Here is a 57,671-nt window from a genome sequence, read left to right on the forward strand (position 1 = left end):
TGGCTTCCTCTGGATGGGCGGTCGTGAAATGTCGTTGGGCCTCAGTACATCAAAGCGTAAAATCGGCCGATAGAACAAAAACGGCATCGGCGTGGGATACCGCCGCCAAGCGCCGCGCCGGCTACCCCGAAAGTGCGTTTTGGCGATGGTTGGCGACGAAAAACCACAAGTCCGGCCGCGGCCGATCGGCGACGCTGGCTGCATCCGCGTCGCCTCCGGCAGCCGCAACCCGCAAACAGTGTGAAACGAGTGAGACCGCCCGCCCGGCGTGACGAGATTGGCCGCGATGACCCCCGACGTACCCGCTTCCCCCCTCGCAGAACCCGCGCCGCGGCGCATCCGCTTCGGCATCGTGCTGCTGCCGAACTTCACGCTGACGGCCTTCTCGGGCTTCGTCGACATGCTGCGTCTGTCGGCCGACGACGGCGACTACAGCAAGCCCGTGCGCTGCGCGTGGAGCGTGATCGGCGAGACGCTCGCGCCGGTGCGCGCGAGCTGCGGGATCCAGATCACGCCGTGGGAGACGTTCGACGCGGCCGAGCCGTTCGATTACGTGGTGGTGGTCGGCGGGCTGCTGCATTCGGGGCCGCAGGCCGGCCCTGAAACGCTCGACTTCATCCGCCGCGCGGCGGCCGGCGGCGCGACGGTCGTCGGCATCTGCACCGGTGTGTTCACGCTGATGCGCGCCGGCGTGCTCGACGGCTACCGGACCTGCGTGAGCTGGTTCCATTACTGGGATTTCATCGAGCGGTTCCCCGCGGCCGATCCCGACCTGCTGATCGCGGACCGCCTGTTCGTGATCGACCGGCGCCGGATCACCTGTTCGGGCGGCCGCGCGTCGATCGATGTCGCGGCGGCGATCCTGCTGCGCCATTTCGATCACGCCACCGTGCAGAAGGCGCTGCGCATCCTGCTCGTCGGCGAGATGCAGAAAGGCAACGCGCCGCAGCCGCACCCGCCGGGCCTCGAACCGGCGACGCACCCGAAGGTCAAGCGCGCGATTCTCCTGATGGAACAACACGTGGGACGCGCACTGCCGCTCGAGGAACTCGCGTGCAAGCTCGACCTGTCGACACGGCAGCTCGAGCGGCTGTTCAAGGCCGAGACCGGCAAAAGCCCGCAGGCGTTCGCGAAGCAGGTGCGGCTGCGCACCGCCGCGTGGCTGCTGACGAGTTCGGACCGCACGGTCGCCGATATCGCGTCGAGCTGCGGATTCGCCGACGCGTCGCACCTCGGGCGCGAATTCCGCAAGCAGTTCGGCGTGCCGCCGGCGGCCTATCGCGAGCGCGGCGGCGAAGGGGTCGAAGCCGGCGAGCTGGCTGCGGCCGATCCGGTCGAAGACGTCGCCGACTGACGGCGACGCACACCGCCCCTCTTTCCAATCGACCACGCAACCCCACACGTTCGGGTCGGTTTAGACGGTGTTGGAACCGGTTTCAGTCAACTTAGCCGAAGTTGGCCGCCCAAAATCGAGGGTTATCCCGGATGCTGATACTCACTCAAATTTGTATGATGACCACATCACCTTACAAACCAGAGCGTCATGTTCGAGAAAATTCCCGCCCGTGCGATGAGCGACCACGTCGCGCAGCAACTGCTCAAGCAGATCGAAGTCGGCAGTTTCTCGGCCACCGGCAAGCTGCCGACGGAAGCCGTGCTCGCGCAGGAGTTCGGCGTGAGCCGCACGGTGATCCGCGAGGCGATTTCGCGGCTGAAGAACGAAGGCGTGGTCGAGCCGCGCCAGGGCAGCGGCGTGTTCGTGAACCAGCACGGCGCGATCCGGCCGCTGCGGATCGACTACGCGGAAGCGGTCGAAGCCACGTCGCTGCCGCACCTGCTCGCGGTGCGCCGCGCGATCGAGGCCGAAGTCGCGGCCGAAGCGGCGCTGCGCCACAGCGATGAAGACATGGCCGACATCGACGACGCGCTGCGCAAGATCGACGATGCGGTAGCCGTTGGTCGCGACGGCGTCGCGGAAGACGTCGCGTTCCACCGCACGATCGCGGCCGTCACCGGCAACCCGTATTTCCTGAAGACGCTGCAGTTCCTGAACCAGTACCTCGAAGCCGGCGTGAAGGTCACGCGGCGCAACGAAGCGACGCGCGAGGACTTCTCGCGCCAGGTGCGCGACGAGCATGCGGCGATTGCCGACGCGATCCGCGCACGCGACCCGATGGCCGCGCGCAACGCGGCGCGCACGCACATGTACAACGCCGCCCGCCGTCTCGCGGAAGCCGGCATCTGCTGAAGCCGGCGGCCGCTGCCCGCGCGGGCGCCGCCGCCGTCACGAACCTCTCCCGAATCGATCAAGGTTGACCATGTCACGAAATGTTGGAGTCATCGGCCTCGGCGCGATGGGCCTCGGCGTCGCACGCTCGCTGCTGCGCGCCGGCCTGCGCGTGCACGCATGCGACGTGCGCGACACCGTGCTGCAGGCGTTCGCCGCCGAAGGCGGCGTGGCCTGCGCGACGCCGGCCGAACTCGGCGCGCAGTGCGACGTCGTCGTCACGCTCGTCGTCAATGCCGCGCAAACGGAAACGGTGCTGTTCGGCGAACACGGCGCGGTCGCGGCGATGAAGCCGGGCGGCGTCGTGATCGCGAGCGCGACCGTCGCGCCCGAGTTCGCCGTCGCGCTCGGCGCACGCATCGAGGCCGCCGGCCTGCAGATGCTCGACGCGCCCGTGTCGGGCGGCGCCGCACGCGCGGCCTCCGGCGAGATGACGATGATGACGTCGGGCCCGGCCGCCGCGTACGCGGCATGCGAAGACGTGCTGGCCGCGATCGCCGGCAAGGTCTACCGTCTCGGCGACGCGCACGGCATCGGCTCGAAAGTGAAGATCATCAACCAGCTGCTGGCCGGCGTGCACATCGCGGCGGCGGCCGAGGCGATGGCGCTCGGCCTGCGCGAAGGCGTGGACGCCGACGCGCTGTACGACGTGATCACGCACAGCGCCGGCAATTCGTGGATGTTCGAGAACCGCGTGCCGCACATCCTGAACGGCGACTACACGCCGTTGTCGGCCGTCGACATCTTCGTGAAGGATCTCGGCCTCGTGCTCGATACGGCGCGCCGCAGCAAGTTCCCGCTGCCGCTGTCGGCCACCGCGCACCAGATGTTCATGAGCGCGTCGAGCGCCGGCCACGGCGGCGAGGACGATTCCGCCGTGATCAAGACCTTCCCCGGCATCACGCTGCCGCCCGCCCGCTGATTCGAACGACGTTCCTGCCATGACCGCTTCCGCTTCCCGTCCCCTGCTCGGCTGCATCGCCGACGATTTCACCGGCGCGACCGATCTCGCGAACATGCTCGTCAAGAGCGGCATGCGCACCGTGCAGACGATCGGCGTGCCCGCCGGCGGTGCCACGCTCGACGCCGATGCGATCGTCATCGCGCTGAAGTCGCGCACGATCCCCGCGGCCGACGCCGTCGCGCAATCGCTCGACGCGTACGCGTGGCTGCGCGCGCAGGGCTGCCGCCAGTTTTTCTTCAAGTACTGCTCGACGTTCGACTCGACCGACACGGGCAACATCGGGCCGGTGGCCGACGCGCTGCTCGACGCGGCCGGCGGCGGCTTCACGATCGCGTGCCCGGCGTTCCCGGAGAACGGCCGCACGATCTACCGCGGTCACCTGTTCGTCGGCGACGTGCTGCTGAACGAATCGGGGATGGAGAACCACCCGCTCACGCCGATGAAGGACGCGAACCTCGTGCGCGTGCTGCAGCGGCAGACGAAGTCGGCGGTCGGCCTGATCCGCTACGACACGATCGCGCTCGGCGCGGCCGCCGTGCGCACGCGGATCGAGCAATTGCGCGCGGAAGGCGCCCGCTTCGCGATCGCCGACGCGCTGTCGGACCGCGACCTCTACGTGCTCGGCGAAGCGTGCGCGGGCCTGCCGCTCGTTACCGGCGGCTCGGGCATCGCGCTCGGCCTGCCGGCGAATTTCCGCCGCGCGGAGCAATTGCCCGAGCGCGACAACGCGGCGTCGCTGCCGCGTCTCGACGGGCTGTCGGCCGTGCTCGCCGGCAGCGCGTCGAAAGCCACCCACGCGCAGGTTGCCGCGTGGCGCGCGACGCGGCCGAGCTTCCGCATCGATCCGCTCGCGGCGGCGCGCGGCGAGCCCGTCGTCGACCAGGCGCTCGCCTTTGCACGCTCGCACCTGCCGCAACCCGTGCTGATCTACGCAACGGCGACGCCCGACGAAGTGAAGGCCGTGCAGCAGGCACTCGGCGTCGAGGCCGCCGGCCATCTCGTCGAAAGCACGCTCGCGGCGATCGCACGCGGCCTGCGCGCGCTCGGCGTGCGCAAGTTCGTCGTCGCCGGCGGCGAAACGTCCGGCGCGGTCGTGCAGGCGCTCGACGTGAAATCGCTGCAGATCGGCGCGCAGATCGATCCGGGCGTGCCGGCCACCGCCACCATCGACGCCGAGCCGCTCGGCCTCGCGCTGAAATCCGGCAACTTCGGCACGACGGACTTTTTCGACAAGGCGCTGCGCGCGCTGGATGGAGCCGCACGATGAGCGACGAAGCGAAACTGCGCGAAGAGATCTGCGTGGTCGGTGCGAGCCTGTATGCGCGCGGCCATGCGGTCGGCAGCGCCGGCAACATCAGCGCGCGCCTGCCCGACGGCTGGCTGATCACGCCGACCGACGCCTGCCTCGGCCGGCTCGACCCGAACGACATCGCGAAGGTCGGCCCGGACGGCCAGCCCGTCTCGGGCGGCACGCCGTCGAAGACGCTCGCGCTGCATCGCGGCATCTACGCGCGCAACGCGGCAGCGAACGGCGTCGTCCACACGCATTCGACGCACCTCGTCGCCCTGACGCTCGCGGGCGTGTGGCGCGACACCGACGTGCTGCCGCCGATCACGCCGTACTACGTGATGAAGGTCGGCCACGTCCCGCTGATCCGCTACCGCCGCCCCGGCGACCCGGCCGTCGCGACCGAGGTCGCGGCGCTGGCCGACCAAGTGCGCGGCGTGCTGCTCGACCGCCTCGGCCCCGTGATGTGGGGGCCGTCGGTATCGCAAGCGTCGTACGCGCTCGAGGAGCTCGAGGAAACGGCGCGGCTGTGGCTGATGACGAACCCGAAGCCCGAGCCGCTGTCCGACGCGGCGCTCGACGCGTTGCGCCAGCGCTTCGGCGCACGCTGGTAACGCCGCGCACCGCGCGCGTCACGCACCGATTCCCATGCCCGCCGTGTGCGCGGGCCTTTCCGTCAGCACACACACGACCCGGCGGCGTACGCGCCGCCGGCACACGATATTCAAGGAGACGACGATGACTGCTCTCGACGCGGCCGCAAGCCGCTCGCCCGCCGCGCCCGCCCAGGCGGCCGAACTCGACCGCACCTACAAGAAAGTGTTCTGGCGCATCGTGCCGTTCCTGATGCTCTGCTACGTGGTCGCGTATCTCGACCGCGTGAACGTCGGCTTCGCCAAGCTGCAGATGTCGCAGGATCTCGCGTTCAGCGAAACCGTGTTCGGGCTCGGCGCGGGCATCTTCTTCCTCGGCTACTTCCTGTTCGAGCTGCCGAGCAACCTGCTGATGCACCGCATCGGCGCGCGCATCTGGATCGCGCGGATCATGATCACGTGGGGCCTGCTGTCCGCGCTGTTCGCGTTCGTGAAGACGCCGACGCAGTTCTACGTGCTGCGCTTCCTGCTCGGCCTCGCGGAAGCCGGCTTCTATCCGGGCGTGATCCTGTACCTCACATACTGGTTCCCGTCGCACCGGCGCGCGAAGATCATCGCGGTGTTCATGTCCGCGATTCCCGTGTCGGGCATCTTCGGCAACCCGCTGTCGGGCTGGATCATGGAGCGCTTCCACGGCGGCTCGGGCTTCCACGGCTGGCAATGGATGTTCATGATCGAAGCCGTGCCGGCCGTGCTCGTCGGCATCGCGACGATCCTGTATCTCGACAACAGCATCCGCGGCGCGAAGTGGCTCGACGAGCGCGAGAAGCAGCTCCTCGAGGACGAAATCGCCGCTCAGCCGCAGGAACGGCAGCAGCACGGCCATTCGCTGAAGGCCGTGTTCTCGGACCCGCGCATGTGGTGGATGTCGCTGATCTATTTCGCGTTCGTCACGGGCCAGTACGGCCTCACGTTCTGGATGCCGACGCTCGTGAAATCGACCGGCATCACCGACACGCTGCAGATCGGCCTGCTGTCCGCGATTCCGTTCGTCGTCGCGATCGTCGTGATGAACCTGTTCGGCCACAGCGCGGACAAGCGCCGCGAACGCCGCTGGCACCTGATCGTGCCGGCGCTGATGGGCGCGGTCGGGTTTGCGGTCGCCGCGTCGTACTCGCACAATACGGCGGTGTCGATCGTGTTCCTGTCGCTCGCGGCAGGCGGCGTGCTGACCTGCGCGCCGCTGTTCTGGTCGCTGCCGACCGCGTTCCTCGCGGGCTCCGCGGCCGCGGCCGGGATCGCGATCATCAACTCGGTCGGCAACCTCGCCGGGTTCGCGAGCCCGTACGTGATCGGCTACCTGAAGGACGTCACGCACAGCACGTCGTCCGGCATGTACGTGCTGGCCGCGATGCTCGTGATCGGCGCGCTCGCCGTGTGGCTCACGCCCGCGAAACTCGTGAACCGCTGATCCGGCTGCCTTCATTCGACGCGGGGCGCATGGCGCCCCGCCCCAATCATTCACAGGACCCGCTGCCATGCCACGCTTCGCCGCCAACCTCTCGATGATGTACACCGAGCATGCGTTCCTCGAACGCTTCGCCGCTGCCGCGTACGACGGCTTCAAAGCCGTCGAGTACCTGTTCCCGTACGACTTCGCGGCCGAGGACATCCGCGCGCGTCTCGACGCGCACCATCTCGAACAGGCGCTGTTCAACGCGCCGCCGGGCGACTGGGCCGCGGGCGAACGCGGCATCGCGTCGCTGCCGGGCCGCGAGGACGAGTTCCGGCGCGGCATCGACCAGGCGCTCGACTATGCGCGCGTGCTCGGCAACAAGAAGCTGCACGTGATGGCCGGCATGGTCGCGCCGGGCGCCGACCGCGCGCGCCATCGCGACACCTACCTCGCGAACCTGCGCCATGCGGCGCAAGCCGCCGCCGCGCACGGCATCACGGTCCTGATCGAGCCGATCAACCCGCGCGACATGCCCGGCTATTTCCTGAGCCGCCAGGACGACGCGCAGGCGATCCGCGCGGAAATCGGCGCGCCGAACCTGAAGGTGCAGTTCGACTGCTACCACTGCCAGATCGTCGAAGGCGATCTCGCGATGAAGCTCAAGCGCGATTTCGCGGGCATCGGTCACATCCAGATCGCCGGCGTGCCCGAGCGCCACGAGCCGGATGTCGGCGAACTCAACTACCCGTACCTGTTCGCGCTGATCGACGCGCTCGGCTACGACGGCTGGATCGGCTGCGAATACCGCCCGAAGGCCGGCACGTCGGAAGGCCTCGGCTGGCTCAGGCCGTACCTGTAATTCACGCATTCCTCAGAGGGCAACGAACATGAAAGTACTGATCACCGGCGGTGCCGGCTTTCTCGGCCAGCGTCTCGCACGCAAGCTGCTCGAGCGCGGCGAGCTGACCGGCCCGGACGGCCGGACCGGCAAGATCGACGAGCTGGTGCTGCTCGACGTCGTCAAGGGCAGCGATTTCGGCGATGCGCGCGTGACGTCGATCGTCGGCGACATCGCGGATCGCGCCGTGCTCGAAAGCGCGATCGACGCGCGGACGGGCGCGATCTTCCACCTCGCGGCGATCGTCAGCGGGCAGGCCGAAGCCGATTTCGATCTCGGCATGCGGATCAACCTCGACGCGTCGCGCGCGCTGCTCGAAGTGTGCCGCGCACGCGGCCACCGGCCGCGCGTCGTGTTCACGAGCTCCGTCGCGGTGTATGGCGGCACGCTGCCCGACGTCGTGCAGGACGATACCGCGCTGAACCCGCAATCGTCGTACGGCGCCGAGAAGGCGATCGCCGAGCTGCTGCTGTGCGACTACGCGCGGCGCGGCTTCGTCGACGGCCGCGTGCTGCGGCTGCCGACCATCAGCGTGCGGCCGGGCCGGCCGAACGCCGCCGCGTCGTCGTTCGCGAGCGGCATCATCCGCGAACCGCTGAACGGCGAGGAAAGCGTCTGCCCGGTGCCCGGCTCGACGCGGCTGTGGCTGCTGTCGCCGCGCGGCGCGATCGACGCGCTCGTCGCCGGTTGCGAGCTCGACGGCGCGACGCTCGGCAACAAGCGCGTGATCAACCTGCCGGGCCTGTCGGTCTCGGTCGACGAAATGATCGAAGCGCTGCGCGAGGTCGCGGGCAACGAGGTCGTGAAACTGATCCGTCATGCGCCCGACGAACGCATCGAGAAGATCGTCGGCAGCTGGCCGGGCCGCTGGGACACGTCGCGCGCGGAAGCGCTCGGGTTGAAGGGCGATACGTCGTTCGCCGACGTGATCCGCAGTCATATCGCCGACGCGCAGCGCTGACTCGCGCGTCGCGCCTCATGCGGCCGGGTCAGCGCGGCCGGGCGGATTCTCCGGCGGGCAAAGACGCGGGTGTCGTGCCGCCCGGCCGGTTCGACGAACCGGCCGCCCATTGCCACGCCAGCAGGCCCGGCAGATAGAACAGCAAGTCGCGCACGCGGCGGGCGCCGGCCAGCGCCAGGCAGGTCGGCGGGTCGAACCCGAGCAGCCCGCCGATCAACACGAACCCGCCCTCCTGCACCCCCAGGCCGCCCGGCATCAGGAACGCGATGCTGCTCACCAGCTGGATCAGCGCCTCGATCGCGAGCGCCTGCGCAAACGTCGGATCGGCGCCGAGGAAATACAGCGCCAGCCAGATTTCCAGCGTGTAACCCGCGAACTGCAGCGTCTGCCAGATCGCCAGGTAGCGCACGACGACGCCCGTCTTTCTCCAGATCAACCGGATCGACTGATCGGTCCGCGCCGATTCGCCGACCAGCGCCACCACCTTGCCGCTCGTGACACGGTTGAGTACGCGCATCGCGCGCTCGAACGGCCGCGCATGCTGCACCAGCGCGAACAGCAGCAGCACCGGCACCAGCGCGGCCATCCCGATCGCGAGGTGCGCGGCCACCCGCGCGGCATCGGACGACACGCGTTCGAGCACGTAGCCGATCGCGACCAGCGCGAAGACCAGCTGACTGATCAGCGTCAGCTGCATGTCGGCGACGAGGCTCGCCACGACGGTCGCCGGACGCACGCCCGCCTGCCGCAGCAGGCCGAACGACACGATCTCGCCGCCGATGCGCGCGACCGGCAGCAACCCGTTGACCGATTCGCGGATCCACACGAGCTTCAGCATCGTCATGAACGACGGCCGGCGCGGGCCGCGGATCAGCATCCGCCAGTCCCACGCATTCGCGAGCATCGGCAGGATGTGCGCGAGCGCGGCGACCAGCAGCCCCGCGCCGGCGATCCGCAGGCGATGCAGGATATCGAGCGGATGTTCGCGCCAGATCAGCCACACCGCGAGCGCCAGCCCGCCGAGCGCGGCCGCGCGCCCCGCCTGCCGCAGCCGGGCGTCGCCGCGCGCGGCGCCCGGTTCCGCACGGGCGGCGTCGGTGTTGGTGCCGGTGGTCACGATTCAGCGGCCGGCGACAGCAGGCCTTCCCGGTCGACGCGAAAGCGCGTGCCGCGCCACACGACATGCGACGAAAAGAAGCTCGATACGAACACGACGAACTGGAGCAGATCGACGAACGGCAGCTGGAACGCGCCGCGCAGGCCCGCGCCGGTCGCGCGGCTCGTCTTCACCATCAGCAGCACCCGCGCGGCGAGTGCCGCGATCGTCAGCGCGCATGCGGCGGCCGCGCCGCCCGAGAACAGCAGCGCCAGCAGCGCGAGCGGCAGCGGGTGCATCAGCACCGACCCCGCATGACCGAGCCGGTCGGCCGCGCGAATCGTGCAGCTCCAGCGCAACTCGTGTGCGTACAACCGCGCGAACGTCTCCTCGACACACGCGTGCCCGACGACGAACGGCGGAATGACGACCTGCGCGCCCGCCTGCCGCACCGCCTCGCCGAGTGCGTGATCTTCCGCCAGGTGATGCGCGAAACGCGCCAGCCCGCCGATGCGTTCGAGCGTCTCGCGCGTGATCGCAATCGTCTGCCCGAAGCACGGCCGCGCGCGCCCGATGACGAGCCCGGTGATCACGCCCGGCAGGAAATGGTAGTTCGTCATCGCGACGGCGACGCCGGGCCAGAAGCCCGGCGACGCGACGCCGCGATACACGCTCGTCACGATGCCGACATCCGGCTGCTGTAGCGCGCCGACGACGGCGCGCAGATAATCGCGCTCGACCACCACGTCGCTATCGGCGAGACAGAGCACCGCATGCTCCGCATGTTCGAGCATGTTCACGAGATTGGCGATCTTGCGGTTCGGCCCGTACAGCCGCGCATCGGCGACGACCTTGATGTTCGCGTCCGGGTAGCGTGCGCGCAGCGTTTCGACGGCCGCGAGTGCCGCGTCGCCGGCATCGTGCACGCCGAACAGGTGCTGGATGGGCCCCGGATAATTCTGCACGAAGCCGCTTTCGAGATGCTGGACGAGATTCCATTCGTCGCCGTGCAGCGGCTTCGCGACGGTGACGCCCGGATACGCGCGCGGCTCCGCCGCCGCCCGGGAAAAGAACCGGCCGACCAGCACGCTGGCCGTGATCGTATACGCAATGCCCAGCACCACGCCCAGCCCGCAGACGATCGACATTGCCCCGGCCAGCGCGTGCAGCACATGCAGCAGAATCATGCTTCTCCCCAGTGGTGACCCGTACGGCCGCGACGCCCGGGAACGGCGGCGCGCACGCGGGCTCACCCGTGCACGCCGCCGTATCGGTTCCCGTTGAGCCGGATATGAAGGACGACCCAGCGACGGTACGCGCAATCAGATGACACAACTACCGTGCGGCGATCGATACCGGTCATGCGCACATCGCCACATGCCAGCGCGGACCTGAACGCCGCGCCGGCAAGCTTGCGAACCGAAAGAATGGCGGCGGCGAGCGCCACGACGATCGAGAGGCGAAACGTCATCGTGGTAAAAAATGCTTCCGGTACGCGCCATGCAAGCAACGAGACCAGCACGAAACACTGGATGAACATGCCGGCCAGTGCGGCGATCAGCAGGTAGGCACGCCATCGCTCGATCGTCGAGGATGCCATCAGGATTGAACCTCCCGTACGGGCGACACGCATCGACCGTAGGTCGATCGAAAGGATCGCGGATTGACGGGCGGGTGCGTCCGGCTCGCGCCGCGCGCACCCGCCCGGTTCGGGATCTGGGGAAACGGAGAACCGCCCGAGAAATGTCGTGGCCGATGGTAGCGGGATTAACGGCGCCAAACCTTAAGCGTTCTTCAGAATCGCGCGACATTCGCACGGGGTCCGATTACATTCCATTGCACGGCGCGCGTGGTCAGGCTCGTACAATCGCGCATGTCCGTACACGAATCGACCATGCGACTCCTCCTTGTTGAAGACGACGACCTGATCGGCAGCGGCCTCGAGATCAGCCTCAGCCAGGCCGGCTATCACGTCGACTGGTTGCGCGACGGTCATGCCGCCGCCACCGCACTCGCGACGACGCGCTTCGCGCTCGTCGTGCTCGATCTCGGCCTGCCCGGCAAATCGGGAACGGAACTGCTGCGCGCGCTGCGCGAGGCGGGCGAGACGGTCCCCGTGCTGGTGCTGACCGCGCGCGGCACCGTGGCCGACCGCGTGCGCGGCCTCGACGACGGCGCGGACGACTATCTCGCGAAGCCGTTCGAGCTGTCCGAAGTGCTCGCCCGCTGCCGCGCGCTCGTGCGACGCTCGCAGGGCCGGGCCGGCGATGAAATCGTGTGGCGCGACATCACGATCGACCTCACCGCGCATACGGTGACGCGCGATGCGGCGCGCATCGCGCTCACGTCGCGCGAGTGGGCGATCCTCGTTCAGCTCGTCAGTCACCCGGGCGTTCCGCAGTCGCGCGCGCACCTCGAGGACAGCCTGTACGGCTGGCAGGAAGGCATCGAAAGCAATGCGATCGAGGTTCATGTTTCGAACCTGCGCAAGAAGCTCGGCGCGGAACTGATCCGCACCGTCCGCGGCATCGGCTACGTCGTCGACCTCCGATGATCGCGCGCTCGATACGACGCCGCGTGTCGCTGATGGCGATCGGCTGCGTGACCGTCGTCTGGCTCGTCGCCGTGTTCGGCAGCATCCACTACGCGACGCGCGAGATCGGCGAATGGGAAGACGCCCGTCTCGCCGAATACGCGTCGCTGCTGGTCAATCTCGCGCCGGCCGACCTCGACCGCCTCGCCCGCGTGCCGCCCGACGCACGGGTCGAACTCGCGTTCGGCGCGTCGGCGCACGGCGCCGCCAACGACGGCGATCGCTTGCCGCGCGACGTGCTGTTCGACGTGCGCGACGCGCAAGGCAACGTCGTTGCGTCGAGCCTGCCCGCGACCGCGGCAGCGTTGCCCGATGCGCGCGACCCGCTCGGTGCGCCGCGGACGATCGTCATCGGCGATACGCCGTGGCGCACGTACGCACTGCGCGACAGTACGTCGGGGCGCCGCGTGCGCGTGATGGAGACCGTCAATACGCGCAGCGACCTGGCGACCGGCATCGCGCGCGGCATCGTCCTGCCGTTGATCGTCGCGTTGCCGGTGCTCGCGCTGCTGCTCTGGGTCACGATCGCCCGCAGCCTCGCGCCATTGAAGACCCTGTCCGCGCTGATCGGCGCGCGCGATGCGCGCTCGCTCGAACCGCTCGGCATCGCGACCGTGCCGGACGAAGTGCGCACGCTGGTCGACGCAATCGACCGCCTGATGGCGAGGCTGCGACAATCGATCGTGCGCGAGCGCGCATTCACGTCCGACGCCGCGCACGAACTGAAGACGCCGCTCGCCGCGATCAAGGTGCAGGCGCAGGTGGCGATCGCGACCGACGATCCGGCGCACAAGCAGCTGGCGATGCAGCGCGTCGTGCAAGGCGTCGACCGCAGCGCGCGGCTCGCCGAGCAGTTGCTGCTGCTCGCCCGGCTCGACGAGTACGAACGCATTCCGACGCGCGCGGTCGTCGTGCGCGAACTCGTCGACGCCGCCATCGACCGCCATCTGGCGAAGGCCGCCGACAAGGACATCGCCATCGCGGCCGGCGGCCTCTCCACGCGCGCAATCGGTGCCGATCCGATCCTGATCGGCATCCTGCTCGACAATCTCGTCGACAACGCCGTCAAGTACGGCCGCCGTGGCGGGCGCATCGACATCGGCGTGTACGACGACGGCGCATGGCAACGCATCGTCGTGCGCGACGACGGGCCCGGTGTCGCGCCCGGCGAGCACGAACGGCTTGGCGACCGTTTCTATCGCGGCAGCGGTGCGCAGTCGCCCGGCAGCGGGCTCGGGCTGTCGATCGTCACCCGCATCGCGCAGTATTTCGGCGGCACCGTGCAGTTCGAGTCCGGCATCGGCGGGCAGGGCCTCGGCGTGGCGATCGCGCTGCCGTCGGCGGATGCGGGCGGATCGACGCCGCGTGCTTAACGTTTCGTTAAGGATTCGACCGTAGAATCCCCCCAAAACCGTGTCCCCTTTCATCCGTCCGGAGTCTCCATGTCCGCACCCGCCCGTTATGACGCCGTCGCCCGTTTTCTTCACTGGCTGATCGTGGCGCTGATCGTCGCGCAATACGCGATCGGCTGGACGATGCCCGACGTGCATCGCGACACGCAACCGGTCGGCCTGATCGCCGCGCACCTGATCGTCGGCACGGCACTGCTCGCGGCGATGGCATGCCGCGTGCTGTGGCGCGCGACGCATCGACCGCCTGCCAGCGACCTGTCGCCCGCGATGCGCGTGCTGTCCGGCGCCACGCATGGCGCGCTCTACGCGCTGCTGATCGCGGTGCCGCTGCTCGGCTGGATCAACGCGTCGTCGCGCGCGTGGGCCGTGACGCTGGTCGGCGTCATTCCGTTGCCGGCGCTGTCGGCGGCCGGCTCCGGATTCGGGCACGCGATGGGCGACGTGCACGGCGTCCTCGCGTGGGTATTGTTCGCCGGCATCTGCCTGCACGTGGCGGCCGCGCTGTTGCACCGCTTCGTGCTGCGCGACCAGGTCGTGCAGCGCATGATGCCCTGGTGATCGACCTGCCGGCTCATCGGAGCCGGTCGACCCGCTGATCGCGACGCCGCGCGAAGCGGCGTGCAATCAGCGGCACGACAACCGGCGCCCTTCGGCCACGTCGCGTGGCGCGCAGAAGGGCATGCGGCTTGCCGCCCCGTGAACACGACGGCCGGACCTCACACACGATCACGTCGGCACCTAGTTGCTGGTTTGCACCGGCATGCCGGCAGCCGGCGCATGCGCGGCGGACGCCGCCATTCGCGCGCGATCCTGCTCGGCGAGCTTCGCCTCCGCGGCCTGGATGTCCGCCGGATACTCGCCGTCGTCGCCCTTCGCCGGGTCGTACCCGGCCGCTTCCAGACGCCTCAGTTCGTCGCGAACCTGCGCGCGCGTCAGTGGCGCGGCCGCTTGCGCGAATGCCGACTGACCGACGATCGCACCGATCATCGTCAGTAGTGCGATATATGTTCTCATCATGAACTCCTTCGATGTTGCGTATCGATCAACCGCGGGGAATGCGTGACCTGCGGAGGCAGGCCGGTCAGTCAGCTGCCGAAATAGATCGTGCAGAAGCTCGCGGGGCCGACGCATGCGGCCGCGCGCGGATGCGACGGCATCGTCGCCGGCCTGCCGGCTTCGGACGACACGGCCGGATCGCCGCCGACCGCGGTGCTCGCCTGGCGCTGCGGCATCCGTTCGGCCTGTTGCCGGAACAGCGGGCTCACGTCCGGATACGACGTGTCGGTCACGAAGCGCAACCCGTTGTGTTCCGCGTCGATCAGTTGTTGCGTGACCTGCGCGCGCGTCAGCGCCTGTGCCGACGCTTGCGTCGCGACACCCGCGACGGACATCGCCACCACCGTGGCGGCCACCAGCCAATGCGTATTCATGTTTCACTCCTTCAGAAGTCAACGAGACGACGTGCTACACCCGTATGACGACGGCCGGGCTGCGTTTATTCCCTGCCGGTCGATCCGCGCGACGGGCGTCCGTCAAACTGTCATTCATTCGTCAGCCGGCGTAACCTGACGTAACGCAGCGCCCGTTGCGGATCGGGCAGACTGACGTCACCTTCTGCGGATCGCACCCCGATCGACCATGTCCGTCGCTTACGACTATGCAGCCGGCCTGCTGCGCACCCTGTACGACCGCCATCTCGATGGCGGCGCGGTGCTCGACACGGCCACGTTCCCGGACGCCGAACGTTTCGTGCGCGCATGGCCCGCGATCCGGGCCGAAGCGCTCGCCGTCGCGCGCGACATGCCGCGCATCCCGCGCTTTCACGAAATCATGCGCGAGCAGTACGACATCTCGGCCAACGACGCACGCGACTGGCGGATGTTCATCATGCAGGCGTACGGCCAGCGATTCCCGCGCAACCTGGCGCGCTGCCCGACCATCGCATCGATCGTCGCGGCCTCGCCGGACGTGCTGTCGGCGTCACTGTCGTTCCTCGCGCCCGGCAAGCACATCCCGCCGCATCGCGGGCCGTTTCGCGGCATCCTGCGCGGCTATCTCGTGCTGTCGATGCCGAAGCGCGCGGACGGCTCGCCGGCCGCGGTGCTGAAGGTCGACGGTCGCGAATACCGGCTCGACGAAGGCCGCTTCCTGCTGTGGGACGACACGTTCACGCACGAGGTGTGGAACGACAGCGAGGCAGTGCGCATCGTGCTGCTGCTCGACATCCGCCGGCGCGGCATGCCGCGCCTGCTCACGTGGCTGTCGAATGCGGTGATCGGCGTCGTGCGGCTCGGGATCCGGATCCGCGGGCGGTCGATTCCGGTCTAGTTCCAGCGCGCAAGCGGCGCGCGCATGCCGGCGCAGCGCCCCCCTCCCCCGACTTTCGGCTTCCTGCGGATCGCCTACACTACAGACCGTCCCTTCCGCACGGCTCCTGACAGCCACCGCCATGGCGCACCTCTTCTTCGCCGCGTCGATCCAGCGGCATATCGAAACGCCCGAACGCGACCTCGACGCGCGCACGGTCGGCGAAGCGTTCGACACCGTTTTCAGCGAGCAGCCGCGGCTGCGCGGCTACATCCTCGACGACCAGGGTGCGCTGCGAAAGCATCTGTCGGTGTTCATCGACGGCCAGCCGATACGCGACCGGCAGCGCCTGTCCGATGTGCTCGACGACGCCAGCCGCGTGTATGTCGTCCAGGCGCTGACGGGCGGATAAAGGGACGGATGCATCGAACCGGACCCGGCGCCCGAACGCCGGGCCGCCCGCTCAGGAGACATCGCACATGAACGATCGACTGCTCGTCGCCACCCGCAAGGGCCTGTTCATCCTGCATCCCGACGGGGGCGGCGGCTGGACGCCCGGCGAACCGCATTTCATCGGCGAACCCGTCAGCATGGTGCTCGCCGACCCGCGCGACGGCACGCTGTATGCGGCGCTCAACCTCGGCCACTTCGGCGTGAAGCTGCATCGGCTGCGCGCCGGCGCCGCCGACTGGGAAGAATGCGCGGTCCCCGTCTACCCGCCGCGACCGGCCGACGCCGTGCCCACCGGCACCGGCGACGCGGACGACGAGCCGTCCGGCACGCCGCAGCCGCCGTGGACGCTTCAGCAGATCTGGTCGCTCGAAGCCGGCGGCGCGGACGAGCCGGGCGTGCTGTGGGCCGGCACGATTCCCGGCGGGCTGTTCCGCTCCGACGACCACGGCGATTCGTGGGTACTCAACCGCGCGCTGTGGGATCGCCCCGAGCGCGCCGAATGGGGCGGCGGCGGGTACGATGCGCCGGGCATCCACTCGGTGATGGTCGATCCGCGCGACAGCCGGCACGTGACGGTCGGCATCTCGTGCGGCGGCGTCTGGCAGACCGCGGACGGCGGCGCGACGTGGCGCGTGACCGCGCAAGGCATGGAAGCCGACTACATGCCGCCCGAGCGGCGCGGCGAGCCGAACGCGCAGGATCCGCACCGCGTCGTGCAATGCGCGGCCGATCCGGACGTGCTGTGGACACAGCACCACTGCGCGATCTTCCGCTCGACCGACGGCGCCGAGCACTGGCGGCGAATCGACGCGCAACCGTCGAGCTTCGGCTTCGCGGTGGCCGTGCATCCGCGCGAACCGGACACCGCCTGGTTCGTGCCGGCCGTGAAGGATGCCTGCCGCATTCCGGTGAACGGCCGGCTCGTCGTCACGCGCACGCGCGACGGCGGGCAAAGTTTCGAAAGCCTGTCGAACGGATTGCCGGCCGCGCCGGCCTACGACCTCGTGTACCGGCACGGACTCGCGGTGGACGATGCCGGCATGCGCCTCGCGATGGCGTCGACGACCGGCGGGTTATGGACCTCCGCCGACGGCGGCGACCACTGGCGCCAGGTATCCGCGCATTTGCCGCCGGTCTATTGCGTCAGCTTCGGGTAACGACGCGACGGTCGCCGGGCGCCATCCGCGCGACCGCCGCGCGCGTCTGCGCGATTTCCGCGTCGAGCCAGTCGAGAAACCGCGCGATCTGCGGCTCGCGCTCGCGCCCGGGGCGGCACAGTGCGACGAAACGCGCGCCGTCGAGCCGCACCGAAGGCTCGATCGGCATCAGCGCACCGCGCTCGACGTGCTCGGCGGCCAGCACCGAACTCAACAACGCGACACCCTGCCCGTGCAGCACGGCCTGCAACGCGTAATGCTCGTCGTCGTAATGGCGAAACACCGCGCGTTCGAGCCACGTTTCGCGGCCGGCCGCGCGACACCACGACGCCCAGTCGACCGACACGGGCAGCGGGGTATCCCACACGGTCTCGATCAAGTCGAGCGGCTCGTCGGTGCGATGCGCATCGAAGCCGGTGGCCGCAAACGCGCCGAAATACTCGTCGATCAACGCGATCTCGTGCAGCGCGGGAAACGTGCGCGACGTCGCGCGAATCGCCAGATCGATCCGCGCCTCGCGTTCGAGATCGACAAGCGTGTTGCCGGTCTCGACCTTGATGTGCAGGTGCGGATCGATGCGGCGAAACGCACCGAGACGCGGGATCAGCCACATCGCCGCGAAGGCGGGCGTGGTGGTCAGCACGAGCGGGCGCTCGCCGGCGGTATCGGGCCGCAACGCATCCAGCCCGCGGCTGAGCGCGAGCAACGCATCGTGGCTCGCGCGAAACAGTTGCGCGCCTTCCTCCGTCAGCCGTACGCCGCTCGCGCCGCGCTCGAACAGCAGCACGCCGAGCCGGCTTTCGAGCGACTTGATCTGATGCGACACGGCGGCCGGCGTCACGGACAGTTCGTCCGCGGCGGCCTTGAACGTGCCGAGCCGCGCCGACGACTCGAATACACGCAGTGCGGTCAGGGGGATTTTCGAGAACACGGGGCCTCGCGGGCCGGATACGGCCGGGTTGAATTCGATTCAATCCGGGTGAGATTAGGTGAATTGAAGCGGGTGTGCAACGCGGCTAGCCTTGCGGGACGTCGCGGCACACCGCCCCGACGATTACCGTCCAACCGGAGAAACACCGTGCAAGGCCTACCGCGCAGAATCACGCAGGCGGTGCTCTACGAAGCGATCGCCATCTCCTGCATCTCGCCCGCGATCGCCGCGATCTTCAGGCAGGACCTCGTCTATTCGGGCGCGCTGTCGGCGACGATGTCGGCGATCGCGCTGCTGTGGAACATGATCTTCAATGCGCTGTTCGAGCGCTGGGAAGCGTCGCGCCGACAGCCGTCGCGTACGCTCGGGCGGCGGCTCCTGCATGCGACCGGATTCGAAGGCGGGCTCATCTTCATGCTCGTGCCGGTCGTGTCGTGGTGGCTCGACATCTCGTGGTTCGACGCGTTCGTCGTCGATATCGGGTTGTTCGCGTTCTTCTTCTGCTACGCGTTCGTGTTCCAGTGGGCATTCGATCGCGTGTTCGACGTGCCGGCGGCGACGAAGGCGTCGTGAGCCGGACGCTTACGCACCGGCCGCGATTTTCGGCAGTTGCCAGCCGAAGCGCACCGCCGCCATCCGCAGCGCGAAACAGCCAAGGCCGCCGAGCACGGCCGCCACGACGGGCGGACACCCGAGTCGCCTGCACGACACGACGACGACCGCGCCGAGCAGCGCCGCGCTCGCATAGATATCCGTAACCAGTACGACCGGTATCCGCGCGAGCAGCACATCGCGTACGACACCGCCCCCGCATCCGGTCACGGCGCCCATCAGCGTCGCGATGAACGGATGGACGCGGAATTCGAGCGCCTTCACCGCGCCCGCGACCGCGAACAACGCCAGGCCGGCCGCATCGAGCGTCGTGAGCAGCGACGGCGAGAACGCGGCGACCCGCGCATGAAAGACGAACGCGACCAGCCCGGACGCGAACGCGAGGGCCGGATAACGCCAGTCGCTGACGGCGCTGGGCGGCCGTGCGCCGATCAGCAGGTCGCGGATCACGCCGCCGCCGAGCGCGACGACGAGCGACAGCACCATCACGCCGAACAGGTCGAGTCCCGCGCCGATCGCCGCATTGGCGCCCTCGATCGCAAACACCGCCGTGCCCGCGAGGTCGGCGGCGAGCACGATGTGCTCGATGCGCTTCATGCGAATGAATGGCCGAAGCGCTGCATCGTCCGGTTGCAGCGTGTGTCGCCCGAAGCGGCCGCGCCGTTCGGCCGCGTGCCGGCCGCGTATTGCCATCCGGATGCATCAGGCGCAGTACGGATCATTGCCGTCTCCTCGATCGGGGATCGAGCAGTCTAGCGCATCGTCGGGCAACCGTCTGGCGGCTCGCGGCGCGGGCAGAAAAAAGCCCGACGCGTCATGCTCAAGGCACGCCGAGATGCGCCTTCGGCAGGCAGACCCGGCTTGCCGTCGAGCGCCGTCACGCCCGCGAGCCACTTGCCGAGCGCTTGCGGGTTCGCCTTCAGCCATGCGGCGGCGGCCTTGCTCGAGTAGACGGCGACGACGCCCTACCTGAGCGGTGCGAACCCGTATTGCGACGGATGCCCGGCCAGAATCCAGTCCGGATACGCATCGATACACGCGCGCTCGATGCAATCCGCCACGCGTTGCGGCGCGTCGGCCTGCTCGAGATCAATCGGGGGGAAGATCCGATGGTCGAACCGGCCAGCCGCAAATTCGAGATGGAACGGCACCAGCACCGCACCGGCGCGCGCGCCGATCCTGAACACGCCACGGTGAATCCGCGCCGGCCGCCCAAACATCGCGACCTCGATCGTCTCCATCGGAAAGCGCTGCATCAGGTACGGCGGCGCATCGGCGAACACCACGGCAACGCCGTTTCGTCGCAGCGCGTGCAAGACGCGCAGCCCGAGCGCATTGCGATTGACTTCGTCGTAGGTGTGCAACACGCGCACGTTCGGCATCAGCGTCGACTCGAAACCGCCATACGTTTCCCGCGCGATGCCCGATACGACTGCGATCTCGGACAATTGCAGCGCGTCGCGCAACGCATCGATCACGATCACGTTCGCAAACTGCGACACGTAATGAAACGGCGACACGATCACGGGACGGCCGCCCGATTCGTCGCGAATCCGGGCGATCGCTCGAGCCAGCGCTTGCGTGGCCGCTTCGAGGCCCGGCCATTCGACATCGCGGCCGGCAGCGCGTTCGGCATGCAGGCGCCGATCCATCAGGCGCTCGAATTCGCCTGCCGCCATCGTCCGCCAGATGTGCGCACGGGTGAGCGCGACGTGGTCGCGCCCCCACTCGTAGCGCAACCGGCCCGCCCAGCGGGTGCGTGGGCTGCCGAGACTCCGCAAGACCCACACAGCCAGCGCCAACCGCTCGAGCCCGCGGCCCGACAGGCGCAGCAGCCATCGATCGCGCCAGCCGAGGCGTCGCTGCCGCTTATCGGCCATCGCCGGTCAACCATCCGTTGATCCGCGCGACGTCGTCGAAATCCAGCGACGCGACACCGGATTTCAACGCGAGGTACGCGGCAAGCATGTCGTAGTGCGCACCCAGCCGCGCCTTGCGGCTCGCAAAAAGTGCCTCGCTCGCTCGCAGCACATCGAGGTTGGAACGACTGCCGACCCGGTAGCCGATCCGCGTCGCGTCGAGCGTTCGCTCGTTGGCCCGCACGAGGCGGCCAAGGAGTTCGCCGCGCTCGCGTACCCAGTGCAGCCGCTGGAAGGCGTCGAGCGTGTCGGCCCCCGCCTGCCGGGTGGCTGCCTGCAGCGCGCTGCGCGCCTTGTCCTCACCCGCCAGCGCTTGCCCGAGGCGCGCCTGGATGTCACCGCCCGTCAACAGCGGGATCGATATCGTCACCATCGCGGTCGTCGTGGTCGTCGGCTGCGCGAAACCCGATGCCGCACCCGCCGGCGTGTGGCTGCCCGTCAGATTCACGACGGGATACCGTTGCGCGCGTACTCGGCGAGCCTCATCCCGCGCGTCGCGCACGGCGAGTTCGCCGATCTGGACCGGATAGCCCTTCTGCTCCGCTTGGGCAACCCAATACCCGGCGTCATCCGGATCGAGCCGCAGCGCTGGCGTTTCGTCCGGCACGCGCGCGAACGGGCCGAGTGGCCGGCCAATCAGCGTTTCGACAATCCGGCGGCGCGAATCGACGGCCTGCCGCGCGTCGATCTGCTGCAGCCGCGCCGCATCGAGCTGCGCCTGCGCCTCGCGTACGTCGATCAGCGTCGCCTCTCCGGCCGCCCGTCGGTGCACGGTGATCTCGTGCTGTTCGGCAACCGCCGCCACATACTCCGTCGCGCGCATCAATTCGTCGGTCGCCGCCAGAACGTCGAAATACGCACGCCCGGCGCGCAGCATCAGCGCCTGCTGCGCACGCGCATAGGTCAGTTCCGCCTTGGCGGCCGCCGTTCCCGCCTGCCGATAGGCGATCCAGCGTTCCCAGTCGAACAGCGGCTGCGTCAACGATACCGTCCAGCCGTTCTGCCAGTAATGCATCGACGGAACGTCCCGCGTCGCGATCCGGTTGTACGTGCGTCCCCAGCCCGCATCGATCCGCGGCAACAGCGCGGCGCGCGCGCGCGGCACACCGAGACGGCCGACTTCGACATCCGAGCGCACGCCGGCGAGTTCCGCGTCGTAATCGAGCGCGCTGGTCACGACCGACATCAGGTCATCCGCAAGCGCGTGCGGCGACACGCATGCGAGCACCGCCGCGACGAGGATCCGTCCGATCGTCATGCCGCCCGCTCGCCATTGGCAATGCCCGGCACGAGCACGCCATCCACGAGTTCGTAACAGCGTTCGAACGTGGCGGCGAGCGAGCGATCGTGAGTGATCACGACGACCGTTCGATCGATACGCTGCAACAACGCCGCGATACGCTGAACGGACACCGCGTCGAGGTTCGACGTCGGCTCGTCGAGCAGCATCAGCTCGGCCGGCTGATACAGTGCGCGCGCGAGCAGCAGGCGCTGCCGCTGCCCCGCCGAGATGTTCGCGATCGAATCGCTGATGATCGTGCGCGTGCGCATCGGCAAGCGCATCACGTCGTCCAGCAGGCCGACCTCGTCGAGCAGACGGTTGATGCGCGCAGGGTCGGCATTTGCGCTGAACAGCGACACGTTGTCGGCGATCGATCCGCGCAGGATCAAGTCGCCCTGCCGCATCTGCGTCATGTGCCGGCGGATTTCGTCGACCTCGAGATTCGCGTAGCGCACGCCGTTCAGCCATACGTCGCCATGCTGCGGGTGTTCGGCCGCGCACAGCAGCTTGAAGACCGTCGACTTCCCGCATCCGGACGGCCCCACGATCGCAATGCGGTCGCCGCGCCGGATATCGAGACTCACGCCAGTCAACACTCGACGGTCCGACGCCCCATACGCAAACGACACATCCCTCATCTCGATCGATTCGAAGCACCGCGTCTCGGCCGCGCGGCCGATCTGCTCCAGCGGCGTATAGCGCTCCGGCTCGCCGTCGACGATATCGGCGACCCGGGCGACCGGCACCGTCAGCATCAGGCGCGCGAACAGCGCGTTGATCGCCTGCGCGAGCCGCTCCGACGCGAGCGACTTGTAGATCATGAACGAATAGAACACGCCGACCGAAATCTTGCCGTCGAGCATCAGTCCGGCCGACAGCCAGGTAATCGCGACGACGTCCGCATAGTCGACGAATTTCAACACTGCGTCGCGCCAGGCCGTGAGCTTCGCGCTCTGCAGCATCGTCGCCGCGCACGCCTTGAATTTCGCCATGTAAATCGCCGTGCGCCGCACTTCGCCCGACGCGAGCTTGATCACCGGAGCTCCCCGGATCGTCTCGAACAGCAAGTCCTCGCATTCGGCCGTCCGTTCGAGCACCAGCATGTGCGCATCACGCATCGGCCGATACAGCGCGAATGCCGCGCCGACATACGTTGCGAATATGCCAAGCGCGACGCCGGCCAGCAGCGGGCTCTGCGCGAGCATCAGCAGCACCGCGATGCCGCCGACCGCGAGATCGATCCGCAGCGAGATCGCGGTGCGCACTGCGAATTCGTTGATTTCATCCTGTGACTTGACGCGCGCGAACAGGTCGCCGACGTTGCGCTTCTCGAAATACGGAATCGGGTGGCGCAGCAATTGCCCGATCAGCCCTTCGGTCATGTTCACGTTGACGAGCGTATGAACCAGCGCGGTCAGATACGACTCCACGAAGCGGCTGAACGTCCCGATCGCGAAAATGCTCGCGAATGTCAGCGTGAGAATCCGCAGCAGATTCCGGTTGTCGCTGGTCACGATCTGGTCGAGCACCAGGTTGCCGAAATACGGCATGGCCAGGATCGCGCACTGGCTTCCAAGCGCGACGAACAGGAGTTTGCCGATTTGCCCGCGCAACTGCGGGTTCAGCGCCCTCACGCGCTCGAGCGCGGCCGGCACGCGCGAACGTGCGCGAATGCGCGGCAAGCCCGGCGTCGGCGCACATTCGAGCAAGTAGCCGGACACGCTCGACAGGAACATGTCGAGCGCGACGCGGCGTCGCCCGACTGCCGGATCGATCACCTGCACATGGCCGCGGCGAACGCGCTCGAAGACGACGAAATGCGCGCCGCCGAAATGGATGATCGAGCCGGGCCGGATGTCGGCCAGATCGCCGGCGTCGAACCGATACGCCTGCACCGCCAGCCCGAAATCGGTCGCGACGTCGTAAAGGTCCATCAGCGTCAGCCCGTGCGACGACACCGGACGACGCGCGGCAATCTCGCGTACTTCGGTCGCGCGCCCGAGATGGCTCAGCACCATCGCCAGGCATGCATATCCGCAGTCCGCGACTTCATTCTGGTAAATCACGCGCACGCGTCAACTCCGGATCATCTGGAACAGCGGTTCGAATACCCACTCGGCGATCGAACGGCGCTCGACGACGACGCTCGCGGTGCCATGCATGCCCGGAAGGATCCGCAGCGGCTCGCGGGGCGAGCCGAACGTCGCGCTGCGCACCGTCGCCCACGCCATGTAATCGGTCGGTCGCGCGCCGGTGGGCGCCGACGACGGCGACGAAGCCGTGGCCGCGGTCATCGTCGTGCCGGAAATCGAGTCGATGCGCGCGGCGACACTGCCGAAGCGGGCATAGGGAAATGCATCGAGCTTGATGCGGACCGTCTGCCCTTCCCGCACAAACCCGCGTTGCCGCGACGGAATGCGCAGTGCGGCGGACAGCGACGGTTTCGGGCTGGTCGAGATCACGAGCGCGACGTCGTCGGACGCGAGCGCATTCCCCGGCACGAGGCCCGAAAACGTCACGATGCCGTCGTTCGGCGCCGATACGGTGATGTCCCGCCGCGCCGCCTCGTAACGCACCAGAATGTCCTGCACTTCACGATCGCGCTGCGCATGCAGTTCCCGGACCTGCGCGTCGAGTTCGCGGCGGCTACCGCGCAAGGTTTCGAGATCGGCAAGCAGCGCCTGATGCCGGGCATCTCCCTGGGCAATCTCCGCTTCGTTCTGACGGACCTCGATGCGTGCCTGCTCGATGCGATCGGCAATGATGTAGTCGGCGGCGCCTTCGACACGGGCAAGCCTGCGCCGCGCGTCGTCGGCCATCTGCCGCAAGCGGTGCTGCCGATCGCCGAGTGCGTCGAGTTCGCGCATGCGCGCCGCCTCCGTGCGTCCGGCCGCCTGCATGCGAGCCTGCAGCGCGGCGATGCGATCGTCGAATTGCGCGTTCGTCGCGGCCGTCTGCCTGTCGCGCGACGCTTCGTCGAAGACCGGCCTTGGGCGGCCGTCGGCGGACAACGTCAGGTCGCGTGCCAGCCGGAACAGCGGCTGCCCTTTTCGCACCGGGGTGGCCGACGCCACGTACACAGCCGTCACGAGCCCCTCATGACCTGTAATCCTGACATCGAACGGCGACACGATTTCGCACGGCACGTCCCGCTTGAGTTCGATTTCCTGAACACATGCAAAGACAATGCCCGCGCCGACGATGGCCGACGCGCAGTATGCGATCCAGCGCCACGACACATCCGCGAACCGCGGCAGTTTTCCAGCTTCCCAATCCAATTTCGATGTTCCGGATGTCGGGCCGTCTGCGCGGCCCGGTAGCCTGCCGACCGACTCGCGGCGACAGGCCGCGTGCAGGGCGGAACCCGGTGCGACGCATCACGCGGCATACGTGCCGTGCATGAACGCGCCGGCGTGATGCCGGCGACGGAGTGGCAGCGGAACTGCGCGAACCGTCGACCGGTTCGCGACAGCCGGGAATCAGCGCTACGGCCGAATCGTCACGCCGCCACCGCCGGTGGGCGGCGTCGTGGTCGGCGGCGTCGTGGTGGGCGGCGTGGCGGTAGGCTGCGGCGCCGAGCGTGTGTTCTTTGTCGGCGTGCTCCGCCGCTTGCAGCAACCTCCCGCCAGTTGCGATTGCGCGAGCGTCGTGCGATCGATTTTTTTCATCTTCCCTGCTCCTTGGGTTGAAAACGATTTGGCCAACCATGCCGCGGCCACGGGGCGCTGCACATCACTGGTACGACATCGTGAACGTCGCGAGACCGTTGGCCGTGCCGGCCTTGATGTCCGACGCCGTGCGGATGTAGCGCGCCGAGAACGGCACTTCGTAAATCGTGTTGCTGACCGTGCCGATCACGACCTGGTTCGGATTGCCGGCGACGGACGAATCGGGGCCGAACGAGATCGGCCGTGCGTCGGACAATATCTGGATGCCGAAGCCGCGCGCGGTCGAATCGCTCGTCAGCGACAACACATTCGAACGGTTGTTCGGCGACGAGACGTCGGTGAAGGTCACCGCAATCCTCGACGACACGCCCCGGCAATCGATCGAGATACCGAGCGGAACCGCGGACGCCGCACTGCCGACCCCGCCGAACATGTGCGCGCCGATCCGGCCGAAGCGTACGTTCACTTTGCTCGACGTCACGGTGCAGCTCTGAGATGCGACGCTCACTTGCGGCGTCGACAGCGTGACCGTCGACGCGGCCAGACCGCCGATGCGCTGCGTGAAGAGCAGCCCGCCGGCAATCACCGCGTTGGGCGGCACGTCGCCCGTCTTGACGAGTTCCAGCACGACCGGCGTGCCCAGATAGACGTAGCACTTGCCGCTCGCCGGATAGCCGCACCGCGACGCGGTATTGAAGACCGACACCGGTATGGTGTAAGAACCGGTGTCCGGCGCATAGCCGTCCGCTTCGAGGCGCAACCGGTAGCCGATGCCCCGGGTACCTGTCGGAATGATGCCGTTGGACGATTGCACCCCCGATCCGCTCTGGTTTTCGACGGTTGTCCCCGTCGTACAGTAGACGCCGACCGGCTTCGACTGATTGAACGAATAGGTGTATCGCGCGCTCGTGATGACGGTACCCGCTGGCGCATCGCGCGGCACCGTGACGCTCGCCGGCAGCGACAGCGATACGCGATAGACGTCGCCCGTGCCGAGCTCGCAGGCGGCCATCGCTCGCGACGGCAGGCATGCAAACACCAGCAGCGCCACGCCGGCGCAGAAGCCGGGCAGGCAGCGGCACGCCGCCGGGACAAATGACATACGCTTCAGCGTGTTGCCACGACTTTCGTCGTTCACTGCAATTCCCCTTCGATGCATGATCGACTCCGCGAGCCGCCGACGCCACTGCCACGTCAGCCTCGCCAAGATATTCAGGGACCATGTATGTCGTTCGCCGCAGCCCAGCGTGAGATGTCGTTTCGCGTCTTTTCCGACGCACGACAAGATGCGGCCCGTCCGATCTTCGTCGGTCGACTGCAAACGAAATCGCTACCCGATCCTCGACAGGAACATGGCCGGTTGCACAAGGCGCCCGCAAGCATCGACCGAGTCATGTTGCCGTCCGCCTTGTGAACTAGGCGTTATTCTCGTGCCCGGCTACGTCGAAGCCAATCGGACAAGTCAGAAATATCGCGACAAAGTGCGCGGGCGGAACACGCGTCGATCGGCGGATTGCCGTGTTTTATTTTTTGACGCGGGTAACGGTCAACCGGACGCTTCGCAAAACGTCACTGGACGCTGGACGCGTCGCTACGGAACCGGATCATCACGGTGCCGCGCATGCGAAAAAACGCCCGCCCCGGTTTCCCGGAGGCGGGCGCTTGCAGCCCGAACCTGCAAACCACCTTCAATGCACGCCGAGATACGCCTTCACCGCCGGCAGACCTGGCTTGCCGTCGAGCGTCGTCACGCCGGCGAGCCACTTGTCGAGCGCCTGCGGGTTCGCCTTCAGGTACTCGGCGGCCGCCTTGTTCGGGTCTTCCTTGTTCATGATCGGCAACATCACGTGGTTCTCGATCGTCGTCGTGAACTGGAGGTTCGACACGAACTTCGCGACGTTCGGGCAGCGCTGCGCATAGTCGGGCGGCGTGGCCGTCAGCACCTTCGCTTCGCCGTAGTTCGGGCCGAACACGTCGTCGCCGCCGCTCAGGTAGTCGATCTTCATCTGCACGTTCATCGGATGCGGTTCCCAGCCGAGGAACACGATCCACTGCTTGTCGCGGATCGCACGATTCACCTCGACCAGCATCCCGGCCTCGCTCGACTCGACCATCTTGAACTTGCCGAGGCCGAACTTGTTGCCGTCGATCATCTTCTTGATCAGCAGGTTGCCGTCGTTGCCCGGCTCGATCCCGTAGATCTTGCCGTTGAGCTTGTCCGCGTACTTCTGGATGTCCGCGAACGACTTCAGGCCGCCCTGGTACACGTAGTCGGGCACCGCGAGCGTGTATTTCGCGCCGGTCAGGTTCGGCGTCGACAGCACCTTGATCGTGCCGGCCTTCGTGAACGGCTGGATGATCGGGTCCATCGTCGGCGACCAGTAGCCGAGGAACACGTCGATCTGCTTGCTCTTGATCCCGGCGAACGTGATCGGCACCGAGGCGATCGTCTTCGTCGGGTTGTAGCCGAGGCCCTGCAGCATCGTCGACGCGAGGCCCGTGGTCGCCGCGATGTCGGACCAGCCGACATCCGCGAAGCGCACGTTCTTGCATACGGGCGGATCGGCCGCATAAACGGCCGACATCGGCGCGGTTACCCCGATTCCGCACACCGCTGCGATCAATAGGCGCTTCATCTTGCTTCTCCTCAAAGTGATGTCGTTTGCTTGAATGCGGGATCGTTTATTGAAGCCGCGCGCCGCGATCCCGGCGACGTCGCGGACCGAATGTTGCGTGGCGGCGCCGTTCAGCGCCCCGGCAACCGTCTCTCGTAGCTCGGCGCATGGCCGAACTGCGCACGGTAGGCCTTGCTGAAATGACACGGCGAATGAAAGCCGCAGACCGTCGTCACGCGCGCGATCGACGCGTCGGTCGTGCGCAGCAGGTCGCGCGCGCGCTTCAGGCGCAGCGTCAGGTAATAGTGGGTCGGCGACACGTTCAGGTACACCTTGAACATCCGCTGCAGGTGCCGCTGCGACAGCCGCACGAGCCGCGCGAGTTCCTCGAGCGACAGCGGCTCCTCGATGTTCGCCTCCATCAGCCGCACGACCTCGATCAGCTCCGCGCGCGAGAAGCCGACGCGCGCATCGACCGGAATCGGCTGCGTGTCGGTCGAACTGCGGATGCGCTCCAGGATGAACTGCTCGGACACCTGCGCGGCCAGTTGCTGGCCGAAGCGCATGCCGACGAGGTTCAGCATCAGGTCGAGCGGCGCGGTGCCGCCCGTGCAGGTCAGCCGGTCGCGGTCGACGACGAACAGCTCGTCGGCGAAACCGACCTGCGGAAACTCCGAATGCAGCGCGGACAGGTTCTCCCAGTGCACGGTGCAGCGATAGCCGTCGAGCAGCCCGCTCGACATCAGCGCGTACGCGCCCGTGCAGATGCCGCCGAGCGGCAGCCCGCGCTCGGCAAGCGCCGCGAGCGTATCGCGCGCGCCCTCGTCGACCACGTCGCGGATGCGGATGCCGCCGCACACGATCATCACGTCGGGCAGGTTCTCGTAGTCGAGCGCCTGCGTGGGCCGCACCGCGATGCCGTTGCTGGCATGCGCGGGCGCGCCGTCGAGCGAGTAGATCGACCACTGGTAATGGTCGGCACGCCCGACGTAGTTCGCCATCCGAAGCACCTCGACCGCGCTCGAGAACGCGATCATCGAGAAGTTCGGCAGCGTCAGGAAGCCGAAATGGGCGAGGGACGAAACCGGTGAAACGCAGGCGGCGGGCGCCACAGCGACGGCAGACGTCACATCGGTCTCCTGGCGAGGAGGTTGCAGGGGGCCAGCCCCGCGGCTCGGGCCGCGGAAGCCGTCATCTGTTCAGGGTGAGCGGCCGGCGGGTGTACCGGCCGCCGGAGATCAGGCCTGTGCGGGCGCGGTCTTCACGCGAAAGAGCTGCTTGAGACCGGCGAACAGCGGCGCCTTCACCGTGCCCGGCGCACGGCCGAAGCTTTCGGTGATGCGGTCGAGAATGATCGCGAGCAGCACGACCGACAGACCGCTTTCGAAACCGAGGCCGATGTCGAGGCGCTGGATACTCGCGAGCACGTCGTTGCCGAGGCCGCCCGCGCCGACCATCGACGCAATGATCACCATCGACAGCGCCATCATGATCGTCTGGTTCACGCCCTGCATGATCGACGGCAGCGCGTTCGGGAACTGCACCTTGTACAGCAGCTGCCAGGGCGTGCAACCGAAGGCCTGGCCGGCTTCGACGATCTCGCGGTTCACGTGGCGGATACCGAGGCTCGTCAGGCGCACCGCCGGCGGCATCGCGAAGATCACCGTCGACAGGATCCCCGGCACGCGGCCGAGACCGAACAGCATCGCGGCCGGAATCAGGTAGACGAAGGCCGGCATCGTCTGCATCAGGTCGAGGATCGGGCGCACGATCGCGGCGACCCACTTGCTCTTCGCGGCCCAGATGCCGAGCGGAATGCCGAGCACGAGGCTGATGATCGTCGACGACAGCGTGAGGCCGAGCGTGATGATGGTCTGATCCCAGAAGCCGGTGGCAAAGATCAGCAGCAGCGACGCGGTGGTGAACAGCGCGAAGCGCCAGCCCACCCGCCACAGTCCGACGCCGATGAAGATCGCCATCATCAGCCACATCGGGATCGCCTGCAGGCCATGCTCGACGAATGCGGCGAGTCCCTCGATCGCTTGACCGATCGCGTCGAACGTCTTCGCGTCGTGGTCGAGCAGGTAGTGAACGGACTGGTCGACCCAGGTACCGAGCGGAATCATTTCAGACATGGGAACCTCGCGAACGCGTGATGGCTTTCAGGATGAGCGCACGATCGACCGAGCCGCAGTAGCAGCCGTCGTCGTCCACGACAGGCAGCGCATTCGGGCTCGCGACCACACGTGCGACGACATGTTCGAGCGACGCGTCGTGCCGGATGCTTTCGATCGGCCGCACCGACGGCGTGTCCTGGCCGATCGCTTCGCGCGTGACGAAGCCGCGGATCTTGCGCTGGGCGTCGAGCACGAACGCATAGTCGGCACTGCCGTTCAGCGTCGCCGCGACGTTCGCGGCATCGCACTTCGACACGATCGGCACGGCGCCCGTCTGCATCAGGTCGCCGGCCGTCAGGTAGCGGCTCGTGTCGATGCCGTCGAAGAACGCGCGGACGTAATCGTCGGCCGGGTTCGCGATGATGTCCTGCGGCGTGCCGACCTGCACGAGCCGGCCGCCTTCCATGATCGCGATGCGGTTGCCGATGCGCAGCGCTTCCTCCAGATCGTGCGACACGAACATGATCGTGCGGCGCTGTTCCTTCTGCAGTTGCAGCAACACGTCCTGCATTTCGCGGCGCTTGAGCGGATCGAGCGCGGAGAACGCCTCGTCCATGATCATCAGCGACGGGTTCACGGCCAGCGCGCGGGCCAGGCCGACGCGCTGCTGCATCCCGCCCGACAGCTCGGACGGCAGCTTGTGCGAGAACGGCGCGAGGCCGACCTGCTCGAGCACTTCCATCGCCCGGCGCTCACGCTCCTTCTTGCCGACGCCGGCGACCTCCAGGCCGAATGCGGCATTCGACACCACGGTGCGATGCGGCATCAGCGCGAACGACTGGAACACCATGCTCATGTCCTTGCGGCGCAGCGCGGTCAGCGCCGAGCGGCGCGCCGATGCGACGTCGAGCCCGTCGATCATCACCTTGCCGGCGCTTGGATCGACCAGCCGGTTCACGAGGCGGATCAACGTGGACTTGCCGGAGCCGGACAGGCCCATCAGCACAAAAATTTCGCCTTCCTGCACATCGAAGGAGACGTTGTGCACGCCGACGACCTGACCGGTGCGCTTGAGCACATCGTCTTTCGTCGCGCCGGCGGCGAGCATGTCGAGCGCCTGCTGCGGGTTGCTTCCAAACACCTTGCACAGACCTTCGACCACGACCTTGGGGGCATCCATCGAAACCTTCTCCTCGTGTAGCGGGGACTCGCGCTTGTCATAGCGTGCCTACATAGTTGCCAGAAAAAACCCCGACCTGCCGACGAATTACGACAAACGCTTGCGCAAATACGACACACCCTCCAGCCCCGCCTGGCGGGCCGCGCCGCGCGGCGGCACCCGATTGCGGCGGTGCAATACGCGCACACCCAGCAACGACGGGCATCCCCCGCCGGACTTGTGCGCAGCAGCGCGGCACGCATCGCATGAGTTTTTGCGCCAACGCGCCTCGGCCGCGCGTCGCTTTGCGACAAATCCGCGTCCGATCCGGCGGCGCTCTGTTCAGACGAAAACATCCATCGCATTCACCGGTAAAAAGCATGACCGTGCAAAAAGCCGCGCGACGACACCGGACGGCGCACGCCGCGATACCGCCCCTACCCCGGAAATCCGCGACGGTCCGCTGTGTTACATTCCCCGCAAGCACGTTGAGCGCGACGTCGCCGCGGGCCTTTCGCACGAGAGGCCACCCACGCGGCACGCGCCTGCCGGTTCGCCTGCCGGCCGTGCTGAAACCGCCTCGATCCGGTGCGATCCGCGATCGAAGGACGATAACGATAGCGAGAGGGAGCAAGGCGTTGAACTGGGCATTCGCCGTAATCGGTTTCGTCGTGGGCGGCATCGCCGCCTTGATCGGGGATTTCTCGGCCGCGAGCGGTGCGCTGCTCGGAGCCGCCGCCGGGTTCGCCATCGGTCGCGCACTTCAGCAACGCCATCCCAGGAACACGCCCGCCGCTCGGGATGCGTTCGCGCTGTCCGCGACATCGCCCTCCGCGCCCTTGCCGCTCGCCGATCGCGTCGCGCGCCTCGAGGCGACCGTCGACACGCTCACGCGCGAACTCGACTCGCTGCGCGCCCAGCTGGCCGGCGCGAAGGCCGGTGCGGCGACCGCCGGAAACGTCGCGCAAACGGTGCCGGCCGGTGCGGCAACCGCGCCGCCGTCGACGCCCGTCCCGCCACCGCCGGTACAGTCCGCACAACCTGCCGCCGCACGAGCAGACACATCGGCCGCCGCCTCGATCCCGGCGCCTGCCGCGACGCCCGCGCCGGCCACCGCGGCGCGTCCGGCCGTACCCGCGTCGGCTCCCGTCGGCCCGACGGCAAGTCCCGCCGCCGCACCCGCCCGCCCTGCCCCGCCCGCGCCGCGCGAACCCGGCCTCGTCGACCGCGCATTCGGCGCCGCGCGCGACTGGCTGCTCGGCGGCAACACGGTCGTGCGCGTCGGCATCATCGTGCTGTTCTTCGGCGTCGCGTTCCTGCTCAAGTACGCGGCCGACAACGACATGCTGCCGATCGAATTCCGCCTCGCGGGCACCGCGCTCGCCGCGGCCGCGTTGCTCGCGATCGGCTGGCGCGTGCGCGCACGCCGCGCCGCGTACGGCCTCGTGCTGCAAGGCGGCGGCATCGGCATCCTGTACCTGACGATCTTCGCCGCGACGAAGCTTTACGCGCTGCTTCCGGTCGGCGCCGCGTTTCCGCTGATGGTCGCGGTCTGCGCGCTGAGCGCGTTCCTCGCGGTGCGGCAGAACGCGCTGCCGCTCGCGTTCATGGGCAGCGCGGGCGGCTTCCTCGCACCGGTGCTGCTGTCGACGGGCCAGGGCAACCACGTCGCGCTGTTCAGCTACTACGCGCTGCTGAACGCCGGCATCTTCGCGATCGCGTGGTTCAAGGCATGGCGTCCGCTGAACCTGCTCGGCTTCGTCTTCACGTTCACGATCGGCTCGGCCTGGGGCGTGACGGCCTACCGTCCCGCGCTGTTCGCGAGCACCGAACCGTTCCTGATCCTGTTCTTCCTGATGTATGTCGGCATCGCGCTGCTGTATGCGCTGAAACGCGAAATCGCGTTGCGGCACTACGTGGACGGCACGCTCGTGTTCGGCACGCCGATCGTCGCGACCGCGCTGCAGGCGTCGCTCGTGAAAGGCATGCCGTTCGGGCTCGCATGGAGCGCGGTCGCGCTGTCGGCGTTCTACGTTGCGGTCGCGGCCTGGCTCGCGCGGCGCCGCGACCGCCTCGGGCTGCTGTTCGAATCGATGCTCGCGCTCGCGGTGATCTTCGCGACGCTGGCCGTGCCGCTCGCGTTTTCGGGGCCGACAACGAGCGCCGCGTGGGCGATCGAAGGCGCGGCCATCGTGTGGCTCGGCGTGCGCCAGAAGCGTCTGCTGCCGTTCGGCTTCGGGTTGTTGATGCAGATCGCCGCGGCCGGCGCGTTCTTCACGAGCCTGCTCGGGCCGGCCGACGCCACCGCGCTGCCGGTGCTCAACAGCCCGTACATCGCGATGCTGCTGATCGCGCTCGCCGGGCTGTTCACCGGCTGGTGGCTGCACGGGCGCGACGAAGCGCGCGCGTGGCACGCGTGGATGCCGGAAATCGGCGTCGCGGCCGCTGCATGGGGGCTGCTGTGGTGGGTCAGCGGCGGGCTGCACGAGATCCTCGTCCATGCAAGCCGCCACGTCGATCTGCATGCCGACCGCTTCGTCGTCGACACGACCGCGCTGTTCGCGGCCGGCACCGCGTGGCTCGCGCACGTCGCGCGCCGCAAGCTCGCGTGGCCGCTCGCCGAATGGCCCGCGCTCGCGCTCACGCCGGTGCTGGCGCTGCTCGCGCTGCGCGCGTTCGATGCGCATGAAGCCCCGCTGTCGGGTATCGGCGCATTCGCGTGGCCCGTTGCCGTCGGCGCGGGGCTTGCATTGCTGTGGCGGCAGGCGCGCGGCCCGGCTCGCGCCGATGCCGGGAGCGGCACGGTGCCATCGATTGCCGCCGGCATCGTCGCGCCGCTGCATACGCTGATGTTCTGGACCCTGTGCGGGCTGCTGTCGCTCGAAGGCTTCTGGCGCCTGCGCGCGTTCGTCCCCGAAGGCGCATGGAGCTGGAGCGCATGGGCATACGGCTTCGGCGCGCTGCTCCTGCTCGTGTCGGGCCCCGGCGCGCGGCTGCGCTGGCCGGTCGCGGCGTTCCCGCGCGCGTACCAGGTGTGGGGCGCCGCGCCGCTCGCCGCGCTGCTGTGGTTATGGAGCATCGCGAGCACGGTCAGCGACGGCAGCGCGGCCCCCCTCTTCTGGCTGCCGCTGCTCAATCCGCTCGACATCGCGCAGTGTCTCGTCTTCGTCGCGTTCGCCGCGTGGCTGCGCCGCCTGAAAGCGCTCGGCATCGCGTGGCATCCGCGCGTGGTCGACTATGCGGCGATCGCGACCGTGTTCCTGTGGTTCAACGCGCTGATGCTGCGCACGCTGCATCACCGCTTCCACACCGGTTACGACCTCGACACCGTGCTGTCGTCGTTCGGCATCCAGCAGGTGTTCATGGTCGGCTGGAGCCTGTTCGCGTTCGCCGGGATGTGGCTGACGCGCCGCGACGGCATCGCCCGTATCTGCGCATTCGCGTCGCTGCCGCTGATCGTAGTGATGTGGATGTGGACCTTCTATGCGAACTTCACGCAGGACGGCGGAAGCTGGGCGCGCGTGCCGCTCTTCAACCCGCTCGATCTCGTGCTAGCAGTCGTCTATGCGCTCGCCGCGTCGTGGTTCATCCGCGCGCGCAAGCTCGGCGGGTCGTTCGGCAAGTATCGCGTCGCGCTGCTGAGCGCGGCCGGCGCCACCGCGTTCCTGTGGCTGAACGCGATCCTGCTGCGCACGCTGCATCACTGGGCAGGCGTGCCGTACGAATTCGGCGCGATGGCGGAATCGACGCTCGTGCAGGCCTCGGTATCCGTGTACTGGACGCTCTGCGCGCTCGCGATCGCGATCTGGGCCACGCGCCGCGGGCTGCGTCCGCTGTGGTTCGTCGGCGCCGCGCTGCTCGCGCTCACGGTCATCAAGCTGTTCCTGTTCGACCTGTCGCACGTGACCGGCATCGAGCGCATCGTGTCGTTCATCGGCATCGGCGTGCTGCTGCTGTTGATCGGCTATTTCTCGCCGCTGCCGCCGAAAGCCGCCGCACAACAGGACGAGCAGTCATGAAGCGACTCGCCGCCCTGCTCGGACTGAGCCTGCTCGCGTCGTTCGCGGCGGCCGACGGCATGCCGGACGTCGCACGCATGACACATCGCTTCGCGCTCGACCTCGACGGCAGCGCCGCGTATTACCAGCTCACCGTGCCGCAGCTCGTGTATGCGGCGAGCCGGCGCGACGATCTCGGCGACGTGCGCATCTTCAACGGCGCGGGCGAACCGGTGCCGTATTCGCTCGACGCCCCCGCCGCGACCACGCCCGCAGTGCCGCCGACGCGCACGCCGGTGCACTGGTTTCCGCTGCCGCCGGCCCGCGCCGACAACGGCGGCGCGCCGCTCGGCGTGACGGTCGGCCCGGACGGCGCGCTGCGCGCGGCAAGCGCCGCGCCGGCGCGCACGAAACATGGCGCCGATCTCGTCGACCTGTCGCATACGGACGGCACCATCGACGCGCTGCTCGTGCATGTGGGCGACGACCGCTACCAGGGACGTGTCGCGATCGAAGCGAGCGACGACCTGCGCAGTTGGCGGTCGCTCGGCAGCACGCAACTGCTGAAAGTCGGCCACGGCGACGACATGCTGGTGCAGGAGCGCATCGCACTCGAAGGCGCGGCGCCCCGCTACCTGCGGCTGGACTGGCTCGACGACGCACCCGCGATCGCGTCGATCGACGTCGAGACGCATCCGCGTGACGCTCGCGGAACCGATACCGCGTCCGTGCCGCGCCAATGGCGCAACGCCGTGCGCGTGCGTGCCGGCGGTACGGCCGGCGAGTATCTGTTCGACATCGATGGCGCCTATCCGGTCGATCGCGTGCGCATCGACCTGCCGCAACCGAATACGGTTGCGCGCGCGACGTTGCAGAGCCGCTCCGACGCGCAGGTGCCGTGGCGCGACGTCGCGGGCGCCGTGCTGTTCCGGCTGCAGGGCAAGGCCGGCGAGCAGCGCAATCCGCCGCTCGAGTTCGCGGCGAATACGGACCGTGCATGGCGGATCGTCGTCGACATGCGTAACGGCGGGTTCGGCGGCGGGCAGCCGGCCGTCGCGATCGGCTGGCATCCGGCCGCGCTGACCTTCGTCGCGCGCGGCACACCGCCGTTTACGCTCGGTGTCGGCAACGCGTCGCTCGTGTCGTCGGCGGTGAGCCGCGAGGCGCTGCTGGTCGGCATGGCGCCCGAAGTGCGGCCCGCACGGGTCGGCGCGGCACTGCCGGTATCGGCGGTCGCGCCGGCGCCCGCCGATACCGACGCGACTCGCCGCTTCGTGCTGTGGGGCGCGCTGGTCGTCGTGGTCGGCGTGCTCGGCACGATCGCGTGGCGACTCGCGAAAGGCGGCGGCGACTCGCGCGGCCGCGACGCGTGACGCCGCGCGTCTTTATGCAGCGTTTATTAGGCACGCCCGTTTCTTTCGACGGTCGCAACGCGTAACTGCGTACAGTCGTCGCATCGGAACCACGACGCGACGACATGCAGGAAACCTGTCCATTGCACGACCGGCCGGCACTGCGCACGCGTCCGTGCCCGACGCTGCCGTTGAAACGGCTTGCGCTGCTTTTCCCGTTCGCGCTGTCGCTGTCGGTCGCGCTGCCCGCGCACGCCGACGACGCGCCGGCCGTGCCCGTGACCGCCGCCAGCACGCCCGCCGCGTCGCCGTCGCCCACCCTCGACACGATCGTCACCGCACTGCGCAACCGCTTTCACGTCGCGTATGCCGAAGCCTGCACGATCGCGCGCGCGGTGCAGACCGAATCGGACCGCTACGGGCTCGCACCGGCGCTGCTGCTCGCGATCATCGCGGTCGAATCGGGCTTCGATCGCCACGCGACCAGCGTCGCGGGTGCGCGCGGGCTGATGCAGGTGCTGCCCGCCGCGCACCGCGACCTCGTCGCGCATGTGAAAGACCTGTCCGATCCGGCAACCAACGTGCGGATCGGTGCGGCGATCTTCCGCGGCTATCTCGACGATGCGGACGGCGACGTCGAAACCGCGCTCGTGCGCTACAACGGCGGCACGAAACGCTATGCGCAGCGCGTCGCGCTGCGCGTGCAGCAATTCGATGCGCAATTGCGCCGGTCGAACGGCACCCCGGCCAATGCACTGCGGACGGCCGCTAATCCCTGAACGCGACGCGCGACACCAGGGGGCGCCGAAAGCGTCTTCGCGGCCCCGCCGTGTTTCGCGCTGTGCGGTAATGCAGCCGGCGCTTCGACCTGGATGAACAGCGCAGCGCTTCGAGCAAGCGTCGGCGGGATGCTGCCGACGTACGTGCAAAACATCACCGGATGGCGGAACAGCGCACGCGGCGCGAGTCATGTCACATGAGCCACATGAGCGAGAGGCATGGTGGGCGTCCTCTTGCCGGTGCGTCGCGCGACGGCTGCCTGCGTGCAACCGCACGAGCCGCGTCCGGGTTCCATACGACCATCTTATGAAGGTTCGCGTGAAGACCGCGGCAAAGGATCACGCCAGCGCATAAAAAGCGCGTAAACGTCCGTTCGCCGCGACGCGGCGGGGGGGTATCGAGGGCCGTACACGAGCGGGAGCGCCACACTCCGCTCACGTGACGCCTACGCGGCAAAAACCGGAAAGGGAACCGGGGCGCGGCGCTCAGCCGAACGTGTAGCGCCCGTGCTGGCGCGGCCGCCACGGCGACGAGCGGCAGCTTGCGGCGCCGGCCGCACGACGCGCGGCCCAGCCCGCGCCGCGGCGCACGTGCAGATCGCGCCGGGCCACCGCGGCCACGCGCGACGGCAACCCATACGCAAGACGCCGCACGGCCGCGACCCGTGCGGCCAGCCGCGACACCGGCGACACACGCCGCGCAACGTGCGCGACGGGCCGCTTGCAGAGAATCGCGCTGTCGTAGCGCTTGCCGGCAAAACGCATCACGTCGACGACCTCGAAGCCCTGCGCGCCGTAGAACGCCAGCAAGTGCGCGGCGGGATGCGGCGTATCCAGTGCGAGCAGCGTGTAGCCGCGCAACGCGGCCCACTGCTCCGCGAACGACAGCAGCAACGCGCCGATCCCGCGGCTTTGACAATCGGGGTCCACCGCCACCTGGCGCACGCTCGCGACGCCTTCGCGCCGGTACAGCGAGCATGCCGAGGACGGATCGGTCGCATACAGCGTCGCGGTGCCGACGACGCGCCCGCCACGGACGGCGACGTAGCACTCGCCGGCTTCCGCGCGGCGGCGCGTGACGTCCTCGTCCTGATCGACGCACGTGCAGTTCAGCCCCATCGCGCCGAGCCGCGCGAAGGCGCGATGCAGCATCGGCGTGAGTTGCGCATAGCTGTCGAATGCCGGATCGAAACGCCGTACGACCACCCGGTCGGCGCTCACGAAAGGCGGCGCGACGGAAGGACGTTCGGCGATCGCGTTCCAGGGTATCGACATGGCCATGCTCCGTGATGGGGATGCCCGAAGTCTATGAGCGCGCCAGCCGCTGTCGCAAGAAAAAATGTCGTAAAAGTTTGGGGAAGCGGGCGTGGCGGACGCGATGAAAACGGTACGTCCCGCAACACCGCACGTGTCGTTGCAAACCCCTGAAATCACACCGATCGTTGTTCGCGCAAGCACCCCGTCACGCGGCGATATCGATGCCGGGCACGCATGCCGTTGACACGTGCGGCGACGCGCTCCAGACTCGCTGCTCCCATACCGCAATGCGAGTGTTCATGGTCACCTGCTTCCTTCGCTACGTCATCGATCCGTACAAGCTCGCCGAGTTCGAAACCTACGGCAAGATGTGGATTCCGCTCGTCGAAAAGTTCGGCGGCACGCATCACGGCTACTTCCTGCCGTCCGAAGGCGCGAACGACATCGCGCTCGCGATGTTCTCGTTCCCGAGTCTCGCCGAATACGAGCGCTACCGTGAACGCTCGATGGAGGATCCGGCCTGCCAGGCCGCGTTCCGCTACGCGGAGGAAACGCGCTGCATCGTCCGCTATGAGCGCAGCTTCTTCCGGCCGGTATTCGAATAACGCGTCACGACCGAAAGCATCGCGCCCCGTTTTCCGGCCATCCTCGATGAACCAAAAAAAAGCCCCGCCTGCATCCGCGCGGCGGGGCCAACCCATGTCAGTAGAGACATCATGGAGGAGACGGATTCATCTTATCGACCTTGGCGCACCGTCCCAACCAAGCATTTCTGCTATCGATTTGCGCGGCCTCGCACACGTTTGCCCCGTCGCGCGGCATATCGATAGAACGAAAAGTCGTTTTCAGAGTGGCGGCGGGGTCGTTACCATCTGGTTTTAAGCCTGTGCTTAGCCGGGCAAGCCATCCCCCAGGAGCGCCCCTTGACTGCATTCGATCAACACCGCCGCCCGTTCGTCGTCGGTATCGGCGGCACCACCCGAGCCGCGTCGTCCACCGAACGCGCGCTGACGTTCGCGCTGCGCGGTGCACAGGCTGCCGGCGCACGAACGCGCCTGTTCGACGGCCCGTTCCTGCATACGCTGCCGCACTACGCCCCCGAACACAAAACGCTGACCGACGCGCAGCGCGAACTGATCGACGCCGTGCGCCAGGCCGACGCGATCATCATCGCGACGCCCGGCTATCACGGCGGCGTCTCCGGTCTCGTGAAGAACGCGCTCGATACGCTCGAGGAACTGCGCGCCGACGAACGCCCCTATCTCGACGGCCGCGCGGTCGGCCTGATCGTCACCGCTTACGGCTGGCAGGCGGCCGGCACCGTGCTCACGTCGGTGCGGTCGATCGTCCATGCGCTGCGCGGCTGGCCGACGCCGTTCGGCGCGACCGTGAACACGCTCGAAACACGCTTCGAAAGCGCCGACGACTGCTCGGATCCGAAAGTCGCCGCGCAGCTCGAGACGGTCGGCGCGCAAGCGGCCGAGTTTGCGCTCGCCTTCGCATCGCATCGGGCAGCGTCGCACGCGGCATCGGTCGATGCGCTCGCCCCCGTGCTGAAGATCGCCAACCAGTAATCTCCGCCGCATTACGTCGCGCGCGCCCGGCCGACAAGGTTCGACGGGCGCGCGCGGCGCGTTTTCCGATGCGCGACCGCCGGCCGCGCACGCCGTCGTCTCCCCTGCGTCGCCCTTCCCCCGCGTCCCCCCTCGATAACGATTCGGCCTGCCGCGTGATTAGCATTGGCCGAAAGATTGGTTCACGGCGCCGGCAGGTTTTCGTACGCTGAAAGTCCGAACTTTCTCCGCGCATGCCATGAACCGTACGATCCGCTACAAGGGCTATGAAGTCGCTCCCGCCGCTGCCCGGTTGCCGAACGGGCTGTTCGCCGCCAACCTGACGATCGAGCGGGCGAGCGGCGGGCCGTCGCCGCGCTCCGTGTCGTTCGATGCAATCGATTTCTTCTTCGAGGAGGAGCACGCGCTCGCCTATGCGTCGCGCTGGGGCCGCCTCTGGGTCGACACCAACGCTTGACGTCCGCCGGGCCGGCGTGCACATGGCCACTCGAAAATACGCGATTACGGAAGCTGTGCAAGAATCTTTCGATCCGCAATCGCATAACAATAGCCATGAGTGACACGCTGCAGGAAGAGCACGCAGCCGCAGATCACGCAATGCGCAACTGGACCTTCGAGAGGCAAGGTCCGGTCCGGATCGGTTCCGATGCGCACATGCAGATGTTCTGCCGCATGCTGCTCGACACACACAATCCGTACAAGCCGGCCGTGATCGACTGGCCGCCGCTCAAGCCCGACGAACTTCGGCGGCTCACGTCGCTGCCGATCTGGGACATCGCGGTGCAAACCGAAGGCCGTGCGTCGATCCGCGTCGCGACCTACGCGGCGACGGTCGGCGATCCGCTGCTGCGCCGCGCGCTCGAGATGGACGGCAACGAGGAAGCCCGCCACAAGGTCGTGCTGTCGAAGCTCGTCGAGGCTTACGGCATCCGGCTCGCGCCGGAGCCGCCCTACCCGGCGCCGACCGATCCCGAATGGTCGTGGATGATGACGGGCTTCAGCGAATGCATCGACAGCTTCTTCGCATTCGGCCTGTTCCGCTCCGCGCAGCGCTCCGGTTATTTCCCGCCCGAGCTCGTCGACACCTTCGAGCCCGTGATCCAGGAAGAAGGCCGCCATATCCTGTTCTTCGTGAACTGGTATGCGTGGTACTGGCGCACGATGCCGTGGTGGCGCCGGCCGTGGTTCTTCGCGCGTGTCGCGGCGGTGTGGGTGCAATTGATTCGCGACCGCATGAACATCGCGCGCGGCATCGATGCGAATGGCGCCGCGCGCGACGCGAACTTCCCGGCGACCGGCACCGCGGATATCGGCGACGCGCTGAACCCGCGCGAGCTGATCGAGCTGTGTCTGGCCGAGAACGACCGGCGGATGGCCGGGTACGACGAGCGCCTGCTGCGCCCGATGTTCGTGCCGCGCATGGCGCGGTTCGCGCTGCGGTTTCTGAAGAAGTAAGACCGGAGGATTGCCCGGTTGCCGGGTCCGGCAACCGGCGATCGCCGCGTCTGCGGAACACCGTCACAGGCACGCTCGAGGTTCGCAAATGCCGCCCCTCGGCCGGCACTCGCTACCGCTACGACCGAATCGCTTTCAGGCCCTGCATTTTCTTGACATGCGTCGTCACGCCAACGTACGTTATGTTGCGCGATGACAGGCCGGCGCTGGCCGTACCGGGGATGTCGCCGCACGCGTCGCGACAGGGCTGACGGTTCGTGAGTCAGGCCATGGCGCGGCCGGATCGTCAAGCCTCCCCTATACTACTCAGGATTCCAAATGAAATCGATTTCCCATGCCGTGGCCGGGATCGTCCTTGCCGGCGCCGCCGGCACCACATTCGCCGCCGGCTCCTCCATCTCGTTGCAATGCAGTTCGCCCTCCGGTGGCCAATGCACCGCCACCGGCACGACAACGCCTTTGAACATCCCGTCGACGAACCTTGTCTTCATGTGGCAAGGCCGCAATATCACGATGACTCCAATCGACGCGCATACGGTCAACGTTCAGTGCCTGACCAATCAGGCCGGGTTGCTGACCGCGCTGGCCGGATCGAGTGCGACGCAGGGGCCGTCCGCCACCGTGGCCATCGACTGTACGCCCGCAGTGAGACCGTGACGGCGGCCACGCTCGTTCGGCAAGTCGGCATGTAGACACAAAGGATCGCCCGTGCTTCCGGGACGGGGCACGGCATCGAACCCGCGTTGTTCCGCCTTGGCCAGCAGTTGTCGGTTTGAAGCTTCGACGCGTCGAGCGCGCGTAGCCGCCATCTGTCGCGTCCCCGACACAGGTGTACCCGCCCTTTTTTATGCGGCACACGGGCCAATTGTCACCCCTGATCTGACAATTTGGGGGGCCCTGCCGACATGCCCTGCCGGCGCGTTCAACAATCTGTCGTTACCCGACAGGAGACCGCCACAGGGCGGCCTCCCGCCGATTGTCCCGCCCATCCCGCTCCACTTACACGCCGATATCGTCAATAGGACAAATCCGAAAAAGAATGCTTGGGCGCTGATCAATTGCTCCGTAGCACTTTTTTACAACTTTGGCGAACCTGCCGGCCCGGAACGCCCGTCAGACGGGCACCGGCGTCGGCCAGGATGCGCAATTCAGCACAGTCGGATATTCAATATTTTCAATTAAATTGATTTTCACGAAATCAATTAAAATAAAAATCAATTTGAGATAAATCTCAAATTAACAGGTTAACAAGATTTCAAAGACATTATCCATCGGCCGGCAAATAAACCTTACATTGCTGAAAGAATTTGCCGATGCGCAAACGTTTGCTATTTCATTTGTCTTACTTTTGAGGCGTTCGCCTGTGTAACCCAGCCCACAAAACAAGTGTAAGTACATGATTTTCATAAAAAAATAATGATAACCCCAAGCAAGCCAGAACCCAACGAGACACATTCTTACATCTTTCAAAATCATTCTTCATTGACACACGGAAACACGGATCATTAACCATCTTTTAACTTTCAAAACCGCCTATTTATCACTTTTTATCAATCTATAAAAACCACCTCCAATAAACTCCGCCCATCAATTTTGAGATTCGCGCGAGCGCACGGAGCATTCCTCTAACAAAAGAGACCGGTGTGTGGCGTGCACATTTGGAGGTAGCAGGACATGAATCGCACATACCGCTCGATCTGGAACGAAGCTCTTGGCGCCTGGGTCGCGGCATCGGAACACGATTCGGCCCGGGGCAAGCCGAACAAGTCGGCCGTCGTGAAGGCCGTTGCAGCCGCCGTTCTCGTCGCGGGGGCGGGCGTCGGCAACGTCGCGCATGCGCAGTACAGCGCGGGGGGCGGTAATGCGACCAATGCAACCTCGATTGCCATCGGCGCCGGATCCAGCGGGGTGACCGTTCCCGGCCAAAGCCCGACCGCCTCCGCCGCCGGCGCGGTCGCCATCGGCGCGAACTCATCGACCAACACGGTCGCCAGCGGTTCGAACGCGACGGCATTCGGCACCGGATCCTCGGCGACCGCAACGGCTGCATCCGCGTTCGGTCAAGGTACGTCGGCTACCGGCCAGTTCGCGACCGCAGTCGGCAGCGGCACGAAGGCGACTGCAAACTATGCGACCGCCGTCGGTAGCACCAGCGCGGTCAACGGTATCCAGACGCAAGCATCGGGCGTCGGGTCCACTGCGATCGGCAGCAATGCCACGGCAGGCGCTCAGGCCGCCGCACAGGATTCGATCTCGATCGGTGGTCAATCGTCGGTCGCGTCCGGCGCAACGTCCGGCATCGCCATTGGTCGAGGTGCGACGACGAGCGGCGCATACGGCATCGCGCAGGGCGATGGCACGACATCTGGCTCGACCGGCCAGAACGTCGCGATCGGTTCGTCCGGCACAACGGCGAACGGCGGCTCCTCTTCCGGCGGCGCAGTGGCCATCGGCCGCGCGCAGACCGTTAGCGGCGACGGCGCAGTCGCAATCGGCAACGGCAATTCGGCAAGCGGCACGGGCTCCGTCGCGCTCGGCAACAGCAGCACGGCAACCAACAGCTCTGTTGCACTCGGGAGTTCGGCGACGGCAACGGGCACGAATGGCGCGGTTGCGGTCGGCAATGCAGCCACTGCGACGGGCACCGGCGCAATCGCACTCGGCAACGTCGGCAGCTTCGCCGCCAAGTCGCTGGCCACCGGTACCGATGCGCTCGCACTCGGCAACGGCTCGACGGCCAGCGGCAGCGCAGGCGCAGTCGCCGTCGGCGCAGCCGCCGTGGCGTCGGGCACCTACGGGACGGCGCTCGGTTCGAATTCGACCGCAAGCGTCGCAAACTCGGTCGCCCTCGGCTACAACTCCCTGACGACCAGTGCGTCGACGTCGACGTCCGGCGGCACCACTACCGTCAGCAGCGCCACGATCGGAGGTCAGACGTTCGGGAACTTTGCGGGCTCCACTTCGGCGGGCGGTGTCGTCAGTGTCGGGCAGGCTGGTTCGGAGCGCCGCATCCAGAACGTTGCGGCAGGCCTCGTCACCTCTACCAGCACCGATGCGATCAACGGCAGCCAGCTCTACTCGGTTGCAAGCACGACGACGTCGAGCATCACAAGCCTGTCGACGTCGACGTCAACCGGTATCAATTCGTTGTCGACGGGTCTGTCATCGGCCAATAGCTCGGTTGCGTCGCTTTCGTCGTCCACTTCGACCGGCCTCTCGTCGGCCAACAGCTCGATCGGCTCGCTTTCCACCGGCCTGAGTTCGGCTCGAAGCTCGGTTACGTCGCTGTCGTCGTCCACGTCGACGGGCCTGTCATCGGCCAACAGCTCGATCACTTCGCTGTCGACCTCGACTTCGACCGGCATCAACTCGTTGTCCACGGGCATCAGTTCGGCCAATAGCTCGGTCACGTCGCTTTCGTCGTCCACCTCGACGGGCCTGTCGTCGGCCAACAGCTCGATCACCTCGCTGTCGACCTCGACCTCGACCGGCATTAACTCGTTGTCCACGGGCATCAGCTCGGCAAACAGCTCGGTCACGTCTCTGTCGTCGTCCACGTCGACGGGCCTCTCGTCGGCCAACAGCTCGATCACTTCGCTGTCGACCTCGACTTCGACCGGCATCAACTCGTTGTCCACGGGCATCAGCTCGGCCAATAGCTCGGTCACGTCGCTGTCGTCGTCCACGTCGACGGGCTTGTCGTCAGCCAACAGCTCGATCACTTCGCTGTCGACCTCGACTTCGACTGGCATCAACTCGTTGTCCACGGGCATCAGCTCGGCCAATAGCTCGGTCACGTCTCTGTCGTCGTCCACGTCGACCGGCCTCTCGTCGGCCAACAGCTCGATCACTTCGCTGTCGACCTCAACCTCGACCGGCATCAACTCGTTGTCCACGGGCATCAGCTCGGCCAATAGCTCGGTCACGTCGCTTTCGTCCTCCACGTCGACCGGCCTTTCGTCGGCCAACAGCTCGATCACCTCGCTGTCCACGTCGACCTCGACCGGCATCAACTCGTTGTCCACGGGCATCAGCTCGGCAAACAGCTCGGTCACGTCTCTGTCGTCGTCCACGTCGACGGGTCTGTCGTCGGCCAACAGCTCGATCACCTCGCTGTCGACCTCAACCTCGACCGGCATCAACTCGTTGTCCACGGGCATCAGCTCGGCCAATAGCTCGGTCACGTCGCTTTCGTCCTCCACGTCGACCGGCCTTTCGTCGGCCAACAGCTCGATCACCTCGCTGTCCACGTCGACCTCGACCGGCATCAACTCGTTGTCCACGGGCATCAGCTCGGCAAACAGCTCGGTCACGTCTCTGTCGTCGTCCACGTCGACGGGTCTGTCGTCGGCCAACAGCTCGATCACCTCGCTGTCGACCTCAACTTCGACCGGCATCAACTCGCTGTCCACGGGCATCAGCTCGGCTAACAGCTCGGTTACGTCGCTGTCGTCGTCCACGTCGACGGGCCTCTCGTCGGCCAACAGCTCGATCACGTCGCTTTCGACCTCCACGTCGACGGGTCTGTCATCGGCCAACAGCTCGATCCTGTCTCTGTCCACGTCGACCTCGACCGGCATCTCGTCGCTGTCCACGGGTCTCAGCTCGTCCACCAGCTCGATCACCTCGCTGTCCACGTCGACCTCGACCGCGATCGAAGCCGCCAAGACGCATTACTACAGCGTCAACGACGGTGGTACGCAACAGGCCAACTACAACAACAACGGCGCGACCGGCGTCAATTCGCTCGCCGCCGGCGTGGCCGCCAGCGCCGCGGGTACGAGCAGCGTCGCAGTCGGCGACACCGCGAACGCGAAGGCAAACGGTGCAGTCGCAATCGGCCAGAACGCGACGGCCAACAACGCCGGCGACGTTGCACTCGGCAGCGGCTCCACGACGGCGGCGCCGAACCCGACGCCGACCGGCACTGTCGGTGGCGTGACGGCGACGTTCCAAGGCGGCAATCCGACCAGCGTGGTCAGCGTGGGTGCGCCTGGCGCCGAGCGTCAGGTGACCAATGTCGCGGCCGGTCGGATCGCCGCGAACAGCACCGATGCGATCAACGGCTCGCAACTCTACGCTACCAATTCGGTCGTGGACTCGCTGTCGACGACGGTGTCGACGTCGGGCAGCGCCATCGCGTCGCTGTCGACCGGTATCACGTCGCTGTCGACGGGCCTCAGCTCGACCAACAGCTCGGTTACCTCGCTGTCGACGTCGACGTCGACGGGCCTCTCGTCGGCCAACAGCTCGATCACGTCGCTGTCCACCTCGACCTCGACCGGCTTGTCGTCGGCCAATAGCTCGATCACCTCGCTGTCCACCTCGACGTCGACGGGCCTCTCGTCGGCCAATAGCTCGATCACCTCGCTGTCCACCTCGACCTCGACCGGCTTGTCGTCGGCCAATAGCTCGATCACCTCGCTGTCCACCTCGACGTCGACGGGCCTCTCGTCGGCCAATAGCTCGATCACTTCGCTGTCGACGTCGACGTCGACGGGTCTGTCCTCGGCGAACAGCTCGATCACGTCGCTGTCGACCTCGACGTCGACGGGTCTCTCGTCGGCCAATAGCTCGATCACCTCGCTGTCGACTTCGACCTCGACTGGCCTCTCGTCGGCGAACAGCTCGATCACGTCCCTGTCCACGTCAACGTCGACGGGCCTGTCGTCCGCGAATAGCTCGATCACGTCGCTGTCGACCTCGACCTCGACCGGTCTCTCGTCGGCTAACAGCTCGATCACCTCGCTGTCGACTTCGACCTCCACCGGCCTGTCCTCGGCGAATAGCTCGATCACGTCGCTGTCCACCTCGACTTCGACCGGCTTGTCGTCGGCAAACAGCTCGATCACTTCGCTGTCCACGTCGACCTCGACGGGTCTGTCGTCGGCGAACAGCTCGATCACCTCGCTGTCCACGTCGACCTCGACGGGTCTGTCGTCGGCGAACAGCTCGATCACCTCGCTGTCGACTTCGACCTCGACCGGCCTGTCCTCGGCGAATAGCTCGATCACTTCGCTGTCCACCTCGACGTCGACGGGCCTGTCCTCGGCGAATAGCTCGATCACGTCGCTGTCCACATCGACCTCGACCGGCCTCTCGTCGGCAAACAGCTCGATCACGTCCCTGTCGACCTCGACCTCGACCGGCCTCTCGTCGGCTAACAGCTCGATCACGTCGCTGTCCACGTCGACCTCGACGGGCCTCTCGTCGGCGAACAGCTCGATCACTTCGCTGTCCACATCGACCTCGACGGGCTTGTCGTCGGCCAACAGCTCGATCGATTCGTTGTCGACCTCGACGTCGACTGGCCTCTCGTCGGCGAACAGCTCCATCACTTCGCTGTCCACCTCGACCTCGACAGGCCTGTCGTCGGCAAATAGCTCGATCGATTCGCTGTCGACTTCGACCTCGACGGGTCTGTCGTCGACGAATAGCTCGATCACTTCGCTGTCGACCTCGACCTCGACTGGCCTCTCGTCGGCGAACAGCTCGATCACCTCGCTGTCCACGTCGACCTCGACCGGCTTGTCGTCGGCCAACAGCTCGATCGATTCGTTGTCGACCTCGACGTCGACGGGCCTCTCGTCCGCGAACAGCTCGATCACGTCGCTGTCCACCTCGACCTCGACGGGTCTGTCGTCGGCGAACAGCTCGATCACCTCGCTGTCCACGTCGACCTCGACCGGCCTGTCCTCGGCGAACAGCTCGATCACCTCGCTGTCCACGTCGACCTCGACCGGCCTGTCGTCGGCAAATAGCTCGATCACTTCGCTGTCGACGTCGACCTCGACGGGCCTGTCCTCGGCGAACAGCTCGATCACTTCGCTGTCCACCTCGACCTCGACCGGCCTGTCGTCGGCGAACAGCTCGATCACGTCGCTGTCGACCTCGACCTCGACCGGTCTCTCGTCGGCGAACAGCTCGATCACGTCGCTGTCGACCTCGACCTCGACCGGCCTCTCGTCGGCTAACAGCTCGATCACGTCCCTGTCCACGTCGACGTCGACCGGCCTCTCGTCGGCTAACAGCTCGATCGATTCGCTGTCGACTTCGACCTCGACCGGCCTCTCGTCGGCTAACAGCTCGATCACCTCGCTGTCGACTTCGACCTCGACTGGCCTCTCGTCGGCGAACAGCTCGATCACTTCGCTGTCCACCTCGACCTCGACGGGCCTCTCGTCGGCGAACAGCTCGATCACTTCGCTGTCGACCTCGACGTCGACGGGCCTGTCCTCGGCCAACAGCTCGATCGATTCGCTGTCGACTTCGACCTCAACGGGCCTCTCGTCCGCGAATAGCTCGATCACGTCGCTGTCCACGTCGACCTCGACCGGCTTGTCGTCGGCCAACAGCTCGATCGATTCGTTGTCGACCTCGACGTCGACGGGCCTCTCGTCCGCGAACAGCTCCATCACGTCGCTGTCCACGTCGACCTCGACCGGCCTGTCCTCGGCGAATAGCTCGATCACGTCGTTGTCCACCTCGACTTCGACCGGCTTGTCGTCGGCGAACAGCTCGATCACGTCGTTGTCCACCTCGACCTCGACGGGTCTGTCGTCCGCGAACAGCTCGATCACGTCGCTGTCCACCTCGACCTCGACCGGCCTGTCCTCGGCAAATAGCTCGATCGATTCACTGTCGACCTCGACTTCGACCGGCTTGTCGTCGGCGAACAGCTCGATCACGTCGTTGTCCACCTCGACCTCGACCGGCCTGTCCTCGGCAAATAGCTCGATCGATTCGCTGTCGACCTCGACCTCGACCGGCCTCTCGTCGGCAAACAGCTCGATCACGTCCCTGTCGACCTCGACCTCGACGGGTCTGTCCTCGGCGAACAGCTCGATCGATTCGCTGTCGACCTCGACCTCGACCGGCCTCTCGTCGGCGAACAGCTCGATCACGTCCCTGTCGACCTCGACCTCGACCGGCCTCTCGTCGGCAAACAGCTCGATCACGTCCCTGTCGACCTCGACCTCGACTGGCCTCTCGTCGGCAAACAGCTCGATCACGTCGTTGTCGACCTCGACCTCGACCGGTATCAGTTCGCTGTCCACCGGCCTGAGCAGCACGAACAGCTCGGTGTCGTCGCTGTCGACTTCCACGTCGACGGGCCTGTCCTCGGCAAACAGCTCGATCACCTCGCTGTCGACCTCGACCTCGACCGGCATCAACTCGCTGTCCACCGGCCTGAGCAGCACGAACAGCTCGGTGTCGTCGCTGTCGACTTCCACGTCGACGGGCCTGTCCTCGGCGAACAGCTCGATCACCTCGCTGTCGACCTCGACCTCGACCGGCCTTTCGTCGGCAAACAGCTCGATCACGTCCCTGTCGACCTCGACCTCGACCGGCCTCAACTCGCTGTCCACTGGCCTGAGCAGCACGAACAGCACGATCCTGTCGCTGTCCACGTCGACGTCGACCGGCATCGGCTCGCTGTCCACCGGCCTGAGCAGCACAAACAGCTCGGTGTCGTCGCTGTCGACCTCGACGTCGACCGCGATCAACGCAGCGAAGACGCACTACTACAGCGTCAACGACAACGGCACGCAGCAAGCCAACTACGACAACACGGGCGCAACCGGCACCAACGCCCTCGCCGCCGGCGTGAACGCCAGCGCGGCGGGCGCCAGCAGCGTGGCCGTCGGCGACGGCTCGAACGCGCAGACCGCAGGCTCGGTCGCGATCGGCCAAAACGCATCGGCAACGGGCGGCAAGGCAGTGTCGATCGGCTCCGGCAACACCGCGTCCGGCGACGGCGCGGTCGCGATCGGCGATCCGAACGTGGCGACGGGTACCGGCGCGGTGGCGATGGGTGCGAACAACACGGCGACCGGCGACGGCGCGGTGTCCCTCGGCAACCAGAACACCGCAACCGGCGCCAGCGCGCTCGCCCTCGGCAGCTCGAACCAGGCCACCGCGGACAACACGATCGCGCTGGGCAACCAGGCCACGGCCAGCGCCACCGGCGCCCAGGCCTACGGCTCGGCCGCCAAGGCCACGGCCGCCGATGCGCTCGCCTTCGGCACGAACGCCCAGGCGAACGTCGCGAACTCGATCGCACTCGGCGCCAACTCGGTCACGGCCGCGGCCGTCGGCACGTCGAGCGCCACGATCGGCGGCGTCCAGTACTTCTTCGCGGGCAGCTCGCCGGTCGGCGTGGTCAGCGTCGGTGCACCGGGCGCGGAACGCCAGATCACGAACGTCGCCGCCGGCCGGATCTCGGCCACGAGCACGGACGCGATCAACGGCAGCCAGCTGAACGCGACGAACAACGCGATCAACACGCTGTCGACGTCCACCGCGTCGAACGTCGCGTCGCTGTCGACCGGCATCAACTCGCTGTCGACCGGCCTGAGCACGACGAACAGCAACGTGGCATCGCTGTCCACGTCGACCTCGACCGCGATCAACTCGCTGTCGACGGGCCTCAGCACGACGAACAGCAACGTCAACTCGCTGTCGACGTCGACCTCGACGGGCATCGGTTCGCTGTCCACCGGCCTGAGCACGACGAACAGCAACGTGGCCTCGCTGTCGACCGGCGTGACGAACATCAACAACACGCTGAACTCGCTGTCGACGTCGATCAACAACAACACGACGCGGACGGCGAACAACAACGGCGTCGCGGCCGACATGAACGGCAAGGGCACCGACGTCCCGACCGTCACCGCCGGCTCGAACTCGGTGGCGATCGGCGCGAATTCGAACGACGGCGGTCGCTCGAACGTCGTGTCGGTCGGCAACGACCAGCAGCAGCGCCAGATCACGAACGTCGCGCCGGGTACGCAAGGCACCGACGCGGTGAACGTGAACCAGTTGACGCAGGTGCAAACGACGCTGTCGACGGCACTGTCGGGCCAGCAGGCGCAGATCAACTCGCTGGGTTCGCAACTGCAGCAGACCGACCAGATGGCGAAGCAGGGTATCGCGGCCGTCGGCGCGATGGCGTCGATCCCGCAGCTCGATCGCGACGCCAACTTCGGGATGGGCGTGGGCACGTCGACCTTCCTCGGCCAGAAGGCGATGGCGGTCAACATGCAGGCGCGCATCACGGAGAACCTGAAGGCGTCGATCAACGGCGGCTTCAGCGGCGGTCAGAAGGTGATCGGCGCCGGCATGCTCTATCAGTGGAAGTAACGCGTCGCGCCACGCGGCCGTCCGGCTCGCCAGCCGGACGGCCCGTGGCGGCCCCGACGGCCAGACGAGCCCGCCGCGCAACCCGTGGCGGGCTTCAGTCAACCCAAGCATTGAGGATGTAACCGTGAACAAACTCGCTCTTGCGCTCGCGCTCTCCGCAACGGCCTTGGCCGCATGCTCGACCGCATCCGGCCCGACCTTCAGCGCCTCCGAACTGCAGCCGCGCGACGGCGTGCGTACCTTCCAGGTGGACTGCCACGGCCTGCTGTCGGGCCCGCAGACCTGCATGAAGGCCGCCCGCAAGATCTGCGGCGAAGAGCCGGTACGCGCCGTCGACTCGGCCCGCGCGCTGCGCGACAAGTCCGATCCCGCGACGCTCGTGTTCCAGTGCGGCGCCGCACCGGCCGAAGCGGCCTCGGCCGCCACGCCGGCCACCGCCGCCGTTGTCGAACAGGTGAACCTGTCAGGCGACGCGCTGTTCGCCACCGACCACGCAACGCTCGCACCGACGGCGCGCGAATCGCTCGACCGCCTGCTGAACGAGCGCAAGGACCACACGTACTCGCAGGTGACGGTCACCGGCTTTACCGATTCGGTGGGCAGCGACGACTACAACCTCGCGCTGTCGAAGCGCCGCGCCGAATCGGTCGCCGCCTATCTGAAGGCACACGGCCTGAAGGCCGACTCGATGACGGTGTCGGGCCGCGGCAAGGCCGATCCGGTCGCGTCGAACGCGACGCCCGAAGGCCGCGCGAGCAACCGCCGCGTCGAAATCCGGCTGCAGCACTGAGCAGCCGGCCGCCGCACGTGCGGCGGCCCGGTCCGGCAGGCCGCCAGCGCCGCGCCGGGCAACGCGGGCGCCGCTTCGCCGGCGCCCCGCCCCCGTGCGCCGGCGGGTATGTCAAAGTTCGTCACGGCCTGCCAAAAACGGCGATTTCCATGCCACAATCGCCGCAGACAGTCGCCGGGGCAGCCTGCCCGAATCGCGCGCCGTGCCAGGCGTGCCCGACGACACGCCGGAATCCGGCTGCCGCCCTCGCGAACCACGTCGCCCGATTCGCGTGCCGCGGCGCACCGGCGCGAATCCAACCATGACAACCCACGGCGCGCCGCTTCCAGGCCAGACGCTCGACGCGATGCCCGGACGCACGACGCCGCAGAGGAAACCAACCGGTGACGGACATCAATGAAGCCGCCGCGCGCGGCACCCGCAAGCAACGGCCGGCGGTCGGCATCTCGCTGTTTGCGCGCGACGGCCAGGCGATCTGGGAAAACGGCATTCACCAGAACATCGCGTTCCTCGCGATGATGCTCAAGCGCTCGGATCGCGTCGGTCCCGTCTATTTCCTGAACGGCGGCGACGCGAACGCGCTGCCGGCCGGCCTCGAACTCGACGGCCTCGACATCCCGCTCGTGAAGCCCTCCGACGTCACGCACGAACTCGACGTCGTGATCGAAATGGGCGCGCAGCTGCCGGTCGAATGGCTCAGGCACATGAAGGCGCTCGGCAAGAAGATCGCCGCGTTCTTCTGCGGGCACGTCTATGCGGGCCTGTGCGAAACGCCGATCTTCGGAAAACCGTCGGGACACGTGTTCAACGGCGCGCCGTTCGACGAAGTGTGGCTGCTGCCGCAATACGACAAGACCGCGGCGCCGATGCTGCAGACGATCCTGCGGGCGCCCGTCCACCTGATGCCGCACATCTGGTCCCCATACTTCCTGGAGCGCCGCGCCGCCGTGCTCGCCGGCGAAGGCGCATCGTTCGGCTATCGGCCGGGCCAGCGCCCGTGGCGCCTCGCGATGCTCGAGCCGAACATCTCGGTCGCCAAGTCCTGCCACTACCCGATGCTGGCGTGCGACGCGTTCTACCGCGCGCGGCCGGACGCGGTGCAACACATGTTCGTCGTCAACTCGATGCACATGAAGGAACATCCGACCTTCGTGCACTTCGCGAACAGCCTCGACCTCGTCCGCCAGCACAAGGCGACGTTCGAACCGCGACTCGATCTGCCGGGCTTCATGGCGCGCCACGCGGATGCGGTCGTGTCGCACCACTGGGAAAACGGACAGAACTATCTGTATTACGACGTGCTGTACGGCGGCTATCCGCTGATCCACAACTCGACGCTGATCGGCGACGCCGGCTATTACTATCCGGACTTCGACGCCGCCGCGGGCGGCCGCGCATTGCTCGAGGCGTGGCTGCATCACGACGAACGCCTCGACGATTACCGCGCGAAAGCCGGCCGGCTGCTGCAATCGGTCTCGATCGACAACCCCGCGAACCTCGACGCGTTCGTCTCGCGTCTGGTCGCCTGAACCGGAGCATACGCATGTCGGACTCCAATGCCCGTCAAGCGCCCGGCGAGGGCAAGCGTCTCGTCGTCGGCGTGTCGCTGTTCGTGCGCGGCGCCGGCCAGTCGCTATGGGAAAACGGCATCTTCCAGAACTGCCTGCTGCTGATCCTGCTGCTGCGCCAGTCGCCGCTCGTCGCGCAAGCCGTGATGGTGAACGGCGGCGAACAGGTCGCCGATCCGCAAATGATGCTCGGCGAGTGGGACGTGCCGCTACTGTCGATGGACGAAGCGCTGGAGCGCTGCGACGTGCTGATCGAAATGAGCGCGCAGTTCGGTGCCGACTACCTGCGCGCGTTCCGCGACCGCGGCGGCAAGGTCGTCACGATGCGGGTCGGCAACGACTACGTGATCGACATCGAACGTGCGATGTTCAACAAGCCGTCGGGCTTCCTGTTCTCGGGCGCGCCGTACGACGCGGTCTGGACGATTCCCGAGTTCGAGCGCTCGTGCCTGCATTATTACCAGACCGGCCTGCGCGCGCCCGTCACGATCGTCCCGCACATCTGGCATCCGATGCTGTTCGACAAGGCGCGGGCGACGCTCGGCGCCGGTTTGTCGTTCGGCTATCAGCCCGGCAAGCCGCGCTGGCGCGTGACGATGTTCGAGCCGAACATCTGCATGGTGAAGACGAGCGTCATCCCGATGCTGGTGACCGAGGAGGCATATCGCGCGAAGCCCGATTTCCTCGAGTTCGTGCGCGTGTGCAACACGATCCACCTGAAGGAACATACGACGTTCGTCCACTTCGCGAAGAGCCTCGACATCGTGAACCACGGCATCACGACGTTCGAAAGTCGTTACGCAGTGTATGAGTTCATGGCCGCGTACGGCGATGCCGTGGTGTCGCACACGTGGGAAAACGCGCAGAACTACCTGTACTACGAGCTGCTGTACGGCGACTATCCGCTGATCCACAACTCGCCGTTCCTCGGCAAGGCCGGGTATTTCTATCCGGACTTCGACTGCCAGGCCGGCGGCCGCGCGCTGCTGCAGGCGTTCGCCGAGCACGACGCGAATCTCGACGCGTACCGCGAGCAGTCGAAGCACGTGCTCGACTCGGTCAGCATCTACAACCCCGAGAACGTCGCGGCCTATACGGACGCGATCGCCACCCTCTACCGCGACGCGTGACGCGCCGCCCTTTCCGGACTCCGACATGAACGCACGCCTGCCTCTTACCCGCGCCAGATGGCTGATCGGCTGCGCCGCCGCTTCGATCGCACTCGGCGCGCACGCGCAATCGGCCGGCGACTCCGCCGACGCACTGCTCCGCGATTCGGATGCCGTGTTCAAACAGCTCGACGCCGGCCAGTACGGCGCGGTGTGGACCGACGCCGCCGCATTCGTGAAGGCGCGCATCAAGCAGGACCAGTTCGCGGCCGACATGCAGCATGCGCGCCAGTCGGTCGGCGCGGTCAGCCGTCGCGGCTGGGCGCAGGTCACGCGGATCCGCTACACGAATGCGTCGACGACGCCCGATGGCCTCTACGCGAACGTCGACTACACCACCACGCTGACGAGCGGCGCAACGGTCTACGAGAAGCTGAGCTTCCGCCTCGAAGACGACGGCCGCTGGCACCTGACGGGCTACGTGCCGCGCCAGTCGCAGAACTTCGCGCAATAAGCCGCCCGCCTCACGGAGCCGCCCCGATGAAACTCAATGTCGCGATTACGATGAACGTGCAGCGCGACGCGACGCAGTCGATCTGGTACAACGGCGCGAACCAGCACTGCGTGTACCTGTACATGCTGCTGAAACAGTCGCCGCTGATCGGCGAAGTCTGGCTCGCGCACGACAACGGCATCACCGAGTATCCGCAGGCGTTGATGATGGACGCGTTCGGCGACGCGCTGCGGCCGCTGTCGGCCGTCGTCCACCAGACCGACCTGCTGATCGAGATGAATGCGTTCGTCGATCCGTCGCACACGGACGCCGTGCGCCGGCGCGGCGGCAAGTGCGTGTCGTACCGCTTCGGCAACGACTACGTGATCGCGGTCGAGACGATCAACTTCGAGAAGAACGACTGGAAGCCGAACCCGCACCGCGTGCAGTTCGACGAGATCTGGACCAACCCGCAGCACATGCACACGTGCGCGGCCTATTTCCAGGCCGTGTACCGCGCGCCGGTGATCGAGCTGCCGCACATCTGGTCGCCGTATTTCATCGAGCGCAGCCTCGACGCCGATCCCGAACTGAAGGCGCGCTTCGGCTACCGCAATCACGGCACGGCCAAGCGCATCGCGTTCTTCGAGCCGAACCTGAACGTCGTGAAGAGCGCGATCGTGCCGATGCTCGCCGCGAACGCGTGCTACGTCGCGCATCCGGAGCTCGTCGAGCACGTGTACATGACCAACACGTTCGACAAGAAGGAAAACGTCGCCTTCAAGCATCTCGCGCTCGGGCTCGAGATGGTGCGCGACGGCAAGGCGACCGCCGACGTGCGCGCGCCGTTCGTCGCGTGGGCCGCGCATCACACCGACATCGTCGTGTCACACCACTGGGAAAACGGCCTCAACTACCTGCTGTACGACGCGCTGTACGGCAACTACCCGCTCGTGCACAACTCGCCGTTCCTGCGCGACGTCGGCTATTACTATCCGGACTTCGAGATCTTCGATGCGGCGCGTGCGATCGCGACCGCCGCACAGACGCACGACGCGCGTCTCGACGACTACGCGGCGGCGGCGCGCCGCTGCCTGCACCAGGTCGACACGCTCGCCGAGCACAACGTCCGCGCGTACTCGGAGCAGATCCAGACGTTGTTCGCCGGCCGCGCACTCGGCTGACCGCCTTCGCTCGCGTTCACGTCCATGAACCAGACCATCCGCAACTTCGTCGTGATCGATTCGATCCACGGCCCGTTTCTCATCAACCGTCACTGCGCGCTGCAGGCCGAGGCATTGATCAAGACCGGCCGGCCACATATCCAGGGCGAACTCGACACGATCCTGCACGTGATCGAGCAACTGCCCGACGGCGCGATCGCG

General features: G+C 67.2%; 46 protein-coding genes and 2 pseudogenes (1 of these 48 only partly in view). 30 read left to right on the forward strand and 18 right to left on the reverse strand.

Features of this window, described 5'->3' with window-relative positions:
- The first annotated feature begins 286 nt into the window (after window positions 1-286).
- The 8 genes from AC0KUR_RS07690 to denD all read left to right on the forward strand — a co-directional run bounded on the left by AC0KUR_RS07690 (window position 287) and on the right by denD (window position 8,447).
- A complete protein-coding gene (locus AC0KUR_RS07690; RefSeq protein WP_034186204.1) occupies window positions 287-1,354 on the forward strand; it encodes a GlxA family transcriptional regulator in 1,068 nt (355 codons plus the stop codon).
- A gap of 189 nt (window positions 1,355-1,543) precedes the next feature.
- Window positions 1,544-2,248, forward strand: coding sequence for a FadR/GntR family transcriptional regulator (locus tag AC0KUR_RS07695; protein ID WP_034186027.1), 705 nt, complete (start codon window positions 1,544-1,546; stop codon window positions 2,246-2,248).
- Window positions 2,249-2,318: 70 nt separating this feature from the next.
- Window positions 2,319-3,209: an L-threonate dehydrogenase gene (gene ltnD, locus AC0KUR_RS07700; protein WP_049029526.1), complete on the forward strand. Its 891-nt coding sequence runs from the start codon at window positions 2,319-2,321 to the stop codon at window positions 3,207-3,209.
- A gap of 19 nt (window positions 3,210-3,228) precedes the next feature.
- Window positions 3,229-4,518, forward strand: a complete 1,290-nt coding sequence (gene otnK / locus AC0KUR_RS07705) for a 3-oxo-tetronate kinase (RefSeq protein ID WP_301742288.1) — start codon at window positions 3,229-3,231, stop codon at window positions 4,516-4,518.
- Window positions 4,515-5,153, forward strand: a complete 639-nt coding sequence (otnC, locus tag AC0KUR_RS07710) for a 3-oxo-tetronate 4-phosphate decarboxylase (protein WP_226194122.1) — start codon at window positions 4,515-4,517, stop codon at window positions 5,151-5,153. Before otnK ends, otnC begins: the two co-directional genes overlap by 4 nt.
- A gap of 124 nt (window positions 5,154-5,277) precedes the next feature.
- Window positions 5,278-6,603: an MFS transporter gene (locus tag AC0KUR_RS07715; RefSeq protein ID WP_059556935.1), complete on the forward strand. Its 1,326-nt coding sequence runs from the start codon at window positions 5,278-5,280 to the stop codon at window positions 6,601-6,603.
- A gap of 67 nt (window positions 6,604-6,670) precedes the next feature.
- Window positions 6,671-7,447, forward strand: coding sequence for a 2-oxo-tetronate isomerase (gene otnI / locus AC0KUR_RS07720; protein ID WP_049029884.1), 777 nt, complete (start codon window positions 6,671-6,673; stop codon window positions 7,445-7,447).
- Window positions 7,448-7,475: 28 nt separating this feature from the next.
- On the forward strand, window positions 7,476-8,447 hold the full coding sequence (denD, locus tag AC0KUR_RS07725; protein ID WP_049029883.1) for a D-erythronate dehydrogenase: 972 nt from the start codon (window positions 7,476-7,478) through the stop codon (window positions 8,445-8,447).
- A 28-nt stretch (window positions 8,448-8,475) separates the two neighbouring features.
- Here denD and AC0KUR_RS07730 read toward each other — a convergent pair whose 3' ends face one another.
- The 3 genes from AC0KUR_RS07730 to AC0KUR_RS07740 all read right to left on the reverse strand — a co-directional run bounded on the left by AC0KUR_RS07730 (window position 8,476) and on the right by AC0KUR_RS07740 (window position 11,143).
- Entirely contained in the window at window positions 8,476-9,564 is a 1,089-nt protein-coding gene (locus AC0KUR_RS07730; protein WP_175026732.1) for a lysylphosphatidylglycerol synthase domain-containing protein, read from the reverse strand.
- Window positions 9,561-10,730 (reverse strand): bacteriohopanetetrol glucosamine biosynthesis glycosyltransferase HpnI, encoded by a 1,170-nt coding sequence (hpnI, locus tag AC0KUR_RS07735; RefSeq protein ID WP_080287712.1) that lies wholly within the window; start codon window positions 10,728-10,730, stop codon window positions 9,561-9,563. The genes AC0KUR_RS07730 and hpnI overlap by 4 nt, the downstream gene beginning before the upstream one ends.
- A gap of 62 nt (window positions 10,731-10,792) precedes the next feature.
- Window positions 10,793-11,143, reverse strand: coding sequence for a hypothetical protein (locus tag AC0KUR_RS07740; protein WP_049029880.1), 351 nt, complete (start codon window positions 11,141-11,143; stop codon window positions 10,793-10,795).
- A gap of 294 nt (window positions 11,144-11,437) precedes the next feature.
- On the opposite strand from AC0KUR_RS07740, the gene AC0KUR_RS07745 reads away from it, so the two are divergent.
- From AC0KUR_RS07745 to AC0KUR_RS07755, 3 genes are all read left to right on the forward strand, one after another.
- Window positions 11,438-12,097 carry a response regulator gene (locus AC0KUR_RS07745; RefSeq protein ID WP_034186018.1) on the forward strand — a complete coding sequence of 220 codons (660 nt, stop codon included), beginning with the start codon at window positions 11,438-11,440 and terminating at the stop codon, window positions 12,095-12,097.
- Complete coding sequence (locus tag AC0KUR_RS07750) at window positions 12,094-13,509, forward strand: ATP-binding protein (RefSeq protein WP_124669584.1); 1,416 nt, start codon at window positions 12,094-12,096, stop codon at window positions 13,507-13,509. Before AC0KUR_RS07745 ends, AC0KUR_RS07750 begins: the two co-directional genes overlap by 4 nt.
- A gap of 69 nt (window positions 13,510-13,578) precedes the next feature.
- Complete coding sequence (locus AC0KUR_RS07755; protein WP_034186016.1) at window positions 13,579-14,106, forward strand: cytochrome b; 528 nt, start codon at window positions 13,579-13,581, stop codon at window positions 14,104-14,106.
- Between the two features lie 180 nt (window positions 14,107-14,286).
- Here AC0KUR_RS07755 and AC0KUR_RS07760 read toward each other — a convergent pair whose 3' ends face one another.
- Both AC0KUR_RS07760 and AC0KUR_RS07765 read right to left on the reverse strand, forming a co-directional pair.
- Window positions 14,287-14,562 (reverse strand): DUF4148 domain-containing protein, encoded by a 276-nt coding sequence (locus tag AC0KUR_RS07760; protein WP_473375643.1) that lies wholly within the window; start codon window positions 14,560-14,562, stop codon window positions 14,287-14,289.
- A 71-nt stretch (window positions 14,563-14,633) separates the two neighbouring features.
- Window positions 14,634-14,978: a DUF4148 domain-containing protein gene (locus AC0KUR_RS07765; RefSeq protein ID WP_124607561.1), complete on the reverse strand. Its 345-nt coding sequence runs from the start codon at window positions 14,976-14,978 to the stop codon at window positions 14,634-14,636.
- Between the two features lie 208 nt (window positions 14,979-15,186).
- On the opposite strand from AC0KUR_RS07765, the gene AC0KUR_RS07770 reads away from it, so the two are divergent.
- The 3 genes from AC0KUR_RS07770 (at window position 15,187) to AC0KUR_RS07780 (ending at window position 17,465) form a co-directional block, all read left to right on the forward strand.
- The gene (locus AC0KUR_RS07770) at window positions 15,187-15,876 is read left to right on the forward strand and encodes an aspartyl/asparaginyl beta-hydroxylase domain-containing protein (protein ID WP_034186014.1); all 690 of its coding nucleotides are present in this window, start codon (window positions 15,187-15,189) and stop codon (window positions 15,874-15,876) included.
- 121 nt (window positions 15,877-15,997) lie between these two features.
- Window positions 15,998-16,267 (forward strand): MoaD/ThiS family protein, encoded by a 270-nt coding sequence (locus tag AC0KUR_RS07775; protein ID WP_049035332.1) that lies wholly within the window; start codon window positions 15,998-16,000, stop codon window positions 16,265-16,267.
- A gap of 67 nt (window positions 16,268-16,334) precedes the next feature.
- Window positions 16,335-17,465 (forward strand): WD40/YVTN/BNR-like repeat-containing protein, encoded by a 1,131-nt coding sequence (locus AC0KUR_RS07780; protein WP_049035331.1) that lies wholly within the window; start codon window positions 16,335-16,337, stop codon window positions 17,463-17,465.
- Here AC0KUR_RS07780 and AC0KUR_RS07785 read toward each other — a convergent pair.
- Window positions 17,452-18,396, reverse strand: coding sequence for a LysR substrate-binding domain-containing protein (locus tag AC0KUR_RS07785; RefSeq protein ID WP_069705523.1), 945 nt, complete (start codon window positions 18,394-18,396; stop codon window positions 17,452-17,454). The genes AC0KUR_RS07780 and AC0KUR_RS07785 overlap by 14 nt on opposite strands.
- Before the next feature lie 147 nt (window positions 18,397-18,543).
- Between AC0KUR_RS07785 and AC0KUR_RS07790 the strand changes: the two genes are divergently transcribed.
- On the forward strand, window positions 18,544-18,969 hold the full coding sequence (locus AC0KUR_RS07790; RefSeq protein WP_049035329.1) for a PACE efflux transporter: 426 nt from the start codon (window positions 18,544-18,546) through the stop codon (window positions 18,967-18,969).
- 9 nt (window positions 18,970-18,978) lie between these two features.
- Here AC0KUR_RS07790 and AC0KUR_RS07795 read toward each other — a convergent pair whose 3' ends face one another.
- The 11 genes and pseudogenes from AC0KUR_RS07795 to AC0KUR_RS07845 all read right to left on the reverse strand — a co-directional run.
- Entirely contained in the window at window positions 18,979-19,605 is a 627-nt protein-coding gene (locus AC0KUR_RS07795; RefSeq protein WP_069705524.1) for a trimeric intracellular cation channel family protein, read from the reverse strand.
- A 223-nt stretch (window positions 19,606-19,828) separates the two neighbouring features.
- Window positions 19,829-19,952: pseudogene (locus AC0KUR_RS07800) on the reverse strand (glycine/betaine ABC transporter substrate-binding protein); the annotation flags it as partial.
- Between the two features lie 21 nt (window positions 19,953-19,973).
- Window positions 19,974-20,888: a hypothetical protein gene (locus tag AC0KUR_RS07805; protein WP_226227934.1), complete on the reverse strand. Its 915-nt coding sequence runs from the start codon at window positions 20,886-20,888 to the stop codon at window positions 19,974-19,976.
- Window positions 20,878-22,185, reverse strand: a complete 1,308-nt coding sequence (locus AC0KUR_RS07810) for a TolC family outer membrane protein (protein WP_473375644.1) — start codon at window positions 22,183-22,185, stop codon at window positions 20,878-20,880. The genes AC0KUR_RS07805 and AC0KUR_RS07810 overlap by 11 nt, the downstream gene beginning before the upstream one ends.
- The gene (locus AC0KUR_RS07815; RefSeq protein ID WP_473375645.1) at window positions 22,182-24,281 is read right to left on the reverse strand and encodes a peptidase domain-containing ABC transporter; all 2,100 of its coding nucleotides are present in this window, start codon (window positions 24,279-24,281) and stop codon (window positions 22,182-22,184) included. Before AC0KUR_RS07815 ends, AC0KUR_RS07810 begins: the two co-directional genes overlap by 4 nt.
- Window positions 24,282-24,284: 3 nt before the next feature.
- Entirely contained in the window at window positions 24,285-25,487 is a 1,203-nt protein-coding gene (locus AC0KUR_RS07820) for an HlyD family secretion protein (RefSeq protein WP_473375646.1), read from the reverse strand.
- Window positions 25,488-25,941: 454 nt separating this feature from the next.
- Window positions 25,942-26,979, reverse strand: a complete 1,038-nt coding sequence (locus AC0KUR_RS07825; RefSeq protein WP_473375647.1) for a fimbrial protein — start codon at window positions 26,977-26,979, stop codon at window positions 25,942-25,944.
- A gap of 586 nt (window positions 26,980-27,565) precedes the next feature.
- Window positions 27,566-28,513: a choline ABC transporter substrate-binding protein gene (locus AC0KUR_RS07830; RefSeq protein ID WP_034186006.1), complete on the reverse strand. Its 948-nt coding sequence runs from the start codon at window positions 28,511-28,513 to the stop codon at window positions 27,566-27,568.
- 110 nt (window positions 28,514-28,623) lie between these two features.
- Window positions 28,624-29,622 carry a GlxA family transcriptional regulator gene (locus tag AC0KUR_RS07835; RefSeq protein ID WP_034186005.1) on the reverse strand — a complete coding sequence of 333 codons (999 nt, stop codon included), beginning with the start codon at window positions 29,620-29,622 and terminating at the stop codon, window positions 28,624-28,626.
- A gap of 108 nt (window positions 29,623-29,730) precedes the next feature.
- Window positions 29,731-30,627 carry a choline ABC transporter permease subunit gene (choW, locus tag AC0KUR_RS07840; RefSeq protein ID WP_034186004.1) on the reverse strand — a complete coding sequence of 299 codons (897 nt, stop codon included), beginning with the start codon at window positions 30,625-30,627 and terminating at the stop codon, window positions 29,731-29,733.
- Window positions 30,620-31,911 (reverse strand): annotated as a pseudogene (locus tag AC0KUR_RS07845) (quaternary amine ABC transporter ATP-binding protein); the annotation flags it as partial. The pseudogene AC0KUR_RS07845 and the gene choW, both read right to left, overlap by 8 nt.
- Window positions 31,912-32,406: 495 nt before the next feature.
- Here AC0KUR_RS07845 and AC0KUR_RS07850 point away from each other — a divergent pair.
- The 3 genes from AC0KUR_RS07850 (at window position 32,407) to AC0KUR_RS07860 (ending at window position 37,897) form a co-directional block, all read left to right on the forward strand.
- Complete coding sequence (locus AC0KUR_RS07850) at window positions 32,407-35,787, forward strand: DUF2339 domain-containing protein (protein ID WP_473375648.1); 3,381 nt, start codon at window positions 32,407-32,409, stop codon at window positions 35,785-35,787.
- On the forward strand, window positions 35,784-37,139 hold the full coding sequence (locus AC0KUR_RS07855; protein WP_473375649.1) for a DUF3999 domain-containing protein: 1,356 nt from the start codon (window positions 35,784-35,786) through the stop codon (window positions 37,137-37,139). Before AC0KUR_RS07850 ends, AC0KUR_RS07855 begins: the two co-directional genes overlap by 4 nt.
- A gap of 104 nt (window positions 37,140-37,243) precedes the next feature.
- The gene (locus AC0KUR_RS07860; RefSeq protein WP_473375650.1) at window positions 37,244-37,897 is read left to right on the forward strand and encodes a lytic transglycosylase domain-containing protein; all 654 of its coding nucleotides are present in this window, start codon (window positions 37,244-37,246) and stop codon (window positions 37,895-37,897) included.
- A gap of 486 nt (window positions 37,898-38,383) precedes the next feature.
- Here the strand turns inward: AC0KUR_RS07860 and AC0KUR_RS07865 are convergent, their stop codons facing one another.
- Entirely contained in the window at window positions 38,384-39,172 is a 789-nt protein-coding gene (locus AC0KUR_RS07865) for a GNAT family N-acetyltransferase (protein WP_049028849.1), read from the reverse strand.
- Between the two features lie 281 nt (window positions 39,173-39,453).
- Here AC0KUR_RS07865 and AC0KUR_RS07870 point away from each other — a divergent pair, with 281 nt between their 5' ends.
- The 12 genes from AC0KUR_RS07870 to AC0KUR_RS07925 form a co-directional block, all read left to right on the forward strand.
- Window positions 39,454-39,759: an NIPSNAP family protein gene (locus AC0KUR_RS07870; protein WP_049028850.1), complete on the forward strand. Its 306-nt coding sequence runs from the start codon at window positions 39,454-39,456 to the stop codon at window positions 39,757-39,759.
- 318 nt (window positions 39,760-40,077) lie between these two features.
- Window positions 40,078-40,728 carry an NADPH-dependent FMN reductase gene (locus AC0KUR_RS07875; RefSeq protein WP_034185998.1) on the forward strand — a complete coding sequence of 217 codons (651 nt, stop codon included), beginning with the start codon at window positions 40,078-40,080 and terminating at the stop codon, window positions 40,726-40,728.
- A 238-nt stretch (window positions 40,729-40,966) separates the two neighbouring features.
- Window positions 40,967-41,185 (forward strand): hypothetical protein, encoded by a 219-nt coding sequence (locus AC0KUR_RS07880; RefSeq protein ID WP_006480563.1) that lies wholly within the window; start codon window positions 40,967-40,969, stop codon window positions 41,183-41,185.
- 95 nt (window positions 41,186-41,280) lie between these two features.
- The gene (locus AC0KUR_RS07885) at window positions 41,281-42,183 is read left to right on the forward strand and encodes a hypothetical protein (protein ID WP_034185997.1); all 903 of its coding nucleotides are present in this window, start codon (window positions 41,281-41,283) and stop codon (window positions 42,181-42,183) included.
- 318 nt (window positions 42,184-42,501) lie between these two features.
- Window positions 42,502-42,840, forward strand: a complete 339-nt coding sequence (locus AC0KUR_RS07890) for a hypothetical protein (protein ID WP_034185996.1) — start codon at window positions 42,502-42,504, stop codon at window positions 42,838-42,840.
- A 1,017-nt stretch (window positions 42,841-43,857) separates the two neighbouring features.
- Complete coding sequence (locus AC0KUR_RS07895; protein WP_473375677.1) at window positions 43,858-52,326, forward strand: ESPR-type extended signal peptide-containing protein; 8,469 nt, start codon at window positions 43,858-43,860, stop codon at window positions 52,324-52,326.
- A gap of 124 nt (window positions 52,327-52,450) precedes the next feature.
- Window positions 52,451-53,116 carry an OmpA family protein gene (locus tag AC0KUR_RS07900; RefSeq protein ID WP_034190563.1) on the forward strand — a complete coding sequence of 222 codons (666 nt, stop codon included), beginning with the start codon at window positions 52,451-52,453 and terminating at the stop codon, window positions 53,114-53,116.
- Window positions 53,117-53,499: 383 nt separating this feature from the next.
- The gene (locus tag AC0KUR_RS07905; protein ID WP_034190564.1) at window positions 53,500-54,645 is read left to right on the forward strand and encodes a DUF2827 domain-containing protein; all 1,146 of its coding nucleotides are present in this window, start codon (window positions 53,500-53,502) and stop codon (window positions 54,643-54,645) included.
- 14 nt (window positions 54,646-54,659) lie between these two features.
- The gene (locus tag AC0KUR_RS07910; RefSeq protein WP_034190565.1) at window positions 54,660-55,814 is read left to right on the forward strand and encodes a DUF2827 domain-containing protein; all 1,155 of its coding nucleotides are present in this window, start codon (window positions 54,660-54,662) and stop codon (window positions 55,812-55,814) included.
- A 25-nt stretch (window positions 55,815-55,839) separates the two neighbouring features.
- Window positions 55,840-56,307 carry a DUF4019 domain-containing protein gene (locus AC0KUR_RS07915; RefSeq protein WP_473375651.1) on the forward strand — a complete coding sequence of 156 codons (468 nt, stop codon included), beginning with the start codon at window positions 55,840-55,842 and terminating at the stop codon, window positions 56,305-56,307.
- Window positions 56,308-56,333: 26 nt separating this feature from the next.
- Window positions 56,334-57,470, forward strand: coding sequence for a DUF2827 family protein (locus AC0KUR_RS07920; protein WP_124671050.1), 1,137 nt, complete (start codon window positions 56,334-56,336; stop codon window positions 57,468-57,470).
- A gap of 24 nt (window positions 57,471-57,494) precedes the next feature.
- A protein-coding gene (locus AC0KUR_RS07925; RefSeq protein ID WP_473375652.1) for an FkbM family methyltransferase crosses the window boundary here: on the forward strand, window positions 57,495-57,671 show its 5' portion. It continues 1,797 nt past the right edge of the window; only the first 177 of its 1,974 coding nucleotides appear in the window; the start codon lies at window positions 57,495-57,497; its stop codon lies off the right edge, out of view.

It is taken from the genome of Burkholderia sp. YHN3-13 (assembly GCF_055810675.1).

Bases quoted from the DNA above. Each gene is read 5' to 3' on its own strand.
- AC0KUR_RS07890 (WP_034185996.1), top strand. From the start codon at position 42,502: ATGAAATCGATTTCCCATGCCGTGGCCGGGATCGTCCTTGCCGGCGCC.
- denD (WP_049029883.1), top strand. From the start codon at position 7,476: ATGAAAGTACTGATCACCGGCGGTGCCGGCTTTCTCGGCCAGCGTCTC.
- AC0KUR_RS07805 (WP_226227934.1), bottom strand. From the start codon at position 20,888: ATGGCCGATAAGCGGCAGCGACGCCTCGGCTGGCGCGATCGATGGCTG.
- hpnI (WP_080287712.1), bottom strand. From the start codon at position 10,730: ATGATTCTGCTGCATGTGCTGCACGCGCTGGCCGGGGCAATGTCGATC.
- AC0KUR_RS07870 (WP_049028850.1), top strand. From the start codon at position 39,454: ATGGTCACCTGCTTCCTTCGCTACGTCATCGATCCGTACAAGCTCGCC.
- AC0KUR_RS07825 (WP_473375647.1), bottom strand. From the start codon at position 26,979: ATGTCATTTGTCCCGGCGGCGTGCCGCTGCCTGCCCGGCTTCTGCGCC.
- AC0KUR_RS07810 (WP_473375644.1), bottom strand. From the start codon at position 22,185: ATGACGATCGGACGGATCCTCGTCGCGGCGGTGCTCGCATGCGTGTCG.
- ltnD (WP_049029526.1), top strand. From the start codon at position 2,319: ATGTCACGAAATGTTGGAGTCATCGGCCTCGGCGCGATGGGCCTCGGC.
- AC0KUR_RS07830 (WP_034186006.1), bottom strand. From the start codon at position 28,513: ATGAAGCGCCTATTGATCGCAGCGGTGTGCGGAATCGGGGTAACCGCG.
- AC0KUR_RS07745 (WP_034186018.1), top strand. From the start codon at position 11,438: ATGCGACTCCTCCTTGTTGAAGACGACGACCTGATCGGCAGCGGCCTC.
- otnC (WP_226194122.1), top strand. From the start codon at position 4,515: ATGAGCGACGAAGCGAAACTGCGCGAAGAGATCTGCGTGGTCGGTGCG.
- AC0KUR_RS07865 (WP_049028849.1), bottom strand. From the start codon at position 39,172: ATGTCGATACCCTGGAACGCGATCGCCGAACGTCCTTCCGTCGCGCCG.
- otnI (WP_049029884.1), top strand. From the start codon at position 6,671: ATGCCACGCTTCGCCGCCAACCTCTCGATGATGTACACCGAGCATGCG.
- AC0KUR_RS07770 (WP_034186014.1), top strand. From the start codon at position 15,187: ATGTCCGTCGCTTACGACTATGCAGCCGGCCTGCTGCGCACCCTGTAC.
- AC0KUR_RS07760 (WP_473375643.1), bottom strand. From the start codon at position 14,562: ATGAGAACATATATCGCACTACTGACGATGATCGGTGCGATCGTCGGT.
- choW (WP_034186004.1), bottom strand. From the start codon at position 30,627: ATGTCTGAAATGATTCCGCTCGGTACCTGGGTCGACCAGTCCGTTCAC.
- AC0KUR_RS07715 (WP_059556935.1), top strand. From the start codon at position 5,278: ATGACTGCTCTCGACGCGGCCGCAAGCCGCTCGCCCGCCGCGCCCGCC.
- AC0KUR_RS07855 (WP_473375649.1), top strand. From the start codon at position 35,784: ATGAAGCGACTCGCCGCCCTGCTCGGACTGAGCCTGCTCGCGTCGTTC.
- AC0KUR_RS07750 (WP_124669584.1), top strand. From the start codon at position 12,094: ATGATCGCGCGCTCGATACGACGCCGCGTGTCGCTGATGGCGATCGGC.
- AC0KUR_RS07690 (WP_034186204.1), top strand. From the start codon at position 287: ATGACCCCCGACGTACCCGCTTCCCCCCTCGCAGAACCCGCGCCGCGG.
- AC0KUR_RS07780 (WP_049035331.1), top strand. From the start codon at position 16,335: ATGAACGATCGACTGCTCGTCGCCACCCGCAAGGGCCTGTTCATCCTG.
- otnK (WP_301742288.1), top strand. From the start codon at position 3,229: ATGACCGCTTCCGCTTCCCGTCCCCTGCTCGGCTGCATCGCCGACGAT.
- AC0KUR_RS07910 (WP_034190565.1), top strand. From the start codon at position 54,660: ATGTCGGACTCCAATGCCCGTCAAGCGCCCGGCGAGGGCAAGCGTCTC.
- AC0KUR_RS07740 (WP_049029880.1), bottom strand. From the start codon at position 11,143: ATGGCATCCTCGACGATCGAGCGATGGCGTGCCTACCTGCTGATCGCC.
- AC0KUR_RS07895 (WP_473375677.1), top strand. From the start codon at position 43,858: ATGAATCGCACATACCGCTCGATCTGGAACGAAGCTCTTGGCGCCTGG.
- AC0KUR_RS07765 (WP_124607561.1), bottom strand. From the start codon at position 14,978: ATGAATACGCATTGGCTGGTGGCCGCCACGGTGGTGGCGATGTCCGTC.
- AC0KUR_RS07885 (WP_034185997.1), top strand. From the start codon at position 41,281: ATGAGTGACACGCTGCAGGAAGAGCACGCAGCCGCAGATCACGCAATG.
- AC0KUR_RS07775 (WP_049035332.1), top strand. From the start codon at position 15,998: ATGGCGCACCTCTTCTTCGCCGCGTCGATCCAGCGGCATATCGAAACG.
- AC0KUR_RS07915 (WP_473375651.1), top strand. From the start codon at position 55,840: ATGAACGCACGCCTGCCTCTTACCCGCGCCAGATGGCTGATCGGCTGC.
- AC0KUR_RS07920 (WP_124671050.1), top strand. From the start codon at position 56,334: ATGAAACTCAATGTCGCGATTACGATGAACGTGCAGCGCGACGCGACG.
- AC0KUR_RS07755 (WP_034186016.1), top strand. From the start codon at position 13,579: ATGTCCGCACCCGCCCGTTATGACGCCGTCGCCCGTTTTCTTCACTGG.
- AC0KUR_RS07880 (WP_006480563.1), top strand. From the start codon at position 40,967: ATGAACCGTACGATCCGCTACAAGGGCTATGAAGTCGCTCCCGCCGCT.
- AC0KUR_RS07795 (WP_069705524.1), bottom strand. From the start codon at position 19,605: ATGAAGCGCATCGAGCACATCGTGCTCGCCGCCGACCTCGCGGGCACG.
- AC0KUR_RS07860 (WP_473375650.1), top strand. From the start codon at position 37,244: ATGCAGGAAACCTGTCCATTGCACGACCGGCCGGCACTGCGCACGCGT.
- AC0KUR_RS07695 (WP_034186027.1), top strand. From the start codon at position 1,544: ATGTTCGAGAAAATTCCCGCCCGTGCGATGAGCGACCACGTCGCGCAG.